66 protein-coding genes and 1 tRNA gene (2 of these 67 only partly in view) are annotated in these 56322 nt (G+C 33.1%); 46 read left to right on the forward strand and 21 right to left on the reverse strand.

The genetic code is table 11. The features are described 5' to 3' along the window. Together ACM55M_RS10615 and ACM55M_RS10620 are read right to left on the reverse strand one after the other, a co-directional pair. Positions 1 to 2406: the 5' portion of a helicase-related protein gene (locus tag ACM55M_RS10615; protein ID WP_416857601.1), read on the reverse strand. Its footprint begins 927 nt before the window's first position; only the first 2406 of its 3333 coding nucleotides appear in the window; it begins with the start codon at positions 2404 to 2406; its stop codon lies off the left edge, out of view. Positions 2407 to 2479: 73 nt separating this feature from the next. Continuing rightward, complete coding sequence (locus tag ACM55M_RS10620; protein WP_416857602.1) at positions 2480 to 2827, reverse strand: helix-turn-helix domain-containing protein; 348 nt, start codon at positions 2825 to 2827, stop codon at positions 2480 to 2482. A 214-nt stretch (positions 2828 to 3041) separates the two neighbouring features. Here ACM55M_RS10620 and ACM55M_RS10625 point away from each other — a divergent pair, with 214 nt between their 5' ends. The 28 genes from ACM55M_RS10625 (at position 3042) to ACM55M_RS10760 (ending at position 20590) form a co-directional block, all read left to right on the forward strand. Further along, positions 3042 to 3221, forward strand: coding sequence for a hypothetical protein (locus ACM55M_RS10625; RefSeq protein WP_416857603.1), 180 nt, complete (start codon positions 3042 to 3044; stop codon positions 3219 to 3221). Then, entirely contained in the window at positions 3218 to 3475 is a 258-nt protein-coding gene (locus tag ACM55M_RS10630; protein WP_416857604.1) for a hypothetical protein, read from the forward strand. The genes ACM55M_RS10625 and ACM55M_RS10630 overlap by 4 nt, the downstream gene beginning before the upstream one ends. Positions 3476 to 3480: 5 nt before the next feature. Next, on the forward strand, positions 3481 to 3690 hold the full coding sequence (locus ACM55M_RS10635) for a hypothetical protein (RefSeq protein ID WP_416857606.1): 210 nt from the start codon (positions 3481 to 3483) through the stop codon (positions 3688 to 3690). A gap of 83 nt (positions 3691 to 3773) precedes the next feature. After that, positions 3774 to 5528 carry a hypothetical protein gene (locus ACM55M_RS10640; RefSeq protein ID WP_416857608.1) on the forward strand — a complete coding sequence of 585 codons (1755 nt, stop codon included), beginning with the start codon at positions 3774 to 3776 and terminating at the stop codon, positions 5526 to 5528. 18 nt (positions 5529 to 5546) lie between these two features. Continuing rightward, positions 5547 to 5771: a hypothetical protein gene (locus ACM55M_RS10645; RefSeq protein WP_059114466.1), complete on the forward strand. Its 225-nt coding sequence runs from the start codon at positions 5547 to 5549 to the stop codon at positions 5769 to 5771. Further along, positions 5768 to 6121 carry a hypothetical protein gene (locus tag ACM55M_RS10650; RefSeq protein WP_416857609.1) on the forward strand — a complete coding sequence of 118 codons (354 nt, stop codon included), beginning with the start codon at positions 5768 to 5770 and terminating at the stop codon, positions 6119 to 6121. The genes ACM55M_RS10645 and ACM55M_RS10650 overlap by 4 nt, the downstream gene beginning before the upstream one ends. 12 nt (positions 6122 to 6133) lie before the next feature. Then, positions 6134 to 6442: a hypothetical protein gene (locus tag ACM55M_RS10655; protein ID WP_416857610.1), complete on the forward strand. Its 309-nt coding sequence runs from the start codon at positions 6134 to 6136 to the stop codon at positions 6440 to 6442. After that, complete coding sequence (locus ACM55M_RS10660) at positions 6432 to 6689, forward strand: hypothetical protein (protein WP_416857611.1); 258 nt, start codon at positions 6432 to 6434, stop codon at positions 6687 to 6689. Before ACM55M_RS10655 ends, ACM55M_RS10660 begins: the two co-directional genes overlap by 11 nt. A 308-nt stretch (positions 6690 to 6997) precedes the next feature. Next, positions 6998 to 8146, forward strand: a complete 1149-nt coding sequence (locus ACM55M_RS10665) for a hypothetical protein (protein WP_416857613.1) — start codon at positions 6998 to 7000, stop codon at positions 8144 to 8146. A 249-nt stretch (positions 8147 to 8395) separates the two neighbouring features. Beyond that, positions 8396 to 9103 (forward strand): transglutaminase-like domain-containing protein, encoded by a 708-nt coding sequence (locus tag ACM55M_RS10670; protein ID WP_416857614.1) that lies wholly within the window; start codon positions 8396 to 8398, stop codon positions 9101 to 9103. A gap of 10 nt (positions 9104 to 9113) precedes the next feature. After that, positions 9114 to 9659, forward strand: coding sequence for a hypothetical protein (locus tag ACM55M_RS10675; RefSeq protein ID WP_416857615.1), 546 nt, complete (start codon positions 9114 to 9116; stop codon positions 9657 to 9659). A 22-nt stretch (positions 9660 to 9681) separates the two neighbouring features. Continuing rightward, a complete protein-coding gene (locus tag ACM55M_RS10680; protein ID WP_416857616.1) occupies positions 9682 to 10254 on the forward strand; it encodes a hypothetical protein in 573 nt (190 codons plus the stop codon). Between the two features lie 75 nt (positions 10255 to 10329). Continuing rightward, complete coding sequence (locus ACM55M_RS10685; RefSeq protein WP_416857617.1) at positions 10330 to 10878, forward strand: hypothetical protein; 549 nt, start codon at positions 10330 to 10332, stop codon at positions 10876 to 10878. A 77-nt stretch (positions 10879 to 10955) separates the two neighbouring features. Beyond that, positions 10956 to 11321, forward strand: coding sequence for a hypothetical protein (locus ACM55M_RS10690; RefSeq protein WP_416857618.1), 366 nt, complete (start codon positions 10956 to 10958; stop codon positions 11319 to 11321). A gap of 11 nt (positions 11322 to 11332) precedes the next feature. Beyond that, entirely contained in the window at positions 11333 to 11653 is a 321-nt protein-coding gene (locus ACM55M_RS10695; protein WP_416857619.1) for a hypothetical protein, read from the forward strand. Further along, positions 11641 to 12408 carry a hypothetical protein gene (locus tag ACM55M_RS10700; RefSeq protein WP_416857620.1) on the forward strand — a complete coding sequence of 256 codons (768 nt, stop codon included), beginning with the start codon at positions 11641 to 11643 and terminating at the stop codon, positions 12406 to 12408. The genes ACM55M_RS10695 and ACM55M_RS10700 overlap by 13 nt, the downstream gene beginning before the upstream one ends. Beyond that, entirely contained in the window at positions 12396 to 12599 is a 204-nt protein-coding gene (locus ACM55M_RS10705) for a hypothetical protein (RefSeq protein ID WP_416857622.1), read from the forward strand. The genes ACM55M_RS10700 and ACM55M_RS10705 overlap by 13 nt, the downstream gene beginning before the upstream one ends. Before the next feature lie 11 nt (positions 12600 to 12610). Then, entirely contained in the window at positions 12611 to 13006 is a 396-nt protein-coding gene (locus ACM55M_RS10710; protein WP_416857623.1) for a hypothetical protein, read from the forward strand. Further along, complete coding sequence (locus tag ACM55M_RS10715; RefSeq protein WP_416857625.1) at positions 13006 to 13428, forward strand: hypothetical protein; 423 nt, start codon at positions 13006 to 13008, stop codon at positions 13426 to 13428. Before ACM55M_RS10710 ends, ACM55M_RS10715 begins: the two co-directional genes overlap by 1 nt. A gap of 9 nt (positions 13429 to 13437) precedes the next feature. After that, positions 13438 to 14064 (forward strand): peptidoglycan-binding domain-containing protein, encoded by a 627-nt coding sequence (locus tag ACM55M_RS10720; RefSeq protein WP_416857627.1) that lies wholly within the window; start codon positions 13438 to 13440, stop codon positions 14062 to 14064. 102 nt (positions 14065 to 14166) lie between these two features. Then, positions 14167 to 14781 (forward strand): glycosyl hydrolase 108 family protein, encoded by a 615-nt coding sequence (locus ACM55M_RS10725; protein WP_416857628.1) that lies wholly within the window; start codon positions 14167 to 14169, stop codon positions 14779 to 14781. Further along, positions 14781 to 15119, forward strand: a complete 339-nt coding sequence (locus tag ACM55M_RS10730) for a hypothetical protein (protein ID WP_416857629.1) — start codon at positions 14781 to 14783, stop codon at positions 15117 to 15119. The genes ACM55M_RS10725 and ACM55M_RS10730 overlap by 1 nt, the downstream gene beginning before the upstream one ends. Positions 15120 to 15121: 2 nt before the next feature. Further along, a complete protein-coding gene (locus ACM55M_RS10735) occupies positions 15122 to 15676 on the forward strand; it encodes a hypothetical protein (RefSeq protein ID WP_416857630.1) in 555 nt (184 codons plus the stop codon). 18 nt (positions 15677 to 15694) lie between these two features. Continuing rightward, on the forward strand, positions 15695 to 16177 hold the full coding sequence (locus tag ACM55M_RS10740) for a hypothetical protein (protein ID WP_416857631.1): 483 nt from the start codon (positions 15695 to 15697) through the stop codon (positions 16175 to 16177). A gap of 1 nt (position 16178) precedes the next feature. Next, positions 16179 to 18692, forward strand: coding sequence for a zincin-like metallopeptidase domain-containing protein (locus tag ACM55M_RS10745; RefSeq protein ID WP_416857632.1), 2514 nt, complete (start codon positions 16179 to 16181; stop codon positions 18690 to 18692). A 12-nt stretch (positions 18693 to 18704) separates the two neighbouring features. Beyond that, entirely contained in the window at positions 18705 to 19115 is a 411-nt protein-coding gene (locus ACM55M_RS10750) for a hypothetical protein (protein ID WP_416857634.1), read from the forward strand. Positions 19116 to 19118: 3 nt separating this feature from the next. Continuing rightward, on the forward strand, positions 19119 to 20225 hold the full coding sequence (locus ACM55M_RS10755) for a hypothetical protein (RefSeq protein WP_416857635.1): 1107 nt from the start codon (positions 19119 to 19121) through the stop codon (positions 20223 to 20225). A gap of 77 nt (positions 20226 to 20302) precedes the next feature. Beyond that, positions 20303 to 20590 (forward strand): hypothetical protein, encoded by a 288-nt coding sequence (locus tag ACM55M_RS10760; protein ID WP_416857636.1) that lies wholly within the window; start codon positions 20303 to 20305, stop codon positions 20588 to 20590. 6 nt (positions 20591 to 20596) lie between these two features. Here the strand turns inward: ACM55M_RS10760 and ACM55M_RS10765 are convergent, their stop codons facing one another. After that, on the reverse strand, positions 20597 to 21808 hold the full coding sequence (locus ACM55M_RS10765) for a tyrosine-type recombinase/integrase (protein ID WP_416857638.1): 1212 nt from the start codon (positions 21806 to 21808) through the stop codon (positions 20597 to 20599). A 66-nt stretch (positions 21809 to 21874) separates the two neighbouring features. Beyond that, positions 21875 to 21948: transfer RNA gene (locus tag ACM55M_RS10770), tRNA-Met, on the reverse strand. Positions 21949 to 22103: 155 nt separating this feature from the next. Between ACM55M_RS10770 and ACM55M_RS10775 the strand changes: the two genes are divergently transcribed. After that, positions 22104 to 22496 (forward strand): START-like domain-containing protein, encoded by a 393-nt coding sequence (locus ACM55M_RS10775; RefSeq protein ID WP_143387973.1) that lies wholly within the window; start codon positions 22104 to 22106, stop codon positions 22494 to 22496. Between the two features lie 55 nt (positions 22497 to 22551). Next, positions 22552 to 23391 (forward strand): aminotransferase class IV, encoded by an 840-nt coding sequence (locus ACM55M_RS10780; protein ID WP_416857639.1) that lies wholly within the window; start codon positions 22552 to 22554, stop codon positions 23389 to 23391. On the opposite strand, the gene ACM55M_RS10785 is transcribed toward ACM55M_RS10780, so the two are convergent. The 5 genes from ACM55M_RS10785 to ACM55M_RS10805 form a co-directional block, all read right to left on the reverse strand. After that, positions 23388 to 23948, reverse strand: coding sequence for a YqgE/AlgH family protein (locus tag ACM55M_RS10785; protein WP_416850068.1), 561 nt, complete (start codon positions 23946 to 23948; stop codon positions 23388 to 23390). The genes ACM55M_RS10780 and ACM55M_RS10785 overlap by 4 nt on opposite strands. Positions 23949 to 24065: 117 nt before the next feature. Then, positions 24066 to 24338 (reverse strand): HU family DNA-binding protein, encoded by a 273-nt coding sequence (locus ACM55M_RS10790; RefSeq protein ID WP_035667751.1) that lies wholly within the window; start codon positions 24336 to 24338, stop codon positions 24066 to 24068. 179 nt (positions 24339 to 24517) lie between these two features. Next, positions 24518 to 25465, reverse strand: a complete 948-nt coding sequence (fmt, locus tag ACM55M_RS10795) for a methionyl-tRNA formyltransferase (protein ID WP_416857640.1) — start codon at positions 25463 to 25465, stop codon at positions 24518 to 24520. Beyond that, positions 25465 to 27360, reverse strand: coding sequence for a RecQ family ATP-dependent DNA helicase (locus ACM55M_RS10800; RefSeq protein WP_416857641.1), 1896 nt, complete (start codon positions 27358 to 27360; stop codon positions 25465 to 25467). Before ACM55M_RS10800 ends, fmt begins: the two co-directional genes overlap by 1 nt. Before the next feature lie 83 nt (positions 27361 to 27443). After that, entirely contained in the window at positions 27444 to 27983 is a 540-nt protein-coding gene (locus tag ACM55M_RS10805) for an AAA family ATPase (RefSeq protein ID WP_416857642.1), read from the reverse strand. Positions 27984 to 28131: 148 nt separating this feature from the next. On the opposite strand from ACM55M_RS10805, the gene ACM55M_RS10810 reads away from it, so the two are divergent. The 4 genes from ACM55M_RS10810 (at position 28132) to ACM55M_RS10825 (ending at position 31648) form a co-directional block, all read left to right on the forward strand. Further along, the gene (locus tag ACM55M_RS10810) at positions 28132 to 28428 is read left to right on the forward strand and encodes a DUF493 family protein (RefSeq protein WP_416850064.1); all 297 of its coding nucleotides are present in this window, start codon (positions 28132 to 28134) and stop codon (positions 28426 to 28428) included. An 83-nt stretch (positions 28429 to 28511) separates the two neighbouring features. After that, positions 28512 to 29231, forward strand: coding sequence for a DUF4290 domain-containing protein (locus ACM55M_RS10815; protein ID WP_416857643.1), 720 nt, complete (start codon positions 28512 to 28514; stop codon positions 29229 to 29231). Between the two features lie 103 nt (positions 29232 to 29334). Further along, a complete protein-coding gene (gene murA, locus ACM55M_RS10820; protein WP_416857645.1) occupies positions 29335 to 30645 on the forward strand; it encodes a UDP-N-acetylglucosamine 1-carboxyvinyltransferase in 1311 nt (436 codons plus the stop codon). 118 nt (positions 30646 to 30763) lie between these two features. Beyond that, on the forward strand, positions 30764 to 31648 hold the full coding sequence (locus ACM55M_RS10825) for a cation diffusion facilitator family transporter (RefSeq protein WP_416857646.1): 885 nt from the start codon (positions 30764 to 30766) through the stop codon (positions 31646 to 31648). A 67-nt stretch (positions 31649 to 31715) separates the two neighbouring features. Here ACM55M_RS10825 and aroQ read toward each other — a convergent pair whose 3' ends face one another. Continuing rightward, complete coding sequence (aroQ, locus tag ACM55M_RS10830; protein ID WP_416857647.1) at positions 31716 to 32129, reverse strand: type II 3-dehydroquinate dehydratase; 414 nt, start codon at positions 32127 to 32129, stop codon at positions 31716 to 31718. A gap of 74 nt (positions 32130 to 32203) precedes the next feature. Next, positions 32204 to 32767, reverse strand: a complete 564-nt coding sequence (locus ACM55M_RS10835) for a porin family protein (RefSeq protein ID WP_416857648.1) — start codon at positions 32765 to 32767, stop codon at positions 32204 to 32206. A gap of 348 nt (positions 32768 to 33115) precedes the next feature. On the opposite strand from ACM55M_RS10835, the gene ACM55M_RS10840 reads away from it, so the two are divergent. From ACM55M_RS10840 to xerD, 3 genes are all read left to right on the forward strand, one after another. Then, on the forward strand, positions 33116 to 33244 hold the full coding sequence (locus tag ACM55M_RS10840) for a hypothetical protein (RefSeq protein ID WP_416857649.1): 129 nt from the start codon (positions 33116 to 33118) through the stop codon (positions 33242 to 33244). A 182-nt stretch (positions 33245 to 33426) separates the two neighbouring features. Beyond that, a complete protein-coding gene (locus ACM55M_RS10845) occupies positions 33427 to 34020 on the forward strand; it encodes a hypothetical protein (RefSeq protein ID WP_416857650.1) in 594 nt (197 codons plus the stop codon). Between the two features lie 78 nt (positions 34021 to 34098). Beyond that, positions 34099 to 35007, forward strand: a complete 909-nt coding sequence (gene xerD, locus ACM55M_RS10850; protein ID WP_416857652.1) for a site-specific tyrosine recombinase XerD — start codon at positions 34099 to 34101, stop codon at positions 35005 to 35007. Positions 35008 to 35097: 90 nt separating this feature from the next. Here the strand turns inward: xerD and rny are convergent, their stop codons facing one another. From rny to ACM55M_RS10865, 3 genes are all read right to left on the reverse strand, one after another. After that, the gene (gene rny / locus ACM55M_RS10855; protein WP_416850055.1) at positions 35098 to 36663 is read right to left on the reverse strand and encodes a ribonuclease Y; all 1566 of its coding nucleotides are present in this window, start codon (positions 36661 to 36663) and stop codon (positions 35098 to 35100) included. A gap of 209 nt (positions 36664 to 36872) precedes the next feature. Continuing rightward, the gene (locus ACM55M_RS10860) at positions 36873 to 37166 is read right to left on the reverse strand and encodes a cell division protein ZapA (protein WP_035667727.1); all 294 of its coding nucleotides are present in this window, start codon (positions 37164 to 37166) and stop codon (positions 36873 to 36875) included. 10 nt (positions 37167 to 37176) lie between these two features. Next, a complete protein-coding gene (locus ACM55M_RS10865) occupies positions 37177 to 37467 on the reverse strand; it encodes a hypothetical protein (RefSeq protein ID WP_416857653.1) in 291 nt (96 codons plus the stop codon). Positions 37468 to 37646: 179 nt separating this feature from the next. Here ACM55M_RS10865 and ACM55M_RS10870 point away from each other — a divergent pair, with 179 nt between their 5' ends. The 3 genes from ACM55M_RS10870 to ACM55M_RS10880 all read left to right on the forward strand — a co-directional run bounded on the left by ACM55M_RS10870 (position 37647) and on the right by ACM55M_RS10880 (position 42672). After that, complete coding sequence (locus ACM55M_RS10870) at positions 37647 to 39344, forward strand: M23 family metallopeptidase (protein ID WP_416857654.1); 1698 nt, start codon at positions 37647 to 37649, stop codon at positions 39342 to 39344. Positions 39345 to 39356: 12 nt separating this feature from the next. Then, complete coding sequence (locus tag ACM55M_RS10875; RefSeq protein WP_416857655.1) at positions 39357 to 41825, forward strand: TonB-dependent receptor; 2469 nt, start codon at positions 39357 to 39359, stop codon at positions 41823 to 41825. A 127-nt stretch (positions 41826 to 41952) separates the two neighbouring features. Beyond that, the gene (locus ACM55M_RS10880) at positions 41953 to 42672 is read left to right on the forward strand and encodes a CREC-EF hand family protein (RefSeq protein WP_416857656.1); all 720 of its coding nucleotides are present in this window, start codon (positions 41953 to 41955) and stop codon (positions 42670 to 42672) included. 3 nt (positions 42673 to 42675) lie between these two features. Here the strand turns inward: ACM55M_RS10880 and ACM55M_RS10885 are convergent, their stop codons facing one another. The 5 genes from ACM55M_RS10885 to ACM55M_RS10905 form a co-directional block, all read right to left on the reverse strand. Further along, positions 42676 to 43377 carry a hypothetical protein gene (locus ACM55M_RS10885; protein ID WP_416857657.1) on the reverse strand — a complete coding sequence of 234 codons (702 nt, stop codon included), beginning with the start codon at positions 43375 to 43377 and terminating at the stop codon, positions 42676 to 42678. Positions 43378 to 43427: 50 nt separating this feature from the next. Then, positions 43428 to 45257, reverse strand: a complete 1830-nt coding sequence (locus tag ACM55M_RS10890; RefSeq protein ID WP_416857658.1) for an ABC transporter ATP-binding protein — start codon at positions 45255 to 45257, stop codon at positions 43428 to 43430. Further along, positions 45257 to 46984, reverse strand: a complete 1728-nt coding sequence (locus tag ACM55M_RS10895) for a phospho-sugar mutase (protein ID WP_416857659.1) — start codon at positions 46982 to 46984, stop codon at positions 45257 to 45259. The genes ACM55M_RS10890 and ACM55M_RS10895 overlap by 1 nt, the downstream gene beginning before the upstream one ends. 268 nt (positions 46985 to 47252) lie before the next feature. Continuing rightward, positions 47253 to 48212, reverse strand: coding sequence for a glycosyltransferase family 2 protein (locus ACM55M_RS10900; protein ID WP_416857660.1), 960 nt, complete (start codon positions 48210 to 48212; stop codon positions 47253 to 47255). A gap of 6 nt (positions 48213 to 48218) precedes the next feature. Beyond that, a complete protein-coding gene (locus ACM55M_RS10905; RefSeq protein ID WP_416857661.1) occupies positions 48219 to 48752 on the reverse strand; it encodes a DUF4199 domain-containing protein in 534 nt (177 codons plus the stop codon). A gap of 241 nt (positions 48753 to 48993) precedes the next feature. Between ACM55M_RS10905 and ACM55M_RS10910 the strand changes: the two genes are divergently transcribed. From ACM55M_RS10910 to ACM55M_RS10925, 4 genes are all read left to right on the forward strand, one after another. Beyond that, a complete protein-coding gene (locus tag ACM55M_RS10910) occupies positions 48994 to 49245 on the forward strand; it encodes a type B 50S ribosomal protein L31 (RefSeq protein ID WP_039109118.1) in 252 nt (83 codons plus the stop codon). A gap of 173 nt (positions 49246 to 49418) precedes the next feature. Continuing rightward, positions 49419 to 50594: a GlmU family protein gene (locus ACM55M_RS10915; RefSeq protein WP_416857663.1), complete on the forward strand. Its 1176-nt coding sequence runs from the start codon at positions 49419 to 49421 to the stop codon at positions 50592 to 50594. 239 nt (positions 50595 to 50833) lie between these two features. After that, entirely contained in the window at positions 50834 to 52471 is a 1638-nt protein-coding gene (locus ACM55M_RS10920) for an ABC-F family ATP-binding cassette domain-containing protein (RefSeq protein WP_416857664.1), read from the forward strand. Between the two features lie 235 nt (positions 52472 to 52706). Continuing rightward, positions 52707 to 53837, forward strand: coding sequence for a hypothetical protein (locus tag ACM55M_RS10925; RefSeq protein WP_416857665.1), 1131 nt, complete (start codon positions 52707 to 52709; stop codon positions 53835 to 53837). Positions 53838 to 53912: 75 nt separating this feature from the next. Here the strand turns inward: ACM55M_RS10925 and ACM55M_RS10930 are convergent, their stop codons facing one another. Together ACM55M_RS10930 and ACM55M_RS10935 are read right to left on the reverse strand one after the other, a co-directional pair. Beyond that, complete coding sequence (locus ACM55M_RS10930) at positions 53913 to 54197, reverse strand: GNAT family N-acetyltransferase (protein WP_416857782.1); 285 nt, start codon at positions 54195 to 54197, stop codon at positions 53913 to 53915. A 24-nt stretch (positions 54198 to 54221) separates the two neighbouring features. Then, positions 54222 to 54944: a pirin family protein gene (locus ACM55M_RS10935; protein WP_416857666.1), complete on the reverse strand. Its 723-nt coding sequence runs from the start codon at positions 54942 to 54944 to the stop codon at positions 54222 to 54224. A 113-nt stretch (positions 54945 to 55057) separates the two neighbouring features. Between ACM55M_RS10935 and ACM55M_RS10940 the strand changes: the two genes are divergently transcribed. Both ACM55M_RS10940 and ACM55M_RS10945 read left to right on the forward strand, forming a co-directional pair. Further along, positions 55058 to 55741, forward strand: a complete 684-nt coding sequence (locus ACM55M_RS10940; protein ID WP_416857668.1) for an alpha/beta hydrolase family protein — start codon at positions 55058 to 55060, stop codon at positions 55739 to 55741. A 27-nt stretch (positions 55742 to 55768) separates the two neighbouring features. Further along, positions 55769 to 56322: the 5' portion of a lytic transglycosylase domain-containing protein gene (locus ACM55M_RS10945; protein ID WP_416857669.1), read on the forward strand. The gene runs 340 nt beyond the window's last position; the window shows 554 of its 894 coding nt (coding positions 1–554); its start codon is at positions 55769 to 55771; the stop codon falls past the right edge of the window.

Consider the following 56322-nt stretch of genomic DNA (forward strand, 5'->3'; position numbering starts at 1 on the left):
TTTTGCCTTTGTACCAATACGATTGACACGACCGATACGCTGCATTAATCGAGTTGCATTCCAAGGAATATCATAATTTAAAATAACATTGCTTCTGTGTAAGTTGATACCTTCCGCCAATACTTCAGTTGTAATGATAATGTTATAATCGTTTTCGTGTTTCTCTGGGTAATTGGCATCAAAGTTTTTACGAATGGTATTGAACTTTTGTTTGTGGTTTGCTGCACTAATAGCCAATACATCATTTCTACCAACGCTTTCTAATTCTTTGGCTAAATAGTTTACGGTTTCTTTACTTTCTGAAAAGATTACAATTTTCTTTTCTAAATTCTTTTCACCTAATAACGTTTCATTCAGTGTAGCAATAAATTTAGTTGTCTTTGGATCATAATCTACTAAATGCCATTGCGAGAGTAAATCATCTAATATTTCTTGGTCTCTTTTTAATCCTTCTAACAATTGCGGGTCAAAATCGGAAGCGTTGTAGGTATCATTATTTGGAGAACTTTCGTTAAGTTTTTCAATAATCGCTTCAATATTGTCTTCCTTGCCATCTTCATAGAGTTTATTAATATCTAAATCAGGAGCAATGAAAATCTTGTCTTTTTCAAACATATTTATCATTCGCTGATTAGAAACGCAAAATCTGTTTAGTGAACTCTTAAAAGCAAAGAAGCTACTTTCCAAACGTTTTACCATTTGGGTTTTCATAATGATTGATAATTGTCGAGAAATTAATTGTGCATTATCGTATAAATCGGCATACTCTTCATTTATAAACTCTACTGCTCTATATCGATAATAACCAACTTCATCAACCAATTTACTTATGGTTTCAAAGAATAATACTTCTAATTTATCATCAAAAGCATATTCTATTTTTTGAGGGTTTTTTACTTCGGGGAATGACATTCCTTGAGCTGTGACATCATCGTTATAGCGTTTAATGTTTTTAATATCTGCCCTTGTTCTACGAATAACTAATTCTGTAAATACTTTGTCACGAATTGGCAAATAGATTTCTTTTACTTTTCTAATAAGCTCGTCGTGGTCTTTAATTTTATAGAGTTTTTTATATTCTTCTGCCTTGTGTGAAAAGAACGACTGTAAGTTTGGAACTCCTTCAATAGTTGATTTTCTAGCATCTTGAAATAAATAAATCTGATTGGCAATATCATCTGGTTTATTATTCAATGGCGTTGCCGAAATAAGAATTACTTTTTTCTTTCTGTTGATGTCGTTACCAACTGTTATTCTTGGAGTTTTGCAAATTAATTCTAAAAGTCCGTACATATTTGAACCTGATGTTCTGAACTTATGAGCTTCGTCCACTACAATCAAATCAAAGTCTTCGGGATTATGGTAATTTAAATTATCCCCATCAATAATCTTGTGCAAACTACCATTTGAAATAAATTGAATGTAATTAGTTAATCCGAAATCTTTAACGGTTGTTTTCCAGTTGACCTCTAAAGCATTTGGATATACTACTAAAACTTTTGTGTTATATCCGTTTTTTTCAATGTATTTTTTGATTATTCGCGTAGCAATAATAGTTTTACCCAAACCTACCACATCAGCCAAAATAAAGCCGTTATGCTTCATCAATTTATAATATCCATCTACAACTGCATCTGCTTGATATTGTAAATTAGTATAACCCTCTGGCAAATCTTTACCTGAAATTTTATCTCTAATGATAGCATCTCCAAAATACTCAATCAGCATTTTGATATACACCTCGTAAGGCGTAATATCTTCATTTAGATAGGTTTTCTTTTTTAATCCTTTTATGTCAATAGGAAGCAGTTCTGTGGCTTCGCTCCAAAGTTCTTCAAACTCTTTGGTTGCAAAAACAACATCTTCATAATCTTTTAAAAGTACATTGAATTCATAATTAGAAGTAGTATTTGTTCCTAGTCCTGCTTCCGTCAAATTTGATGAGCCAGTAATAACACTACCGTTTGTATGCTCGTTGAATGGATTAGGTCGAAAAATATAAATTTTAGCGTGCAACGCTCTTTTACCGTGTGCTTTTATAATTACCTTTTTAGAAACAATATCTTCTATAAATTGTAAAATTCCGTCTTCGGTCTCTTTTTTATATGAGGCTTTGGCAATATCATCTGCAACGAACTTTAAATACTCTTCTTTTGTTTTATCTGTGTTTTCAAGATACAATTGCCCTTTTCTTTGCGCTTCAGCTGATAAATCATCTACATTTATACCAACTAATATTCTAATTTCGGGGACATTTTCAAGAAATGGTCTTAAATTAAAGTAACCAGAAGCTCGGAAATACCCAATTAGTGCATCAAAATGGTGTACGTTTTGGTTAGCGAATACTCCTTCAAACTTATTAATTAAGCTGTTAGTGTCTTTATTGGTGAAAAATTTAGTTGACATTTTATAAATATGTTATTCTATTTTGCTTTATTCAATTATTTCTAACTCTCTTTTCCAAACAACCTGCATATCACTATGCAGTTTGACTTTTATCGTGGTCATTGCGTTGTAGTAAGGATTGTAAAAAGTCTTTGTCTTTTTTTAATTCTGCATTTTCATTTCGCAAAGCTTCGTTTTCGAATTGTAATTGTAAAAATTCGGTAGTTTGTGTTTTCTCGATTGTGGTATTTTCATAACCATCAAACAACTCAAATAAATTAACTTTTAATGCTATTGCGATATTTTGCAATTTTGATAAAGGAATGTCAGATTTTCCATTTTCATAATCTACATAAGTACGTTTTTTTATACCTGACAGCTCAACAACTTCATCTTGAGTTAATTTTTTATTCTCCCTTATTTCTTTGATAATCAATTGCATATTTGAAGCTTATTAAAAATTTGTAATATTTTGCATTATGAATTGCAAAATATTGCAAATGTTGTATATATTTGCAATAACGAATGTAACAATTCTGTAACGCTTATGTAGCAAAAGTGTAGCTACGAAAGTAATAAAAAAAATTGCAAAATTCTGCTATTTGTGGAGAAATATTGCAATTAATTGAATTTTAAACCGATGCAAATTAAAATCTATGGTACGAACGGCAAAAGTGAATCGACGATACCGATTGCATCAAAAACTGATAAAAGCAGGAGTAAAATACAACCCGAATCTCAAAACGATTTATTTGCCTTGGGATTTTGAAATTGAAAATATGGATTTGAAAGAATTACAAAAAGACTATAGTTACCAAATACAACTGGAGATATGATTACGGACAAAGAAAGAACTCTTTTGATTGAAACATTAGGAAAGCAATATTCTGCAAAAGTATCACAGCATCTACAGAAGTTGAAAATTAAAAATGCCATTGGCAAAGATTACACAACACACAGTATCCGCATTTTTGTAAATGGTATGCGTGAAAATGAAAAGGTAGAAATCGCCATTATGCAATTGGTCAATAAAACCATAAAAGCAAAAAAAGTAATGCAAAAAAGACGTAAAAAATTATCTAAAGTCTAAGGGTAATGAATCCAAAAGTTTTATCAATATTCAACAACGCCAAAATTTTTCTTTCCTCTGAGGAATTGAAAGAACTTGCCTTGTGTATTGATAAAGAATTTGGAAAACCGATAGCTAAAAGAGCAAAAAAATCAAACGCATTAGAAAACTGGACACTAGAAAGTGTTACCGAAAAACTATTGGCGACCCAATTCAAGAAAAAAAGTAGAGCATAAAAATACCTCCAGCAAATGCTGAAAATTCCTAGACGCATTCGGGTGTATTCCGCCCGATGCTGAAAGGTTATAACGACGTATATATGAATAAACAGCAGTTAGATAGTAAAGTTTTTTCGTTGGCTTCCAATCTTTTTGGCTTTGGGAATACTATCGAGAAAAAGAAAACCCTAGAAAGCATTGCAACAACCGTTGCAACTTCATTGCAATTGGACAACCGTATTATGGCGGTTTATCCTGCTATTTCTATTGAAGCCTTTTCGATTACAATGGATAATTACCGAAAATACATTGCGGGTTACAACTTCAAAACCAATGCTGAGAACGATTTAATTGACAAACACAATGCGAATGTAAAGTGTTTTATACTTCAAAATGAATTGAACAAAATTCAAAAAGAATTCTCCACACTTTTTGTGAAGAATAAACAATCCCTAAAAGCTAGAGAGTACAACGAAAACGTGGATGCTTTTTGTAAAGATTACGGAATGATTCTCTACAAGAAAAAAATACAAACGGTCAAATATGCAACGGAATTGGTTTTTCAAAACTTGCTACACCTGTACAATTCGCAACTAATGAAACGCAATGAACAATATATGAAGTTGGGCGTTACTGCTGTCAGACCTATTGAAGAGTTTAAAATCAACTCATTTTTAGTAACCGAATTAAAACGAAACGGAATAAACAGTTTAGACCTTTGTACAAAGACTGTACGCAACCACAGACAACGATTGCAAGAATGCGGAGTATTTGTAGATTATATTTTTAAAGGGCAAAATAGACCTGTTGAAGTGCATATAAATACTGAAATTTTAATCGTTTTAGACCTTAAAACCTCAAAATTAACAATTGCTGAAAATCAACGCCTTACCTCTGAAAGCGAGAAAGTGTTACCTGATAACAATGAGAATACTAGAACAGTTTTAAATGAATATCAAAAGAAAGAGAATGTGAAAAACATTCCTCTTTTTAATAAGGAGTTCCCTTTGGTCACGCCTTCTCATTTGTTTTTTACAGGAACACCAGCCAGCAAGGAGCAAAATCCAACCGAGGTGGCGGGGGCGGAAAGTGTTAAAGTTTCAGAAACTTTATCGGAAAAACTGCAAAACTTAATCCTGCACCCACAGGAACTAGCTGTAAATCTAGCCAATAAAGAATACAACAACTACAAACCGATAGATATTCGCTATTTGTTTAAAGAAGCCTATTCAGGAACGATGCTAAAAGAGGATTTTCGGGAAATGGTAATCCAAGATTTTTTTAAGAGTATTTCAAAAATTTATAAAAACACTACGCCATTTGTGGGTTCATGGAAGAAAGCCATTGCACTTTATATGCAAAACAAGTGGATTGCTTTTACAGGCGAAGCATTTAATAAAGCATCGATTGTTGAGGATGTGCAACAAATGCGCTGGAGAGCTGAATGGGCGAGAAAATGGTTTGTGAAAAATGAATTTCCGCCATTATTTCCTTATGATTATTTTGATATGACCCGAAAAACTTCAAAAGAAGTCGGTTTCGAATATACAAAAGCCAAATGGGGAGAACATTTACAAGGAAAGGCGAAATATGAAGCTTTGAAAAAGAAGCAGGAAGCTAATGCAGTTCGCAGAAAAGTTGAGATTAATTATGCTAAAAAGTGCGAGAATGAAGTAAACCGTTTCTTCAAAAACAAAACTACAATGCCACAATTATTTGATTATGTCGAAAAGAATTTACCAGTAGAATATTTGGAGAAATTACCCAAAATGATTGAAAAAAAGGCATTAAAAATGAATGAAAAAACTATCAACATCAATACCGATTTTGCGCAATATGATTTTAGTGAATTTTAACCTAACCAATTTATAACTATGCCAGTATTTGTTCCTGAATCCTCGAAAATTAAAATGGTAATTCTTACCAAAAGCAAACAAAGTAATGCTGTTTGGTGGTCGCCAATCAATCAAAACAAACGAAATACCCAGTCTGTAATTGCCAGTATGTTGAGAAGGTTTGAAAAACACGCACTGTCAAAAATTACAAACGTTATTCAGTTTTATGAAAATGGAAATCTAATTGCGGTGAAAAAGTTATGAAATCTATTCAATTGAAAAATATTAAAATAGAGGAAATTGAAGTTTTGAGGGAGCAGATAATCTGTTTTATAAACGAAAAAAGCGAATCGTTAAAAAGTATGAATAAGGAAAATGCGGAGTTTTATATTGGCTTCATTTTGATTGATATTTTGATGCGTTTGGCTTTTAAACTGAGAAATAAAATGGAGCAAAACTTCAAAAATGCTGTATCTATTCGATTTACTATTTCCGAAGCATCGGTACTTTTTTTATTGTGCATCCAAGAAGTATCATTTTTAACCGATTATCAAAAACACGTTCTCTTGAAAACAAGAAATAATATTGACCAACAATTAACTAATTTGAATTAAACCCAAAGGAGAATGCTAAAAACCCTACACTACATTAGAGATAAAAAAGAACTGCAAGCATTGTATTTAAGTCAAATTCCAGAATTGTACATAAGAAAAGAAATAAACGAAATACTCAAAGAAACTAGAAAGTCAATACCCGCTGGAATGCGAATGAATGCGAAGAATATTTCGACACAGGAAGTAATTATGTTTATAGAAAAAAACGGAACTCCAGACGGTTATATTCTATCAGACGAATTGAAAATTAAGTTGAATGATTATCGAGAATTATTGTCCAGTAAAAAACTATTTAAAAAAAGATATAAGGATGTCACGTAAATATGCAATCAAATCGAACAACCCAACAAACGCATTAATAAACAGAAACTTTATTATTCGTATTCTTGAAAATCCGAAAGAAAATCCAGTAAAAAACACCAAATTAACCTCTGCAAACAAGCTTTCGAACTTTGTAAATGATGAAGAACTTAAATTAAAGCTTTTTAATAAGGTTTTAGATGGTGGAAAGGACAAATATTCCTTTCTGATAAGAAGTCGTCTTAAAATCGATTTTTGCTCAAAATAACTTTTTTTAGGAATGAAGTTGATTTAAGTGTTTGTGGAATTGTTTAACTACATTTGAAAAAAAACTAACAATCACGATACCAAATTAATCAAATTTGTGTGACTAAGGCTGATTTTTTTATACTTACGAGCAAGTTAAATATAATTTTAAATTAAATGAACTCAACTGAGAAAGGTAATATTGGGGAAGACTTTGTAAGCAGAATTGCAATTAATTCTTTTTTAGGATATTGGTGCTATCCAAGTCCAAAAGACGAGAATGGTGACAAGAAAGAAATATGCGATTTGTTGATAATATTTGGGAACTGTTTGATAATCGTTTCGGTTAAAAATTATGAATTTAAAGACTTATATTCACGTTATTTTAAAAGGACAATTGACAAGGCTGTAAAACAAATACATGGAGCTGAAAGAAAATTATTTTCGAATGAAAGAGACATATATTTAAAGCATCCTAACAAACAACTTGAAAGGTTTCCAAAAGAAAAAATTGATAATATTCATAGAATAATTGTGAATTTAGGGGAAGGTGTAAAATTTTATCCTTTTAGTCAAGAAACAAAAGGAAAAAACTTTGTGTCTCTTTTTGATAAGGATGCTTTTGAAACTATAGTTAACGAATTAGATACTATTCCAGACTTTATTGAGTATTTAAAAAAAAGGGAATTGTTATTTGCAGACAAAACAGTAACCGTTTTACCAGGAGAAGAAAACGACTTCCCAATTGAAACAGCAACTCAATTTTTTGAATATGAGCAGGAGCAACCATCTCGAGTAGATAAAATGAGTATTTTAATTTCAGGTACGGAACATGATTTATTGGGGAATTATTTAAAAAACGAGAGAACCTTTCCTGAAGACATTAAATCAAAAGAATATAATGGAATGTTTATTCAATTAGATGGTAATTGGGAAGATTTTAAGTCTAATAAGCAAGTTGTGTTAAAGAAGAAACTTGATAAAAATAGTTATTTTTTAGATGAACTCGTAAAAAGAGAAGTTCTTTCGAAAAGCAATCCAGATTCAGAAGAATTGGCAATAGCAATATTATCATTCAATAGGTTTAATAGAAGAATAATTTCAAATAATTTTTTAGAGTTTTTCGATTCATATAAAGATACTAAAGGATTGCATTTTGCAAGAAGATATGCTGATTTCGATGGAATAGGCGTTGTATTTGCTTTTTATACTCAAGAAATGACCGAAGAAATGGTAAAGACTTTCCTTAGTTTAGCAATGGACAGCTTTTGTGTTTTTTCAAAATATGAAAGCAAGAAAATGATTTTAATTGCAACAACTACAGAATTTAAACAGTTTAGAATAGGTTTGATGAAAGATATAGAACCGTTTCCAAAAGAAATGGAATTACAAATTTTAGAAGATGTAAAATTGCTAGGGTGGTTTACAAATCATACAGAAACAAATTTTACCGACCTAGAATATCCTGATGTAGAATAGTAAAGTAGAATAAAGTTTTATACCGATTGAAAAAAAATCCTCACAACTATAAAAGTTGAGGGGATTTTTTTTGTCCTTACTTCACTTAAAGAATCCTACAAATCTTTTGCAAAACCTTTGTAAAGAAAAGAAACATTTTGCAAAGCGGGTCAATCGTCTGCAATGGTCTAAACCATTATAAAATCCTTCTAATATTTGTAATCGATAATCAAATAGAAGCCTAATACTCTAAGCAAGAACGGAACGAAAATGGACATTGATAGCTTGTTAAAAAGAAATTTATTAGGTGGTCAAGAGTACGAGCCGTTGTTTCCTAAAGTCGCTTGTGATAAAACGAAATTAGGCAACGGTAATACTTTTGATACCGTCCGAATGATAAAGGAAATGGTTGTCAAATACAATTATCAGACAAAGGAAGTTGCAACTCTTTTGCAAAAGAGTAATCTGAAAGAAACTTGCGACAAGATATATTGGTTTTTGTACAATCACATCCAGTATAAGGCGGACGGAATGGAGCAAAATTTACGAAGTCCTGCTTGTGCTTTTAAGCAACGTGTTGAGGGAGTGGATTGTAAAACCTATTCGATTTTTGCCAGTTGTTTGCTTGTGAATTTGGGTGTAAGGCACTTCGTAAGGCAAATAAAACAACCGAGTTTTAGACCTGATTTATTTACTCACGTTTATGTAATCGTGCCTTTGAATCAAGAAACTGGAAACATAAAAGACGGCTATTTTATTATAGACGGCACAACCAATAATAACCGAGAACCCATATACACAATGGCACATGATACCGAAGTTAATTTACCGCATTTTGGATTAAACGCACCGAAACCTAATCGCAAAACAGTTGCAAAGAAACCGCAATTTTTTGCAAAGAAACAATCAAACGTTGCCATTTACTCCACAATCGTTGCCGTTATAGGAGGTGTGTTTGTATTTGGAAAATCTAATTAAACAATGAAGTATGATAATTATTAATGATGGAGAAGTGGGTTTAGGTAAATCTAAATTCCTTAGGAGGATTAGGCTTAAAGATGTAAGCTTAAAAAATGCAGTTAAGGTCGCAAAGTTTGCTGCTCCGATTGCGGCAGGTTTTATTCCTGTTGGTGGTGGTGTTGCCTCTAAGCTGTTAAGTTCTAAAGCTGGCAGATTGGTTAGTAAAGTAGCAAAGTCAAAAGCGGTAACAAAAGCGGTTAAACTTTCTAAAACCGCTGTAGGCAAACAAGTTGTAAGTTCTGTAAAAAACCGTTCGAGACCACAATTACAAACCATTAATAATATTACGCCTGCATCTTTTGCAAAATCTGAATTAGAAAATGACCAAAATCAAAATACCGAAAGCAGTTCTTATCAAAGTGAAGTATCCAAAAATGTAGAAATTGAGAAAGAACCAGTAGGAGAATTAACGCCAATTAAACCGATAGAGCAAAAGCCAAAAGATAACACAATTCTTTATGTAGCAGGAGCGGTGGTTTTGGGAGGAGGAATTTATTTAGCCACAAAAAAGTAGTAAGTAATTAAATCAATAAAATATGAATAAAGAAGTAGCAATCATTGGGGGTGGAGTTGTTGGAGGTGCGTTGTCTAATGGAGTTAGCACTTTATTACCACAGTCAGAAAGCCCAATTATTAATTTAGTTTTTGCAGGAGCTTCGGCTTTTGGAGCGACCAAAGTACGAGGAACAACCACAAAGGATAATTTGTTAAAAGGTGCTTTGATGGGTTCGGCAGTAGTTCAAGCTTTGACAGGAATCAAAAAAATTGCCGATAAAAGTTTGAGTGCTAGACTTACTGGGGACGGAAAAGCGACCCAATTTATGAAAGGAGCAGTTGGTTTGGCTTGTCCTTATGATGAGGGTTTGAACGGAACTTTTATGGGAGGTGATGGACAAATTTACCAGTACGATGAAAACGGTTTGAACGGGACTTTTATAGATGAAGCAGGAAATGTTTTTGAAATGAATAATGGTTTGAATGGAATGTTAGAAGACGAACTGTATGATAATGGACTTCACGGTGCAGAATCAGATGTTTATGGAATGGAAGATGAGCATGGTCTAAACGGAATAGAAGAGGAAGAGTTGTATTCCGAAATATACCAATAACAACAAAAAAGCAAGTGTAATCAAAGTTTTAATAGCACTTTGAAAAATAAAAATCATCAATCAAAAAACAATCAAATGAGTAGAAGGACAGAATTAGCGTCAGCGGTAGCGACAATTAAGGCTAAAAGAAATGGTGGGGTTCCAAAAGTAGGGCAAGTAGAATTGACAGACAAAACGCTTTATTTAAATGTAGCGGTAAAAGGTCAAGCAGGTATTGTAAACCTAGTAGATGTAAATACTCGTCGTGAAGTTGGTGTAACCAATATTGACGGTAACAAGTTGAATGCAGGACGTGATTACATTATTGATGGTGTCCGTGTTTTGTGGGGTCAGGATGTTAATCTTAAAGCCCAAAACTGGGGTACAACAAAATCACTTTTGCCAGCTGAATTTTTGGGAGCCGAATTTAGAATCAAACAGGGCGGTACTGTTTTGGTAGACATGCCAATTACTGATTTAACTATCGACCCTTTTGTAGCTTTTAGAAGCTTGTCAACTTCCCCATTAATCCGTAGTAATATGGAGTTTGAAATGGAAATAGAATACCCAAAAGGAGTGTCAGTTCCAGTTGATAAAGACTATAATGTTCGTTTTGAATTCAGAGCGCACCAAGCTAAACGATAGTAAAAAAAAGGTCATTAATAACTAAAAAAAAGCCGTAAACGTAAGTAGTTACGGCTTTTTTTAAACAACATAATAGTATGGCAGTAAGAGAAAAAGTTATCAATTTAATCATTCCATCTGGAGAAACAGAAGCTTTGCTTACCACTGCTTTAGAAATTGGTTTCGTTTTAGGAGCAGAATTACACACTAATCATATAGATGTAGACAATTTTGCGGAATATGGTATTTATGATGATAGTGGCGTAGCATTTTCAAAACCAACACACGTAAACCATTGGAAGCGTAGAGAAGGTTCAGGATTTGACGATAGTTACAAACCCCTTCTATTTGATACAGAATCCAAAACATTTCAATTTAAGGCAAGAACAAAAACAGCTGTAACAAAAGACACCTATTTCCATTTGATTTTGATGTACAAAATTAATCCTGAAAGTTGTTCTTAAAATAAAATCAAATGATAAAAGACTTTATAGCAGTAATTACGGGTGTTGTTTTTTTGAAGATAAAAGATGATAAAGACAGTATTATAATTGAAAATGTAACGACTTTGCAGGTTAGGAATAACGGTATTTCTAGTGTCTTTGTCAATGATTTTGAAATAGCTAGTAAAGAAAGTTTTGTCATAGTTCCTCCCGACGGTACAATATCAAAAATTGATTTAAACATCCGATTTGATAAAACAAATGAAGGTGTTTTGCAGGAGTTTTCAAGTTTCACTTGGAACAAAAAAGAAATAGACATTATTTATAAAAAATTCATACGATGCAAGAATTAGAGATTTTAATGGACAAACTAAATACTGACCAATACTCGGCAGTTTCGGTTTTCGATTTAGATACAAATTCGTTTTTGTTTCGCAACAAAACTCATGCTGAAATAACAGCTAATGAGAGTACGGCAGAAGAATTTTTTGAAACTCTTTTTGCTAATGGACACAAAAGATTGAATTTGAGTTTGAAGCGTAAAAACGGAAGTACTTTTAAAATCGACGGTCAAAGTTTTGAAGTTAATTTTTCTAAAGAAAGTCAGGAAACAAAACCAGTTCCACAAGTGCAACCAAATCAACAATCTCAAACAGAATTTTTTCAGAATTCGTATGGTTTAGGAACACTTGATATGATAAACTTATTTGTAGCCAAAGGAGATGCACAAAGACTTTTGACAGAAAATGAGGTTTTGAAATCTGAAAATAAAGAGTTTAAAAAGCAAAATGAAGAGTTGAAAGAGGAACGGTTGGCATCTAAATATGATACCGATAAGAGCAAAGGAAATCAAGAAATGTTATTGGGAGCTATTCAACAATTACCTGCTTTGATGAGTTTTGTAAAAGGAACTCCACCGCTAGGTTTAGGTAATCCAGTTGAAACGTATGATACACCAGTAAAAAAACATTTTGCAACTGCTTTGCAAAATATTGATGATACCGTGGTAAATGTACTAGATAGTATCAATAACGGATTGAATACAAATGCGGTTTTCTCTAATGAATTAGCTGAATTATTAAAAAAACACAACTTATGGGAAGCATAAAACAAACCATTCAATTAGATGTGATTGCCAAAACACCATTTGAATTAAAACCAAAAGTAACGGCTTTAAAAGAACTGGCAAAACTAGATTCTGATGTATTGACAAAACTTGTGGAGTTGTCTAAAAGTCCAGTTGCCATCACACATTTGAAAACCAATTTCGATATGATAAAAGGGTTTTTAACTGCTTAAAAAATCCAACGATGCAAAGGAAACAAATATTAAGTCCAACAGGATTTACAGTTTTAAAGATTGCTCTCATTGGTGGAATATTGACATTGGTATATTTTAAAATCTTTAAGGGATTTCAGCAAATTCAAGACGACAAAAGATACAAACCAAGTAATATAAATGTTACTCAAGCCAAAGCACGTTCGGAGGCAATTTATACTGCTTTATTAGGTTTTGGGGCAAATTATAACACCGTTGAAAACAACTTGACAGGATTGAATCACAATGGATTTATAAAGGTTTATAATGAATTTGGAGAACGTAGGAGTTCAACACTTGTCAAAATGAATTTGGTAGAATGGCTTCAAGATCAATTTAATGAAACAGAGATAGCCAAACTACGATTTTTAATAAAAGGGTTTTTCTAATGACAAATAAAAGAAAAGTAATAATTGGAGTTTCGGTTTTGTTTTTTGGATTAGGCGTTTTTTTTCTTACCAAAAAGAACAAAAACGGAAAGTCTGTTTTGGGTGGTGGCACAAAGTACATTGACGAAGGCGATGTCAACTTAATTCCACTTTTCTCTGCAAGCCAAAAAGCAAATGTATTGTATAATGCAATGAACATTTACACCGGTACAGACGAACAAACGATGATTGAAGAATTGACAGGTGTTTCACAAAACCAATTCGGCTTAATTAGTAAGGCTTTTGGATTGAGGAACTACAATCGTTATCTGGGTTACAACACCATTGGAGGAACACAGTTACCCCTAAAAACGTGGTTGAGAGAAGAACTTAATGATGCCGATTACAACTTGTTAAGAAAGAAATTTCCAATGTATTTATAAAAAAAGGATATGAAAGTGAGTAAAGAAAATAAAGTGCTGATTGGAACGGCAGTAGTTGGAGCAGGATTTTTAGGTTTTTTGTATTGGAAGAAAAAGAAAAAAGAAGCCGAAGAAAGCCTTGTTTCTTATACCCCTGAACCAATCGCACCAACAGCACCAGTAAGAGAAAATCCAAAGCCAGTAGTAGGAGCAGTTTTGGACAAAAATAAATTATTGTTTAAAGGAAGCAAAGGACTTGAGGTAAGGGAATTGCAAAGATTACTAGGAGTGAAAATTGATGGCGATTTTGGAAATATTACTCTAACAGCATTATTGGCAAAAAGAGGGGTTACAAAAATAAGTATCAATACTTTTTCAAAAAAGAAAGTAGCCACCAAAGCAAAGCCAACTGCTTTTGTTTTGCCCAAAAAAGGGCAAAAAATTATGGCGATTCAGAATGATGTTAGTGTTTTTAATGCTCAAAAAACTGCTGAAGGAACGTATTTCAATACAGGAACGAAACCTTTTATAGGAGGGAGTTTTAGTTATGGTGAACACATCGGAGTTTATGTTGCTTCAAAGGTGGGAGGTCAATATTTAGTAGAGCGCAACGGGGTTTATTATTTTGTAAAAGGCACTGCCGTAAAACCATATTAAAATGAAGACAGAAACAAAAGTAATTATTGGCGCAATAGCAATTACGGGATTGTTTTTAATCCTCCGAAATAAAAAAAATGAACCTCAAAAAGTGATACTGTAATGGCAAATTTCAATCTATTCCTTCCCGAATTATTAAAAGCGGAAGGAGGTTATCAAAATAGAGTTTCGGATAGAAAAGGCAATACAAATTCATTGGGGCAAATGGTGGGTACAAAATATGGAATATCAGCACCTGCTTATGAAGCTTACATAAAACGCCCGCCAACAATTGCCGATATGAAAAATTTACCGCTTCAAACTGCGGTTTTGATTGCTAAAAAATTCTATTGGGATGTTTGCAATGCAGATGATATAGAAAATCAATCGGTTGCAAATATTATAGTTGACCATTTTTTTAATTCAGGAAAACGAATGTTTGTTAAGGAAGTTTTGAAACAAAGATTTGGGGCAAATATAAAAGTTGATAGTAGAATTTCTAAAGACACAATCACTTTATTAAACGCATCGAATCCAGAGTTTCTTCATTATGAATTAAAGAAATCCCGGGAGAAGTATTATAGAAATATCGGCGGTTCTAACTTAAAAGGATGGCTTAACAGATTGTCAAGATTTGTTTACGAAAAAAAAAAGTTCAAACAGCAGAGTAATGATAAGCCTAGTTATAGCCACGCTTGGGATTGGCTCGTATTTAATAATAAAAAAGCATTCAAATAATGAAAGATACAATTCTAAATAGTTGCAAAGATTTACAAGATTATTTTCTATTCCTGATCGTTGTACTGGCAGGAGTTTTTACAAAAGTTTACAATGCAATTTCAAAAGGGAAAAAACCCAGTTTGAGTTGGTTTCTTGCCGAAGCAATAGTGAGTTTTTTTGTAGCATTTTCAGTTTATGCAGTTTGCGACCAATACTTAAACTTGAATAAAATTTTCATTTATGTTATTTGTGCTTGGGGTGGTTCGTTATCAACATTGATACATAGTGAAGTCGAAGAATTAATCAGTAGCTTTTTTGATGTTTTGAAAAGTGTACTAAAATCAAAATTCCATTAATTATGAATTCTAATTATCAATCAGAAAATCCATTGAAAACATTTATTCAAACCATTGTTATTGTGCTTGTGATTTTCATTTTGTCACTTTTTTTAAAGAGTTGTGCTTCAAAACCGATTGAGAAAACACATACAGTAGAACGTATTGTAGAGTATAAAACGGATAGTGTTAAAGTTACAGCAATCAACAAAGCTATTTTGGACAGCTTAATCATTCAAGTTTCAAAAGTGAAAACAATTAAACCAGAGTGCGATAGTATTACACAAGCAACATTAGACCAATTATTAAGCAACCTCAATAGTAGAAAAAAATCAGGCGATAATGAAGTTGGAATCTACTATGACGATATAAAGAAAATGATTGTTGCTTGGCAAAAGGTTGCAGAAACTCAAAACGAGAAATTGGTAAGTAATAAAAGGGCAAAAGAGACATCAGTTGAAAAACAAATTGTCGAAGTTCCGATAAAATACATTCCATTATGGGTAAAGTGTTTCGCTTTTTTGGGTTTTGCAAGTATTGTTTTTTTAGTGTGGCGCATTGCGAAAATTTGGGTTTAATATTTTAATGTTCAAAAAATGAGTTTACGAAAAATAGTTATTGGAGTGGGAATAGTTGCAGTTGTAGGCTATTATTTGCTAGGAAATAAAGTAAAAAAAATAATTGAGCAGTTTCAAAACGTCAAAGTATATCCAGTTGCTTTTAAGAATTTAGATGCAAAGTGGAATGATGGGATTCCTTATGTTACTTTCAAATTAGATTTGAGAATGTTTAATCCAACCCCTGTAAATTTCAATGCTACTATAGTAGCCGTTACGCTAAAAAGAATATTGTTTTATGATAAAAAGAATGTGCTTTTCGGAAGTTCGGAAGTCAATATAAATGCTCTCAATATTCCTGCAAATTCCAGTATAGTTTTAAAAGATATACTCGTGAAATTAGATTTACAAACGGCAATTACTACCGCAATTGCCATTCTAGGAAATGATGGTTTTAATGTAAAGGAGATTAGAACAGAAGCAGTTGTTAGCATTTTAGGAATCGATTATAAACTTTCATGATATGACTTTAGGAGAAGAATTCAATAGTTTAAACGGGATTATAGTAACAAGGAAAGACCTTGAAAAACTACTGGAAAAAGCCGAAAAAGAGCGCAATACAATAATATCTAAAAGAATCATCAAAGTGCTTCACGCTTTTTCGGACGATACTTTCTTGATTGAATTGAAAAATTTAGTTGAGCCTTATGGTTTAAACGGTGTTGATGTTGACGGGATTACTGGTTTACTAGGTGGATTAGAATTTATTCCTGAAACCGAGGATATAGGACTAGGAAAACCCGTTTCTCCAAATGAAATTTATGATATGGTTACGCAACGAATGATTGATTTAATCAAAGATGCGAACAAGGGAGATTATAAGAGAGCTTGGAAAGAAGAGGGGTATTTAATCCCTTATAATTTTGTTTCTAAAAAGGCGTATCGAGGGGTAAATGTGGTTATGTTATCACCCCTTTTCGGGCTATTGGACAATCCCTATTTTTTAACTTTTAATCAAATTCAAGAAAAAGGAGGGAAAATAAGAAAAGGAAGCCACGGACATAAAGTAGTTTATTTTTCGAGTTTTAATAAGGAGTATTCCGATGCTGAAATCGAAAGGTTAAATGAAAAAATCATAGATAACAAGCTCGAAAAAGGAGACGAAAAAACAATCTTCTTTCTTAAATACTACAACGTATTCAATGGTGCAGACATTGAAGGGATTGATTTTGATTTGGATAATTTTTCATTGCAAGGGAAAGTAGTAAACAACGAAATGGAGACTGGAGAAAATGAGAAAATTGAAATTGCAGAAGCTATTGTCAAAAATTATCCCAAACCACAACCCGAAATAAGGTTTACTGGAAGCAGAGCATTTTACCAACCTGCAAATGATTTTTTGAGTATGCCTGATATTTCGAAATTCAAAACTTCACAGGATTTTTATAGAACCTATTTTCACGAATTAAGCCACAGTACAGGACACGGAAGCAGATTAAAAAGAGGACTAGCAAACGAATTTGGTTCGCCTGAATATGCTTTTGAGGAATTAATTGCAGAGTTTGGAGCTGTTTTTTTGTCAGCACAAGCAGGGATTATGTTTTATACTAACAAAAATCACGCTGGCTATTTGAAAGGATGGAATGAAGTGTTATTGCCAAATTTAGAAAATGACAATCGTTTTCTAATGAAAGCCAGTAGTCAAGCACAAAAAGCAGCTGATTTTATTTTGCAACCCGATGCAAAAGGAGATTTTTTATTCACTAAAGAATTTTCCAATATAACTGTAAAGCCTAAAAAGTCAGTTGTAAAGCGAGTGTCAAAAGTGAAAACAACCAAGAAAACAAAAGCTGTTCCGGTCAAAATAAAACCAAATAAAATTGCGAAAAATGATATTGATTCACTTAAAGACATAGCAAATGGCTTTTTGAGTTCACATAAAATAGCTCTCAAAGCAACCGACTTTAAAGAAAGTGGAGAAGTGATTTTTGAGCCAAGAAGTTTTGGAAAAATTAACGTTGATGGCTTAATAATCAATTACAATAAAAAAACAAAAATTTTCGAAGTTGCTGAAATGCAAGCAGGGAAAAATGAAGAAGAGATTTGGGTTTATTTGGAAACAAAACAATTTATTATGGCTTTGAAAGAACTTGTAAAGGGGAATAATAGGAAGCCAAAGAAAATAATTGATACGTCTGTTAAACCTAAAAAGGTTGATAAAAGAGCTAAAACAACACAAGCTGTTGAAAAAAAAGAAAAAGTAGAAGAGCCTAAAATTTCGGGTGGACAATATGCGCTTTTTGGTGCTGTAAAAGGTTCGAAAATGAATAGAAATTCTCTTGCTTACAAATTGGCAAACAAGCCTAAAAACGTGAATTATTTCAAGATTGATAATACTGAAATTGCAAGTTTCTTGGGGCAAATAGAGCGCAAGAGAAAAGAGAGCATTGTTATTTCACTTACAGGTGGGCAAGGTTCGATGAAAACGAGAATGGCGTTTCAGTTTATGAATGCTTTAGCACAAAACTACAAAGTGGGTCATGCCAGTATTGAAGAGCATCCCGAGAGCAATTTATATTTTGATAAAGCGGAACAATATTTAAACACAAAAGCCTTGAATAACATTGAAGCTCCCGAAATAAAATCGGTTAATGAATTGGAACAGCTCATTAAAAAAAATGATGTGATTGTTATCGACAGTTTTACCAAAATGCAAGAAATGCATAAAGGTTTTGAAGTGGATAAAGATTTGCGAAAAAAATACGATGGTAAATTGTTCATTGTCATTTTTCAGCAAACAACCGACGGCAAAATGCGTGGCGGTAGCAAAAGTCAATTTGATGCGGACATTGTTTTGTTTACTGAAAAGAAGACGAATTATAGAGATAATTACATCTATGCTGACAAAAACCGCTATCAAAACAAGCCTTTAGATGGATTGAAGTTCAATATTTTTAGTAAAAAGTTACTGTATGACAAATCCGAACCCATAGCAGAACCAACAGCAAAGAAGAAATTATCATTTTCTGTAAATTAAAAATGAAAAGCAATGACAAAATTAACACTCTCAACCAATGAATTAGAGAAGGAATTATTGCTTGAGACAAAACAGGGTAATCTGTTTCGATTAAAAAGGAATAATGCAAAATCCCAGGATAAAAAAAATGTTTGGCAAACATTAATTCTTTTATCAGATTCAAGACAAGAAGTATTAAAAAATGAAATAGTAAAATCAAAATCAACAACCATGAAATCAGGATTAAGAAAACCAACAGTAAGAGGGTTAAAAACAGTTTGTGCCAAAGTAGTAAAAGTTACAGGTATTAAAACAGATGGTACACTCAAAAAAGGATATAAATACGTCAAAGGTGGTAAAATCGTAAAAGTTGCAGTTACTACTGGAAAAGCAAAACCAGTAAAAAAGAAATCAGCTAAAAAAGTTGTAAAATATAAAAAATAAAAAATGGCACTACCTACAGACCCTTATATGTATTTGGTGGTTAATAGTGACGGCACTGTGTCGTTACATTCTATCAACTATAGCAGTGAAATGTCTTTATTTTCATCAAAACAAGACCCTGTAATAGGACTAGACGGAGCATTTACGTTAGTACAAGTATTGGATTGGGGTGGCTACACACGAAACTATAACTATAATAATTTTGATTTTTCGGCATGTGTACCTCCCATAGTGGCAACAAATCAAGTGGAGTTTTTTACGGAATTGTCTAAAAAATTCTTTTCGTCTTCCTTTACTCTGCCAGTAGATAAAAGAATAGTGAAGTTTATTAGGGCATCGAACGGTAACGTTTTATTAAAAAAACTTGACGATACTTTAATAACATCGTTCACGCCTGCGCAAAATGTTGTCGGTGTAGCAGGAAAGCCAAATTTTTTTAAAATTCAATCTGAAGCTTCATTTGATACGAAACATTTTGTTTTGGATTATGCACAGATAAATCGTGGTTTATGTGATCCAGTTATTTACGCTGAAAACTTTAATGATTTTTTAATTGAATTATCAGACAATTTTTTTAAAACAGGTTCATCTGTTCAGGAAGTATCAGTTAATAATTTTCCTGTACAACAAAACAAATTTTACAAAGTTTATGATTCCCCTCAATATAGGGGTAATGTTTACGGCTTGACAAATCAGTCTTTGGGTTTATGGGGGAATACTATTTGGATGACTCAAAACGTTTTTAGATTGGATAAATATGGGGTATTTCAGTATTTTAATAATTCACATTTTGACAATTTAAACGGAACGGGGCAGATGCCTACGGATTGGTCTGAACAAAGAGTTTTAGATCAAACGAAAACTTTGATGTTAAATGGAATGTATGTAAAATTCACATGCACAAAGCCATCTTATGCTGTTGATTGGTATCACTTTAGAATATTTCAGGATGTAAGAACAAATGAGGTTTATATAACATATCAGTCCGGGAATAATCAAGGGGTTTATAATGTGCTGCCTATTTCGACTTTGGAATGTTTAGACGGTGGTTTTAGCATCTCGGATGTGCCTTTAGGACTTAAAATAGAGGTTAGAAGCAAGTTTTTCTAAAAGATAGTTATTTAATTTTTGTTTAGGAAGGAAATCGTGTTGCAGTAATGTAGCACGATTTTTTTATATATTTGAAAATGCCATTTACACCTGAACATATAGAGAATATGCAAAATATTTTCAAGCACATGGAACCGTCCATGATTGACAGCATTCAATTCTTTAAAAAAGAAGAAGTTAGGTGTTATTGTACTTTTGGTATTCAAAACAAATGGAGTAAATGGATTTGTATTTTTCAAAATTTTGATAACATAAAACCATACCAGTTAAAAATTTTGAATAAAAGAAAAATGGAAATTCCTTTCGAAATATATATCACTTATCCATCCGAAAATATTACTAGGATTGGATGGAAAAAAGTTTAAACGAATTTATTTGATATGCTCTGAGTAATCATCAGGAAGTACGGCATCTATATCACGTAAATACTTCTCTAATGCAGTCATTGTAGTATGACCAGTAATAAGCATTAGTTTGCTTTTCGCTTCAAATGGAGTACTGTTTTTTACAAGCTCTCTATATAGCTTGGTTATGAACGTATGTCTAAAGCTATAAAGCCCGTAATCTTTTCCTAATCCTAAACTGTCTTTTACTTTTTTGAAACGTTTACTGAAATAATCTCTTTTGTCGGTTTCGCCAGTTGTCCAGTCGTAGCCAATACCATTTGGAGTGAACAAAAAACTTTCCGGATCGTACTTCTCTAAATCGGGTAATGTGCATAATAATATTTCAGGAATGATTTTGATTTTTACAGCCTTGTTTTTTGCTCGAACATAAATAAGTTTATCTTTTATGTTTACGTCCTTAATTCTCAATCTGACAACTTCTACAGGTCGCAAATGATTATAAGAAACAAACTGAATAAACAAGAGTAATAAATCGTCATTGTTTTTTAGATAATTGAAAATATCAACTTCTTGAGTAGTGCTATAAGTCTTATTTCTTTCGGGTGTAGATTTTAGAACATTAATTTTTTTGACAAAATTATCCGTAATAATATCATTATCCTCTAGTGATTGAAAGAACATTGATAAATTGGAGCGAGTATTATTTCTGTTTTTAGGACTCGTATTCGATAGAATGGAGTTAAGAAAAGTGATTACCGTCTTTTTATTTACCGTTGTAATGTATCTATTTTCAAAGCCATTTGCCAAAAGCCACTTCTCAAATGATTTTATTCTCACTCTAAAATCACGATAACTATTCTCTTTGAGTGTGTTTTTTTTCAATTCAAGCGCAAAAGTAACTGCATCTGGAATATTATATTTCTTTGATTCATCAACAGAAATAGAATCATCATAAGGATTGAAGCCATTTTCTAAAATAGTTTCAATTGCCTTAGAAAGGATTTTTATTGCTTCTTTTCTTTCTTTTAGTGTTTTGAATTGATTGACCCCCGAGTAGATTGGAGTCTGTCTTTCGAGCATGTCGGTTGATGGATTTCGAAACGAATAATACACGTACCAACGCTTTGTTAAATCACCATTTGCATCGTAAATCTTTGGTACTGAGTATTGTTTCTTATAAGTCAAATCGTATGCGTTAGCGTATTCTTTCGTTAAGAGGTGGCGAATTTTAGACATAAAAAAAGCGGTTTTAAATTGCTCTAAAACCGCATAAAATCTATATTTTTTCGTCTTTTAACCTAGTAGCGAGACCGAGATTTGAACTCGGGACCTCAGGGTTATGAATCCTGCGCTCTAACCGACTGAGCTATCTCGCCATGATTGAAGGTGGAAAACCATCCCTGAATGCGGGTGCAAATATAAAAATAATATTACAGCTTGCAAGTATATTTTTAAGAAAAAAAAATATTTTTAAAAATGCTTTTTTTTCGGAGTTATATTCTATATATTTCGCAAAAATTAAATGTAGCTCATGGATCAAAAAGTACGTTACGAAATCGAGTTCCCCATAAATTCCTCGCCTCAATTATTATATCAATATATATCGACTCCTTCTGGTCTGTCAGAATGGTTTGCTGATAATGTGAATTCTCGTGGAGAGTTCTTTACTTTTATTTGGAATGACTCCGAAGAAAAAGCCAGGCTTGCCTCTAAGAAGTCGGGTGAAAAAGTTAAATTCAAATGGGTTGATGAGAACAGTAAAGACACAGAGTACTTTTTTGAATTGCATATTTTAGTTGATGAACTTACCAAGGATGTTTCTTTAATGGTTATTGATTTTGCTGATAAAAATGAAGTAGATGAAGCAACACAGTTATGGGAAAACCAAATTTCAGATTTGAAACATCTCATAGGGTCTGTATAGTAAAATCATATTTTATGACTTATATTTGCCCTAAACAAAATTTAGGGCTTTTTTTATGATTAATTTTAATGGAACTATAGTGTCTCAAGACGCTAATATATTGACACAGAACCGCGCTTTTTTGTATGGTGATGCTGTTTTCGAAACGGTTAAAATAATAAATAATAAAATTCTTTTTTTAGAAGATCATTATTTTAGATTAATGTCTTCTATGCGAGTGGTTCGAATGGAAATTCCAATGAATTTTACCATGGAATATTTTGAAGAACAAATACTTTCTCTCGTTGAAAATAATTCTTTAGCTGATTCGGCACGAGCCAGAATTACCATTTATAGAAATGATGGAGGCTATTATTTACCACAAAATAATACAATTTCTTTTTTAATTCATGCAATAACACTTGAAGGAACGCTGTATTCAATTGACAAAAAAGAATATGAAGTTGATTTATATAAAGACTTTTATGTGACTAAACAATTGTTGTCTTCCATAAAAACAACTAATAAAATCTTAAACATAACCGCTAGTATTTATGCAAATGAAAATGGATTAGACAATTGCATTTTATTGAATGACAGTAAAAATGTTGTTGAAGCTTTGCAAGGAAATATTTTTATGCTACTGGGTAATAAACTCATTACGCCGCCTGTTTCCGAAGGGTGCTTGAATGGTGTAATGCGCAAACAAATTTTAGCTTTGGCAAAAAAAATAGCAAATTTAGAGGTAGTTGAAGAAGTAATTTCTCCATTTGATCTTCAAAAAGCAGATGAATTGTTTATTACGAATGTTATAAAAGGTATACAGCCTATCACAAAATATCGTAAAAAGGAGTTTACAACTAAATTGGCAAATGAATTAGTTGAAAAATTGAACGAAGCGGTACGTGTTGTTTAATTTAAATAAGGATTTTCTGGAGCATTAGACCAGATAAGATATTCTCCTCCTAGTTCCATAATTTGTTCTTTCCAGAAATGAGCTGCTGATTTTCCTATGATTTTATTTTCATAATTATTTTCAGTGATAATCCACGAATTACATTCCATTTCTGTTTCCAGTTGGTCTTCTTCCCAACCGGTGTATCCTAGAAAAAAACGAATGTTTTTTTTACTTATTTTTCCGGTATTGATAAGTTCTTTTGTAGATTCGAAATCGCCACCCCAATAGATGCCATTTGAAATTTCTACACTATTAGGAATTAATTCGGGGATGTCATGGATAAAATAAAGATTATCTTGTTCTACCGGCCCACCATTGTAGATTTTGAATCTTGCATCAATATCAGGAATCAAGTCGTGGATGGTATATTTCAAAGGTTTATTTATAATAAAACCAACAGAACCTTCCTTGTTGTGGTCTGCTAATAATATTACGGATCTGCTAAATGATAAATCTCCAAATATAGAAGGCTCTGCTATAAGAAGATGTCCTTTTTTTAATTTTTCTGAAATCATAACGCTAGTTTTTTTATTAAAATTAAGGAATAATTATTGATAATACCAAACAAAGTCGTTTAAATGCATAAAAAAACCTTCCATGTGGAAGGTTTTATTATAATGGAAAACTTATGATTAGTTTACCGCTCCTTCTAATTCTGCTCCAGCTTTAAATTTCACAACGTTTTTAGCTGCGATTTGGATAGTATTTCCTGTTTGAGGATTTCTACCGTCTCTAGCTGCTCTAGCAGATACTGACCAAGATCCGAAACCTACTAAAGATACTCTTCCTCCTTTTTTCAAAGTACCGCCTACGTTTCCTAAAAATGACTCTAAAGCTAATTTAGCTGCAGCTTTTGTAATTCCTGCATCTGCAGCGATAGCATCGATTAATTCTGATTTGTTCATAATAAATAGTTATTAATTGTTGGTTAAAAAAATTGTCAATACACAAATTTAGTAGGAAATCCGTTCCTTGCAAGCGTTTTGTGTTATTTTAGTTTGTTTTGTTAATAACTTATTTTTTTTGTTCATAAAACAAGGCTTATTTCTTGTTAAAAGCATCAAACCCCTTGTTTTTACTGATGTTAATAGACTTTCGCATTTTCCGAAAAAGACATGCCATTTAACAATTCTATAGTATTTATTCTCTTTTTTCCCGGAAACTGTAAACTAAGTACTTGGATTAATCCATCTTTTACAGGAATTTTCATCTCTTTCTTGTTACAAATCAAACTACCAATAGGATAATTGTGATGTTCTGAGATGATTTTTGCTTCATATATTTTCACATTCCACTCTTCATTTTTGTCTCCAAAGAAACACCAAGCTGCTGGATAAGGACTCAAACCTCGAATCAAGTTATTTATTTCGGAAGCTGATTTTGTCCAATCTATTTTGCAATTCTCTTTATTTAGTTTGTATGCCGTTTTAATATCAGCATCATCTTTTTGAATAATGGTCGTTACATTTCCTTTTTCAATCATTCCCAAAGTTTCAATAACGATCTTGCTTCCTAAATCCATTAATAGATCATGTAATTGTTCTGCATTTTCAGTTGCTGAGATTGGTGTTTCAGCACTTAAAATCATGGCTCCGGTATCAATCTTGTCATCTATAAAGAAAGTAGTCACACCCGTTTTCGTTTCTCCATTTATGATTGCCCAATTTATTGGAGCTGCTCCACGATAATTGGGCAGCAATGAAGCATGAAGATTGAATGTTCCTAACGAGGGCATTTCCCAAACTACTTTTGGTAACATTCTGAAAGCAACAACGATTTGTAAATTGGCATTCAAAGATTTTAATTCCGATAAAAAAGCTTCCTCTTTTAGGTTAGTAGGTTGTAATAAATTAAGATTATTGGCTAGCGCATATTCTTTTACTGCCGAATATTTTAATTTTTGTCCGCGGCCAGCAGGTTTATCAGCTGCTGTAATAACGCCAACAACCTCATAGTTATTTTTGATTATAGTATCCAAAATCCCAACAGCAAATTCTGGGGTTCCCATAAAAACAATTCGTAATTTTTCCATTATGATTTTAAAGTGTATTTATTGTTTGGTTTTACAAGTATAATATTGTTTTCTAATAAATGTTGTAGTACAAAGATAACGTCGTCTGGGCTATTTTTAGTGTTATTTTGGATGTCTCTAGAATTCAAATCGTCTGATTGTAATAAAGCAACAATCTCTTTTGAAAGCGAAGTCACATCCCTTTTCTTATTTTTTTTAGTGATGCAATAGGAACAAATACCACAATCAACGTTTGTCTTTTCGCCAAAATAATCTAAAATCAATTTGCTTTTACAATTTTTTTTCTCACTTATATAATAAATAACAGACTTGAGTTGTTCTTTTTTTAATTCGTTTTGATTTTCTAAATATTTAGAAACTCTATTTATCGTTCTTTCATCTTCGCGAATTTCATTAAAAATTAATGTAGCATCATTATTTTTCGACTGATACTCAATAATATCTTTTTCCTTTAATTTATTTAAAACTGCCTGTATTTCATTTGTACCGTGATGTGACTTTTTTGCAATCAATTCTAAGTTGAAAGCAGTTTGGATCTCATAAATTCCAGGATAGGTTCGCAATATTGCCAAAATAATTTCTTCGTCATTAGGATTTAAACTCATATAACGGATTACTTCTTTGGAAGGAATAAGAAATTGCAGCGTAATTTTTTCCGAAAACTCTTGGGACAAACTAATAATTCCTTGTCTATCCAGAAACCGCATGGCATTGTAGGTTTTCAATGTTGGAAACTTATACTTTAGACAAAAATGATGTAAATTGAACGTAAATTGCTCGTCGATTCCTTCTCCGTAAGCAATCTGGAAATAATTACAGAGTTTGATATACATTAGATTTAAAAACTTTTTATCAGGAAGAACATTGATAAACTGATTTTCGGTTTGAAGAATATCCGATGGACTGGTTAATAATACGGCATAGGCTTTCTCTCCATTTCTTCCGGCTCTTCCAGCTTCCTGATAATAATTTTCTAAATTTTCCGGAAGCTGAATATGGAGGACTGTTTTTACATTGGCTTTATCAATTCCCATTCCAAACGCATTGGTAGCAACAATAACCTGCACTTCTTCATTCATCCAAGACTGCATGTTTTTATCTTTTTCTTTGGACGCAAGTCCGCCGTGATAATACGTTGCTTTGAATCCTAAAGATTGTAATTGTGAGGAAATATCCAAACACGATTTCCTATTTCTTACATATATTATAGAAGGCTGAGGGTTTTTCTTTAGAATTTGTTCTATTCTAAAAAGTTTGTCTTCAACTTCAAAAACCATGTAGGCTATATTTTCTCGGGCAAATGACTTCTCGAAAATTTTTGGATTATGCAATCCTAAATCAGTGATGATGCTTTCTTTAACTTTTGGAGTTGCGCTTGCGGTCAAAGCCAAGAAAGGGATTTTTGGAAAATGCTTTTTTAATCCTGAAATCTTCAAATAAGCAGGCCTGAAATCATGTCCCCATTGTGAAACGCAATGTGCTTCGTCAATGGTGATCATGCTGATAGGAAGGTTCTTTATTCTTTCAAGAATCCAATCCGATTGTAATCGTTCCGGAGATAAATACAAAAATTTATAATTTCCAAATTGGCAATTGTCCAATAAGTCAATCATTTCATCTGATTTTATTCCGCCAGTCAATGCAATCGCTTTAATATTTCGTTTTTGCAAATTAGCGACTTGATCTTTCATCAATGCCACTAATGGAGAAATTACTAAACAAATTCCTTCCTGCATCAATGTAGGAACTTGAAAACAGATGGATTTTCCACCACCGGTAGGCATTATCGCAAAAGTATCTTCACCACTTAAAACAGAATTTATAATTTCGTTTTGTAGCGATCTAAATTTGCCATGCTTCCAATATTTTTGGAGAATTTGTAGTGCTTCTGGCATAGATTTGGTTCCCAAAGCTTCGGGATTAGATTATAATTTATACTTGATGAAAAAATCGTAAATCCCAATTTGTAATCCTTAAATTATTTAGAAATTTTATCTAAGATAAAAAGAATTCTGTTATCAACACTATCTTTAGGTACTTCTATAAGTTCGTAACCATATTTTTTGTAAGTTGTAACAAGATGACTATTGATATCTTTCGCTTGTTCAAAGTTTTCATATCGTTCAGTATCACTAGTATAGATCTCCTCCCAAGGCGGAAGAATGAAAATTTTTGTATATTTGTATTCTTGGCAAGCCAAATCAAAAAAAGTAGGATAACTGTCTCCAATGTAATGCATATAGGCAACAACATCTGGAATACCACGATCAATGAATACAATTTGATGAGGTTCTTCAAGTGCGCTTTGAAACTGCTTTTTTCTGCCTTCCAGAAGTAATTCACTAAACAGTAAAGGATTTGTCAGGAACAATTGTTCAATGCCTTGTTTTTGAGCTTCTAAAGTTACTTGTCTTGAAATTTCGGGGTAGCAGCAATATCCATTAGCTACCAATCCGTCTATGATTGTGCTTTTTCCAGTTCCGGGACCACCAATTATAACTATGATTTCTTTCTGCACTTTTTACAAATAAGGCGCGAAATTACTCAAACTTATTGGAATTTGAAAAAATGATTGCCGTAAAAATATAATTTGGCAAAAAATCATATTTCAAATATTCAAAATTTACATTTGAAACCGTATATTTGCTCTTATTTTTAAATTGAAAATGGATAACGATAAAGAAAAAGAGACTGCGGAATTTTACGAAAGATTAAAAGTAGAGCTGGATATGAGTAATACATGGCCAGCAGAGTACTTATTTAAGTTTATTGTACCAACAGAAAATGATAATGTGGAGCGTGTTGAACTGGCTTTTGACTGTATGGGAGCGGTTATAAAAACGACAAAATCCAAAACGGGTAAATTCACAAGTATATCTGTTGACGTTACCGTAAAAGATTCACAAGAAATAGTAGATAAATACTTAGAAGTTTCTACAATTAAAGGTATTATTTCCCTGTAATATAAAATAAATTTTTGATACATTTCGAATGATTTAAATCTTCGGAAATGTGGCATATATGATCAAAAAATATACATTCGAATATGAATTCAAAATATATAAAAGAAAACGCGAACGACACTGTTCATCATTTGGAATATAATGCGGAGCGATCCCATTTAATTATTCCGGAATACGGTCGTCATTTGCAAAAATTGATTGATCAGGCTACAAAGATTGAAGATGATGTGGAGCGCAACAAAGCAGCAAAATATATTATTCAGGTGATGGGGAGTTTGAATCCTCACTTACGAGATGTTCCTGATTTTCAACATAAATTATGGGATCAGATTTTTATTATGTCTGATTTTAAATTAGTGGCCGATTCGCCATACCCAATTCCATCTCGTGAAGTCTTGCAATTAAAACCGGATGTTTTAAAATACCCGCAAAATTTCCCCAAATACAGGTATTATGGTAACAACATAAAATATATGATTGATGTCGCCAATAAATGGGAAGATGGCGAAATGAAAAATGCATTGGTAAAAGTAATTGCCAATCACATGAAAAAATCCTATTTGAGTTGGAATAAAGATACCGTAAAGGATGATGTTATTTTCGAACACTTGTATGAATTGTCTGATGGTAAATTGAATTTGATTCAAAGCACCGAAGAACTTTTAAATACTACCGATTTATTGCGAACTAATAAACGAGTTTCCAATAAAATCACTCCTGTTGGACAACCAAAAATTCTAAGTAATAAGAATTTAAAAACGGGTAAACCAAAACCTTTCGTAAAAAATAATAATCCAAAATAAAATGGGTAATAAGTTGTTTAGATTTTGAAGTACTGCTTTTTAATAAATCGGAAAAACTTCAGAACCTTTATAACCTAAAACCTCAGAACCTTAAAAAAATAATATGGGAATTTTCAAAATAGAAGGTGGCATTCGTCTAAAAGGAGAAATCACGCCACAGGGAGCTAAAAATGAAGCATTGCAAATTTTATGTGCAGTTCTTTTGACTCCTGAAAAAGTTACAATTAATAATATTCCTGATATTATTGATATCAATAAATTGATAACCCTTTTAGGGAACTTAGGAGTTAAAATTCAAAAAAATGGATCTGGCTCTTATACTTTTCAAGCAGATGATGTTAATATACAATATTTAGAAACCGAAGCATTTAAGCAAGAAGGTGGCTCACTTCGTGGTTCTATTATGATTGTTGGGCCATTATTGGCTCGTTTTGGCAGAGGATATATTCCAAAACCCGGAGGAGATAAAATAGGTCGTAGAAGATTAGATACGCATTTTGAAGGATTTATCAATCTGGGTGCAAAATTCCGTTACAATAGAGAAGACCATTTTTATGGTGTAGAAGCTCCAAAAGGATTAACTGGAACTGATATGTTACTTGATGAAGCATCAGTTACAGGAACAGCTAATATTGTTATGGCTGCTGTTTTGGCAAAAGGGAAAACGACAATTTATAACGCAGCCTGTGAACCTTATTTGCAACAACTTTGCAAAATGTTGAACGCTATGGGTGCAAACATTATGGGAGTTGGATCTAATTTATTAACTATCGAAGGAGTCAAAAGTCTAGGCGGTTGTGAGCACAGAATTCTTCCGGACATGATTGAAATTGGTTCATGGATTGGATTAGCTGCTATGACCAGAAGTGAAATTACAATTAAAGACGTAAGTTGGGATAACCTTGGAGTTATTCCAAATACTTTCAGAAAATTGGGAATCACTTTAGAACGAAGAGGAGATGATATTTATATTCCTGCCCACGAAGATGGATATGAAGTGAAAACGGATATCGACGGTTCTATTCTTACTATTGCTGATGCACCTTGGCCAGGATTTACGCCTGATTTATTAAGTATTGTTTTAGTAGTTGCCACACAAGCAAGAGGAGATGTATTGATTCATCAAAAAATGTTTGAAAGCCGATTGTTTTTCGTAGATAAGTTAATCGATATGGGCGCAAAAATTATGTTATGTGACCCGCATAGAGCGGTAGTTATGGGGCATGATTTCAAATCACAATTGAAAGCAACGACCATGTCTTCACCGGACATTCGTGCAGGGATTTCCTTGTTGATTGCAGCTCTTTCGGCAAAAGGGACAAGTACTATTCAAAATATAGAACAAATCGATAGAGGGTATGAACGAATTGACGAACGATTAAGAGCGATTGGCGCTAATATCATTCGAGCATAACACCTATTTTTATAAAAAAAAATCGTTTAAAAAATCCTACCTGAGTGAATGTATAAATTCAAAATTCTAAAGGATTATTTAAACGATTTTTTATTTTATTAAATCATTACAAAATACAATGTCAAACGAACAAACTGCAATTAAAGCAACTTATTTTAGCATAGTTGGAAACATCTGTTTAGCGATTATTAAAGGGTTAGCAGGTTTTTTTGGAAATTCATATGCTTTAATAGCAGATGCGATTGAATCTACTACTGATATTTTTTCCTCTTTTTTAGTATTGTTCGGAATCAAGTATTCCAATAGACCAGCGGATGATAATCATCCTTACGGGCATGGCCGTGCAGAACCATTAGTGACTTTTTTGGTTGTTGGCTTTTTAATTACTTCAGCTACAATTATTGCATATGAAAGTATCAGTAACATTGGTACCCCGCATGAATTGCCAAAATCATGGACACTTTTTATTTTAGGAGCGATAATTATTTGGAAAGAATATTCTTTTCGTTTGGTTATGAGGCGCAGTAAAGAAACAAATAGTTCTTCATTGAGAGCAGATGCTTGGCATCATAGAAGTGATGCAATCACCTCTGTTGCGGCATTTTTAGGGATTTCAATTGCTTTAATCTTAGGAGAAGGATACGAATCTGCTGATGATTGGGCCGCTCTTTTTGCATCTGGGTTTATTCTTTATAACAGTTATCTAATTTTCAGACCTGCTCTTGGAGAAATTATGGATGAAAATCTGAACGATGATTTAATTGATGAAATTAGAAAGGTTTCCTTTCAAGTCGAGGGAATTATTGATACAGAGAAATGTTTTATACGAAAAGCAGGAATGCAATATCATGTGGATCTTCATGCGATAGTAAATGCGAATATTTCAGTAAAAGAAGGACATGATTTAGCCCATAAATTGAAAGACACTTTAAGACAAGAAATTCCTGAATTAGGTCACGTTTTAATCCATGTGGAACCGAATAATCAGTTAGAGATTTTATAAACAAAAGGCACAATTTTATTGTGCCTTTTGTCTTTCAATTTATTTGGTTTCTTGGAATTCATTCAAACTACAAAAAAGACTGTATTGCTAATTCATAACTTTTTAATCCAAAGCCTAATATAACTCCTTTTGCATTTCCTGAAATATAGGATTGGTGGCGGAAATTTTCTCGTGAAAATGTGTTAGAAATATGGACTTCAACAACTGGTGTTGTAATGGCTTTTATAGCATCGCCAATCCCTATAGAAGTATGGGTATAAGCACCGGCATTTAAAATAATACCATCATAAGAAAAACCAAATTCTTGGATGGTGTCAATTAATTCTCCTTCAATGTTGCTTTGATAATAAGTAAATTCTATTGTTGGAAATTTTATTTGTAAAGTAGTAAAATATTCCTCGAAAGTTTGGCTGCCGTAGACTTCTGGCTCGCGTTTCCCAAGAAGATTAAGATTGGGTCCGTTGATGATACTTATTTTCATAATTGTTATTTTGGTAAAAATAAAAAAACCGTTCCAATTTATGGAACGGTTTTAATAAATTTATTTTAATTTTCTTAGAATTTAAAACCTGCTGAAACTTGTACAACTGAGTTTTTAACTTCGGCATCCTTTGAGGCATCTGTTAGTCCTAAACCATAGCGTGCCTGTAGGAAAAAATGGTTGGTAATATTAAAGCCTAAACCACCAACAACTGCAAAATCGAAGGTGTTGGCATCTTCAACATCAAAATCGTTTCTTTCGCTCAATAAAAAGGAAGCTTGAGGACCTAGTTCAAGACTAACTACTTTATTCAGATTGATTTTTGCTAAAACAGGAATTGATAAATAACCCAATTCATTTTTAAATTCTGTAGCCGCATATTTGTACGTCGCTCCCTGAGTAGAGTATAGCAATTCGGGTTGTATGGAGAAACTATCCAGAAGTTTAATTTCTGCGACTAGTCCCGCATGATAACTGGTAATTGCATCTTTGTTGTAATTCCCACTGTTTACGGTAACATTAGTACCAGTCTGATTTGCGTAATTTACACCTGCTTTAATTCCAAACTTAACTAATTGAGCTTGCATATTATTTGAAATGGCAAGCAGTAAAGCGGCAACTAAAATTGTCTTTTTCATAATATTGGTATTTAATTATTGTTCTTAATTTATTACATCCAAGGTAAAACTCTTAATTTAAAGAAATATTACAATTTTATGTTTTTTACTTATAATATTCACTTAATTTAATTTCAAGATTATAATGTTTTGATACTTTTAATTAGCTATTTTTTTGTGTAAATGTAGCTTTATTATTTTTAAACAACTAAAAATCAATTATTTAAATTTATATTGATATTTCAGTTATTTTTAAATATGATATTTCGAGTACGTTTAATTTAGAACTAGGTTTTTAAATTGATTTTCTAGTGTCTATAAAATAGGATAGAAAAGATAAAAAATGATGTTAAATCAATTGATTTCTGTATGAATTTTAGTGCTGCCCATGATATTACTGAAAAATTTATGCTGGGAGCACGTTATAATTTGAGAGTAACTAGATGGCATGATGAATTATTTCCTGGCGAATCAGAATCTAAAATTCCGTATTTCTAATTTTTGTAGGTTACAAATTTTAAATTTTAGAAATACAATATGCTAGCCTCCCAATTCGGGAGGTTTTTAAATAAAAATCTAGTGGAATTTTACTGTTGATAAATCTGTTTGTAATTTTAATTAGTAAGAATCTTAAATGATTATTTATTCGTATTTTTATTTTTTTTAATTTAAAATAAAAGATGAAAAAAGTAATTTTAATTGTATTTATTGCATTGACTTGTAATGGTATTTATGCACAAAAAGAAGGCGGTTTTAGAGTTGGATTAGATTTAGGATATACGATCCCTTCAAATGGTGGGGGAGGTTTATTACTTTCAATTGAACCTAAGTATAATATAAAAGAGAATATGAACATCGGTTTACGGATTGGCTCTGCAGCAATGATACGTGATATTCAAGATAATGGCAGTACTACTAGTGCAAAAGTTTCGGTTAATGTTTCGTATGTAGGAACATATGATTATTATTTTAATAAAGCGGGAAAATCTTTCGTTCCTTATATTGGTGGTGGGGCAGGACTTTATTCTATCGCAAATGTAGAATACGATGACGTAGATACTTCGGATCAAATTTCTGTAAGTGCAGCGGGTAAAATGGGCGCGTTAGTACGAGGAGGTTTTGAGTGGGGTAAATTCCGAATGGGGATGGAATATAATTTGGTGCCAAAATCTGATTTACAAAATTTAAATGGAGATAGAGTAGGAACTGTTTCCAATACTTATTTAGGAATTCATTTAGGATTCTATGTTGGTGGGGGTAAATGGAGAAAATAACTTTTTGATTTAATTATAATTTAAACCACGTTTAAAAGCGTGGTTTTTTTATGTCTAAAAAATGCTTTACTTTGGGATATGAATTGGAATACCTATATAAAAAGTTATCAATCTTATTTAAGAATTGAGCGCGGTTTATCAAAGAATACTATTGAGAACTATTCTTTTGATATAGAGCGTTTGTGTCTTTTTCTTGAAAAGAATGGAATGGTTATTTCTCCAATAGATATTGATGACGAAACTATTCAGCAGTTTATTTATGATGTTTCCAAACAAGTTAATCCGCGTTCACAAGCCAGAATTATCTCGGGTCTTAAAAGTTTTTTTAGCTATTTGATATTTGAAGATTTTCGGGATAACAATCCTTTAGAGTTGATTGAGACGCCTAAAACTGGTCGAAAACTTCCGGATACTTTATCTGTTACTGAAATTGATACCCTTATTTCTGCGATTGATTTAACCACTAATGAAGGGGAGCGCAATCGCGCGATGCTCGAAACACTTTATGGTTGTGGATTACGGGTTTCTGAATTAACGGCTTTGAAAATTTCCGATTTATTTTTTGAGGAGGGTTTTATTAAAATCACGGGAAAGGGGAATAAACAACGTTTTGTGCCTGTCGGTAATTTGACTCAAAAATACATTCAGATTTATAAAGATACAATGCGAGTCCATTTGAATATTAAAAAGGGATTTGAAGATACATTGTTCTTAAATAGAAGAGGAAATCAATTGACACGAGCCATGATTTTTACGATTATTAAAGATTTAGCTGTCAAAATAGATTTAAATAAAAGTATCAGTCCACATACGTTGCGACATTCTTTTGCCACACATCTTCTGGAAAATGGTGCAGATTTACGTTCGATTCAATTAATGCTGGGCCATGAATCGATAACTACAACAGAGATTTATGTCCATCTTGATCGAAAATTTTTAACTCAGGTAATTAATACTTTTCATCCCAGAAAAAAATCAAATTTCTAATAATAGAGTTGTAGTAATGGAAATAGAAAAAGGCTTATTGATTTTTAAATCAATAAGCCTTTTTCTATTTATGAAGAAATGAGAGTAGTTTTATTTCGCAATATTAACTGCTCTTGTCTCTCTGATTACAGTTACTTTAACCTGACCTGGATAAGTCATTTCTGTTTGAATTTTTTGTGATATCTCAAAAGATAAATTTGCTGCATTTTCATCAGAAACTTTTTCGCTTTCTACAATAACACGAAGTTCTCTACCTGCTTGGATAGCATAAGCATTTTTTACGCCGCTAAATCCGTAGGCTACTTCTTCTAAGTCTTTTAAACGTTGAATATAAGAATCTAATACTTGTCTTCTGGCACCTGGTCTGGCACCTGAAATAGCATCACAAACCTGAATAATAGGAGATAATAATGATTTCATTTCAATCTCGTCGTGGTGTGCTCCAATCGCATTACAAACTTCTTCTTTTTCACCGTATTTTTCAGCCCATTGCATTCCTAATAACGCGTGAGGTAAATCACTTTCCGCATCTGGAACTTTACCAATATCATGTAATAAACCTGCTCTTTTAGCCAGTTTTACGTTTAAGCCAAGTTCAGCTGCCATGATTCCACAAAGTTTAGAAACTTCACGGGAATGTTGCAGTAAGTTTTGTCCATAAGAAGAACGGTATTTCATACGTCCCACAACTTTGATTAATTCAGGGTGTAAACCGTGAATCCCTAAATCAATAACGGTACGTTTACCTACCTCTATAATTTCATCGTCAATTTGTTTGGCTGTTTTAGCAACAACTTCTTCAATACGTGCTGGGTGAATTCTTCCGTCAGTTACGAGTTTGTGTAATGCCAAACGGGCAATTTCTCTACGAACAGGGTCAAAACAAGAAAGAATAATAGCTTCTGGTGTATCGTCTACAATAATTTCAACTCCGGTTGCAGCTTCAAGGGCACGGATATTTCTACCTTCACGACCAATAATTCTACCTTTTACATCATCGGATTCAATGTTGAAAACAGATACGCAGTTTTCAACTGCTTCCTCTGTTCCAACTCTTTGAATGGTATTGATGATAATTTTCTTAGCCTCTTGTTGTGCGGTTAATTTAGCCTCTTCAATAGTATCTTGAATATGCGACATCGCTTTGCTTTTAGCTTCGGCTTTTAATCCCTCTACGAGTTGATTTTTAGCTTCCTCAGCAGATAAACCGGATATCACTTCCAGTTGTTGCAATTGGCTTTTGTGTAATTTGTCTACTTCAGACTGTCTTTTATCTAAAACCTCTATTTTAGTGCTGTATTCTAAAGTTTTTGATTCAAAATCATCATTAACTTTTTTTGCTTTTGACAATTCATTAGAAATTTGAGATTCTTTGTCACGAACTCTTTTTTCTATTTCTGCTACTTTTTTGTCACGAGAAAGAATTACTTGCTCATGCTCCGATTTTAATTCGATAAATTTTTCTTTTGCTTGAAGAATTTTATCTTTTTTTATGTTTTCGGCTTCAAGGTTAGCATCTTTTAAAATTGATGACGCTTCCTTTTTTGCGTTTTTAATTAAGTTAGAAATGTTACTTTTTTCTATTAGTTTGGCTATTCCAAACCCCCCTGCAATACCTATAAAACCGGTAATAATGATCGTTAATATGTTGTCCATGTTTGTTAAAATTTATATATAAAAAAAGCCTACATTAGGGTAATTGAATAAACTCGGAAAGACAAGTTTTGAGCTAACTCACTGTTCAAGTTTCCTCGCCGAAGCGTGGCATGCTTTAGTAGTGATGATTTGCTCATTCTAAATTGTTAGTGTTGAGTTTACCAAATATGAACTAATGTAGGCAGTATCTTAGTCTTTGTAAAGAACGTTTAATTGTCGAGATATTGGTCTAAAACCGCATTGATTTTTTTTAATCTTTCAATAGTTGCTTCACCATCGATTGCATTATCAATTTGTTTTTGTTCTACTTGTGAGGCAAATTGTAAAGCGCACATGGCTAATACATCTTGCTTGTCACGAACAGCATAATTTTCTTCAAATTGCTTTATCATCACATCAATTTTTTTTGAGGCGCTTCTAAGGCCTTCTTCCTGAGACAATTCTACCGTTAACGGGTACACTCTGTCTGCGATTGATATTTTAATTTTAAGCTTATCGTCCATATTATTATTATTAATCTGATAGTTGTGCTATACAGTAATCAATTTCGCGAATTAATGAATTTATTTTAAGCTTTGTATCTCTTTTATTATCGTCACTGCCTAATAATGTATTAGTAATTTTGAGTGTTTCACATTGCGTTTTCAGCGCTTCAATCTCTTGATTTTGAGTCTGTATGGTTGCTGCAGATTTTGTTAATTCAATTTTTAAATCTTGATTGATTTTTTCCAAACCTTTCAGTTTGCTGAAAAGTTTTTCAACCTTATTTTCAAGAGTATCAATTATTTCTGCAATTACACTCATTATTAATTCTAATTCATTACTTAATCTTACAAAGTTAGTATTCCTTTTTATTATTACAATATTTTATTGATTTTTTTGCATTAAAAAAATCAATTATATGTAATTCAGTAGGTTGTGATTTCATTTCGTTTATAATTTTTTATTAACTACTTTTTTTTATCTTAGCAAAAATGAACCCCATGAAAATTTTTATATTTCTTATGTTTTTTTGCAGTCCTCTTTTTGCTCAATTGGACTATCCCAAAGATTATTTTAGTTCGCCACTTGATGTTCCAATGCAACTTTCAGGAAATTTTGGCGAATTGAGACCCAATCATTTTCATGCAGGCTTTGATTTAAAAACACTACAGAAAGAAGGTTTGAAGGTTTACGCTGTTGCCGATGGCTATATATCAAGAATAAAAATTTCTACTTTTGGTAATGGAAAATGCATTTATATCACTCATCCTAACGGGTTTACTTCTGTATATGGGCATTTGCAAAGAGCTAATGATGGTATTGAGGACTATATCAAAAAATCCCACTATGACTTGAAATCTTTTGAAATCGAATTGTTTCCTAAGCCAAACGAGCTGATTGTTAAAAAAGGACAAGTAATTGCTTTTTCTGGAAATACGGGAGGTTCTGAGGGGCCGCATTTGCATTTTGAAATTCGAGACAGTAAAACAGAAAAAATTATTAACCCTATGTTTTTTGGATTTGATAAAAATATTAAGGACACAAAAAAGCCTGTTGTTTCTTCGGTTTATGTATATCCTTTGGATGCAAAAACTTCGGTGAATCATTCGAAGCGTCCCTTGTTGCTTAATTTGTCATTACAAAAAAATGGAGCCTATCTCTCTGAAAAAGTGGTGGCTAATGGAGAAATAGGTTTTGGAATAACTGCTGTGGATTATGACGATGTTTCTTTTAATAGAAATGGTCTTTTTAAAGTCCAGTCTTTTTACAACGGAAAACCAAATTTTGGATATCAATTCGACACCTATTCCTTTGACGATATGCGCTACATAAATGCGCTGATTGATTATTCGAAATACAAGAAAACCCAGCAAAGGATCCAGAAGTTATTTATGAAAAATAAGTATGGATTAAGCATCATTCAGGCCGATGAAAACAACGGAATCATTCCGGTAGTCCCTAACCTGGCCTCTGTTTATCGAATAGAAGTTTCGGATTTTTATGGAAATAAAACTACGGTTTCGATTCCTATTCAATATGATTTATTATCCACTATTATTGAACAAGAGCCCGTTGTGTCGAACTATTTCGTAAGAGCAAATAAGGATAGTAATTTTGCTAAAGATAACATGTCGGTTTTCTTTCCTGCAGGAACATTTTACGATGATTTTAATATGAATTTTGATGTCAAAAACGACACTTTATTTCTTCATGACGATACTGTTCCGGCACATACTAATTTTACGATTTCCATAGAAGACAATAAATACAGCGAAACTCAACGAGAAAAAATATTTATAGGTTTGGTCGAAGGTCAAAAAATCACTTATAATTCTACATACAGAAAAGAGAATGTTTTTAACACAAAAGTAAAAACGTTGGGGAAATATACCTTGGTTATGGATACAATTGCGCCAAAAATCACTATTGCAAAACCAATTGAAGGAAAATGGCTGAGTGCCCAAAAGACGATTCAGCTTACAATAAATGATAGTTTATCAGGTATAAAATCGTATAACGGTTATTTGAATGGAAACTGGATATTATTCGAATACGATAATAAAACTAAAAAACTAATTCATAATTTCAGTGATGAGATTGTTGCTGAAGGTGCCAATGATTTAAAAGTGGTTGTAATTGATAATGTAGGAAATTCAACTATCTTTGAAACACATTTTTTCAGAAGCCAAAAAAAATAAAAACCAAACCATTTGATTCCTCATAAATTAATACTTGTTTTCTTGTTTTTCTTTGTTGGACTTGCTGCATCGGCCCAATCGGCTAGAATTAAAGGAATTATCCTGGATAAAAAGAATCAACCTGTAGCGAATGTAAATGTTTTGTGTCTTGGCAAAACAACGCAGTCTAATATAAATGGTTTTTTTGATTTGGCTGTTCCTGCCAATCAAAAAGTGGAGGTTGTTTTTTCGCATATTTCTTTAAAAAAAGCAACTGTTTTCATTGTTTTAAAATCTAATGAAGACTATGAGTTCAATTTGGTAATGAATGACTATCAAGAGCAGATGGGGGAAGTTATCGTCATTGCAAAAAATGGAAAAAGAGTTCAGGGAATTACCACCATTGAGCCTGATGTTATCCGAAAAATTCCTGGAGCCAATGCGGGAATCGAAAATATCTTGAAAACTTTACCGGGCGTTAATTCTAATAATGAACTAAGTACGCAATACGCAGTTCGCGGCGGGAATTATGATGAGAATTTGGTTTATGTAAATGAAATCGAAGTGTACCGCCCTTTTTTAATTCGTTCCGGTCAACAAGAAGGATTGAGTTTTACGAACACCGATTTGGTTCAAAATATAGATTTTTCTGCTGGAGGTTTTCAGGCGAAATTCGGTGATAAATTATCTTCCGTGTTGGATATTACCTATAGAAAACCAGTGAAATTTGGTGCGAATCTGGAAGCTAGTTTTCTTGGCGGAAGCCTTTCTGTAGATGCCGTTTCCAAAAACAAAAAATGGTCGGCAGTTACCGGAGTTCGGTACCGTAACAATAGTCTTTTGGTGGAAAGCCAGGAAACGCAAACGAATTTCACGCCAACATTCGCCGATATTCAAACGAATATTAATTATCAGGCATCGGCAAAGTGGCAATGGAGTTTTCTGGGGAATATTTCTCAAAATAAATATCAGTATAAGCCATTGACGCGTCAAACTAATTTTGGAACTATTGATAATCCTATGGCACTTTCAATTTATTATGAAGGGCAGGAAAAAGATAAATATGATACTTATTTTGGAGCTATAAAAACAACCTTTAAAGCTTCGGATAATTTTATATTGAAATTCATAGGATCCGTTTTTCATACTTTAGAACAAGAGCATTTTGACATTTTTGCACAATATCGTCTGGGCGAAGTAGATACTAACATCGGTTCTGATACGTATGGCGATGTTTCTTTTTCAAGAGGAATTGGTTCACAGCTTAATCATGCACGAAATGATTTAGATGCGCTAATTATAAATACGGAAGTAAAAGGATTTCACGATTGGAAAGAAAACCAATTCGAATGGGGAATCAAATATACGGGTGAATCCATTCGCGACAGAATAGCGGAGTGGGAAGTAATTGATTCTATAGGTTTTTCTATAAATCCGCCAATTGTTATTTTGCCTAAAAATGATCAGCCATATTCTGCTTACACAGGGCCTTTAGTACCTTATCAAAATGTGAGAGCAACTAATTTCAATACGATTAATAGATTTTCAGGTTACGCGCAATGGAGTAGAAAAGATAATTTAGGTTCGAGTGAAGTTTGGTATAATGCGGGAGTACGAATGCATAATTGGGAAGTTTCTGGAGATAATGCAATGGGTAAATCTCAAGTTACTTTTAGTCCAAGAGCACAATTTGCCATAAAACCAAATTGGGAAAAGGATATGGTTTTCAGGATTTCGGGAGGTGTATACCACCAACCGCCATTTTATAGGGAACTTAGGGGTGCTGATGGAGTAGTGCAGCCAAATGTTAAGGCACAACAATCCATTCATTTGGTTCTAAGTAATGATTACAGTTTCAAAATGTGGAATCGCCCTTTTAAACTGGTTTCAGAACTGTATTATAAATCATTGACGGACGTAAATACGTATACGATAGATAATGTCCGTATACGTTACGCGGCTAATAATAATGCCAAAGGATATGCGCAGGGATTGGACGTTCGGTTGAATGGGGAGTTTGTGCCAGGAACAGAATCTTGGTTAAGTTTCGGTTATCTTAAAACGGAAGAAAATAGCGATAGCAAGGGGTATATATCCAGACCAACGGATCAAAGATTGAAATTTGGGCTTTTGTTCCAAGACTTTATGCCTAATATTCCGAGTGTAAAAATATACTTGAATTTGGTTTACAACACCGGTTTGCCAGGTGGTTCACCTTCGTATGCAGATCCGTATTTGTATCAAAACAGGTTGAGAGATTATCGCAGAGCGGATGTTGGTTTTTCTAAAGTGTTTTTAGAAAATAGTTCGGGCAACGGCAATAAAGATTGGCTTAAAAGTTTTAAGGAGTTAGCTATAGGCTTAGAAATTTTTAACCTCTTTGATAATCAAAATGCAATTACGAATACTTGGGTTCGGGATGTATATTCAAAAAATCAATATGCAATTCCTAATTATATGACCACCAGGGTTTTTAATATTAAATTTAGCGCGAAGTTGTAATAGAAAAGAAATAAGAGCTTTTTTATTGCAGTTTTAAGCCCTTTATATATCATAAATCATTTACAGAATGACAGAAGCGTTTTTAAAAATGATTACATTTGAATTTATTTTTTAATAAGACATTATCATGAAAAAATTACATATAGCATTATTAGGACTTTCAGTTCTGCTTTTAACCAGTTGCAAAGAAGATTCAGAAAAACCCAAAGTAACTTACGATGCTTCTAGGGGAAGAGCCGTCGCCAAAACTGATTCGACAGATATCGAAATAGCCGATTTGCCCATTCATATGGATGGAACCAATTATCTGATTCATCCTGTGGGAGATTTAAGTATTCGAGAAAAAGGTATAAAAACAAGATATGGATCTTCCAGTGTGAATGATCTGAGTTTTACAATATCTAATTATGGAGAAAATGAAATTACTGGTTTTTTACAAAATATAAAGTTTCAAAAAATTGGTTCTGATTCTATAAAAGCATTGACAGATAAACCAGTTTTGATTCAAACTGCGACTTATTTGAAATCAGTTGCTAATAAAACCAAAAATCAAATCATGGTGTACACGATGGTTGATATGGATACCAATAAGGACGGGAAACTGGATACGAGTGATATTAAGGCGTTGTATCTTAGTGAAATAAGTGGGGATAAATTGACTAAATTATCAGATAGTTATCAGGAATTAATCGATTGGAATTTGATTGAATCAAATAACCGTTTGTATTTTAGAACCGTTGAGGATACTAATAAAAATGGACAATTTGATAAAATGGATGTGGTGCATTATAACTACGTTGATTTGTCAAACAAGGAATGGAAAATAATAAGTTACAAACCCGTTTAAAACCTAAATTAAAATATCACTTTCTAAGTCGGACTTTTCAATCGTAAAATTAAATCCCAATTGTTTAACTAATTGAATAACGAGGTTTTTGTACCAGTTTTCAGATTTTGGGTGAATGTATATTTTTTCGATCAGTTCATTAATGTCAACATTGATTTTAAGTCCATCGTTGATTTTGATGGTATTGTCTGCAACATCTGAAATAATTCGTACTTCACGTTCGTATTGGAAACTCTTTCTTTTGAATAAAAAAGGAAAAAACATATCATCAAACGGTATGTATTCTTTTTTGTAATCGATATAATTTACTTCACCAATGTATTGATTGAAATTTGTCTCAGGATGAAGTGCCTTTTGTAATCTGCCAATCGTGGATTGAATAGCCAATCCTTCGCTGTTTTGTGTGAAAATTTGCCACATCGCAAAGGATTCATATTCATTGATATGCCAACTGCTAATCGCTACTTTTTCCCGATGTGTTTTATAAAAATTGAGAAATTCAGGATTGTCAATCGATAATTTTTTTATTTCTTCAAATGTAGGTTCGCTAAAAGTACCTTCATATTGATCTTCAAATTTATCAGAGCGCGACATAAACAGTTTTTGCGACATCAGTAAGTCTAGAAACTTTGATAAATCAAGGTATTTCCAAACGATGGTGTTAGAATCTTCAGGAAGTTTTATGTTTGGATTATTAAGATACATTTTTTAGATTTTAATACACAATTGAACATAAAACTACTAATTTTAAATCATCATTCAAATGATTGTAAGGTTACTAATTTGTTATAAGTGCCATCCATAGCAATTAGTTCCTCGTGTTTGCCTTGTTCTACAATTTTTCCTTTTTTCATTACCACAATTAAATCGGCTTTTTGAATAGTGGATAAACGGTGTGCAATTACAATAGAGGTTCTATTTTGCATCATGTTTTCCAGAGCGATTTGTACAAATTTTTCGCTTTCGGTATCTAATGCAGAAGTCGCTTCATCGAGTATCATAATCGGAGGATTTTTCAAAACTGCTCTCGCAATAGACAATCGTTGTTTTTGACCGCCAGAAAGTTTGTTTCCACTGTCGCCGATATTAGTATGAATTCCTAGAGGTAAATCTTTTACAAATTCATATGCATTGGCAATTTTCAAGGCTTCAATTATTTCTTCATCAGTAGCATCTAATTTGCCTAAAGAAATATTTGCTTTTATGGTATCATTAAATAAAATACTGTCTTGGGTTACCAATCCCATTAAATCACGAAGTGAATGAATATTCATGTCTTTGATGTCAATTCCATCGATACAAATTGTTCCTTCATTAACATCATAAAAACGGGTAAGCAAATTGGCAATGGTACTTTTTCCGCTTCCAGATTGTCCAACAAGAGCTACAGTTTGTCCTTTTTTTACTTCCAATGAAAAGTCTTTTAGAACAGCTTCATCTTCGTATTTAAAGTTGATGTTTTGGATTGTTATATTAGAATCAAAAGTGTTTTTGTCAATCGCATTTTCTTTAGAAGTGATTTCGTTTTTGACTTCTAAGACTTCAAAAACACGTTCAGCAGCGGCTAATCCATTTTTTACGGAATATGAAGCTTTAGAAATGGCTTTGGCGGGCGTAAGAATATTAAAAGCTAATGTCAGATAAACAATAAAGGCAGAGCCTTCTAATGTTTTTTCTACTAACACCAAATTCCCACCATAAAAAAGTAAGACTGAAATTGTTGTGATTCCTAAAAATTCACTTAATGGGGTGGCCAGATTATTTTTGTTTCCGATGCTGTTTGATAAATTCAACAATCGGGTTACAGAATTGTTAAATCTGTTTTTGAAATTAGTCTCTGCATTGTAACTCTTTATCACTTTCAACCCGCTCAAACTTTCATCGACGATAGAAATTAGGAAACCACTTTCTTGTTGTGCCTGCAACGATTTTGCTCTTAAATTTTTAGCGATTTTTGAAATGATTAATCCGGAAATCGGGATAAAAATCAAAACAAATAAAGTCAGTTTTGTGCTTATAAAAAACATGGTTACTAAAGCAAAAATAATAGTTAAGGGTTCTTTTACGACAAGTTCTAATATAGAAAAAAAGGAATTTTGGACTTCATTGACATCGCCAAGCATTCGAGCCATAATATCTCCTTTTCTTTTTTCAGAATAATAGGAAATGGGCAATTCTATTATTTTATTATACATTGATTTTCTCAAATCTCTTAAAACCCCATTTTTGAGGTGCATAATGTGATGCGAAGCGAGATAATTGAATAAATTTTTGAATAAGAACGTTGTAATAACCATTAAAACAACAAATAACAGTGCCACTTGGATGCTATTTTCCTTTGTTAATTCTGAAATTTTATAATACATAAAATCGGAACCAAACTGCTTTATATTCCCTATTCCCGTGTATACAGGTTCTTTTTCGATTGTTTTGGTTTTACCAAACAGCACTTCAAGTACAGGAAGAAGAGTTAGCATAGATATGGTACTGAACAACGCATACAGAACATTGTATACCACATTCCAGGTAATATGAGACTTATAAGGTTTTGTGTAAGGAATTAATTTTAATAAGCTTTTGTCCATTAGTTCAATTGCATTGCAATAATAATATTTTTTATTTTGTCGTTTAATATAGCCTCTACTTTCGTGAAATTCTCAACCGAATCCAATTCAGCGTTCACACTGATGTAGAATTTTATTTTAGGTTCTGTACCACTTGGTCTGGCGCAAATTTTAGATCCGTCTTCAGTATAATAAATCAATACATCAGCTTTTGGCATATCGATGATTTCTTCTTCACCGGTAAGTAAGTTTTTGGCAACAGATGATTTGTAATCTTCTAACATGATTACTCTTTGTCCGTTGATTTCCTTTACAGGGTTTTCGCGTAAAGAAATCATCATTTGATTGATTTCGGCTAAGCCTTCCATTCCTTTTTTAGTGATAGAAATCAAATGCTCCTTGTAAAAACCGTGTGCTACATACAATTTTAATAATTCTGTATAAACGGTACTTCCTTTGGCTTTTGCCTGAGCTGCAACTTCACAAATTAACAAAGTCGCTGCTACGGCATCTTTATCGCGAACCGCATCGCCCACCATATATCCAAAACTTTCCTCGCCACCACCAATGAATTGCAGCTCAGGAAAATCTTTTATCATTTTGGCAATCCATTTAAAACCGGTCAGACCCACTTTAAATTCTACGCCATAAGCAGTCGCCAATTCCATAATCATAGGTGTCGAAACGATTGTTGAACCTACGAATTGTTTTCCATTGATTTTTCCAGCCTTTTTCCATTCTTCCAATAAGAAAGCAGTCATCAAAATCATAGTCTGATTTCCGTTCAATAAAGTCATTTGTCCTTCGTTATTTCGGACAGCAACACCCAATCGATCACAATCGGGATCGGTACCGATTACAATATCAGAATTTGTTTTATCGGCTAATGCCAACGCCATTGCCAATGCTTCCGGCTCTTCAGGATTAGGAGATTTTACAGTTGGAAAATCACCATTTGGGACTCTTTGTTCCTCAACAATATGCACATTGGTGTAACCCGCTTGAGATAATGTATCTGGCACTAGTGTTATTGAAGTTCCGTGTAACGAAGTAAAAACAATATTTAGACTTTCTTTGGCTGCAGCCGGAGTGTTGAAACTGGCATTTTCAATCGATGATTTGATAAAAGCCTGATCTACCTCGGTGTCTATATATGCTATCAAATCTTCATTTGCTGTAAATTTGATTTGGTCGTAATTTAAATTTTCAATTACATTAATAATTCCCTCGTCTTCTGGTGGAACAATTTGTCCACCATCTTCCCAGTACACTTTATAACCATTATATTCTGGTGGATTGTGAGAAGCAGTAAGAACGATTCCGCATTGGCAACCTAAATATTTAAGCGCAAATGACAATTCCGGTGTTGGTCTCAAACTTGAAAATAAATAAACTTGAATCCTATTTGCAGAGAAAACATCCGCAACTACTTTGGCCAATGTATCACTATTATGACGACAATCATAAGCAATAACTGCTTTTATGGGTTGGTTAGGAAATGCTGTATGCAAATAATCCGAAAGTCCTTGTGTGCTTTTTCCAAGAGTGTATTTATTGATGCGATTGTTTCCTACGCCCATTACACCGCGCATTCCACCAGTTCCAAATTCAAGATTTTTATAAAAACTTTCTTCCAGATCTTTAGGTGATGTAGTCATCAATTCTTTGATAGCTTCCTGTGTTGCTGTGTCAAATGTTGGGGTTAACCATTCATTTACTGCATCCAAAATGTTTTGTTTGATATCCATTTTTGTATGTTTTTTAGTTTCTAAATTCTTAGTTTAAAATTTAAATATAGTTATTTCGACGAATCAATTTCAATTTTTTTTGGAGCTATTTCCTGCTATTCGCTGTATCTTTTTCTTTTTTTAAGAAAAAAAGAAAAAGGATGCCGCTGCTATCAGGGCTAGTTCGTGTCCTGACGAGAAATGGTTCTTGCAATTTCAATAATTATCCCAATGCAATTAGCAAAATCAATCAATATGATTTGCATTAATTTTTTATTTAGAATGAAAATTATAAAAAATTAACCTCACTTGAAACTTTATAACGCTCTTCATTGTTTTTGGTACGCAAAATTATTTCGCCAAGAAATCCGGCCAAAAATAATTGCGTTCCCAATACCATCGTTGTCAGCGCAATATAAAACCAAGGATTTGTAGTCACTAAGTTATACGTCATGCCGTTATACATATGGTATAGTTTTGAAATACCAATGTATCCAGCAAGTAGAAAACCAATAATAAACATTAATGATCCCATGGCGCCAAATAAATGCATCGGTCTTTTTCCGAATCGGGAAAGAAACCAAATGGTAATCAAATCTAGGAAACCATTAATGAAACGTTCCATTCCAAATTTAGTTTCGCCATATTTTCTGGCTTGATGTTGGACCACTTTTTCGCCAATTTTTCCAAAACCGGCATTTTTTGCCAAAACCGGAATGTATCGGTGCATTTCACCCGAAACTTCAATGTTTTTTACCACAACATTCTTGTAGGCTTTCAATCCGCAATTGAAATCATTCAGCTCAACTCCCGAAGTTTTTCTGGCAGCCCAATTGAATAATTTTGAAGGTAAATTTTTAGCAACTACAGAATCGTAGCGTTTCTTTTTCCAACCGGAAACTAAATCAAATTTACCATTCACAATCATTTCATATAATCCGGGAATTTCTTCAGGACTATCTTGTAAGTCGGCATCCATGGTGATAATTACATCACCTTTGGCTTTTGCAAAACCAGCATGTAACGCTTGCGATTTTCCAAAGTTTTTCATGAATCGAATTCCTTTTACATGAGAATTTTCACGTGCAAATTCTTCGATAATAGTCCAAGAATCATCCGTGCTTCCATCATCCAGGAAAATGATTTCATAGGTGTAATTATTCGATTGCATCACTTTAATGATCCAAGTGTACAATTCTTTAAGTGATTCCTCTTCGTTGAGAAGAGGTATGAGTATAGATAAGTTCATTACTGTTTATTCTTGTGATGGAGATTTGCTTTTAAAAAAGGCTGCCATAATTAATCCTAATATGGCGCAAAAAAAGATATTAAAAATAGACCCTTTTAATTGTTCAACGATAGAATAAGGATCCGTTTCTCTTAGCTTTGAAATGGTTTCCTTTAACGAGGATGCCGCCACTCCAAATTTTTGAGAAGTATCTATCAAATATTTGATTGTTAAATCCAAGAGCGTAGCTTTTACTGAAGGATCTATGAAATTGAACAAAATGATTTTGAAAGCGACTGAAATAAGCACGCCAATTACTGCTGTAATAAAATAGGTAGTGAAGGCTTCTTTGAAAGGAAAAATGCTGTTTAATTCTTTTTTTGTTTTAGAAAGCGATACAATTGGAACAATGATAAAAACAGAAAAGCTTAAAAGGGTTGTCCACCAAGCGATGAATAGTTTTATGTCTATTGCATACATTAAAGTAGTAATTAATGATAATATTACTCCTGTGATTATCCCAAATGTAATTCCGTTTCTTTTTATAATTTCATTAACCATTAGTAGCTGTTTATTTATTAATCCACAAATATAGCAATTCCCAATATATTCGAGGATAAAAATCGCTTTTTACGATTATATAAAAAAAGTGAAGCAAAGGTTTGATTATTGGAAAAAAATTGTAAATTTGCAAACTCAAAATAATAATGTAAAACAAAAAGTTATAAGGAGTTTATACCTTTTCTGTTAGAAGAAAAGCTTCAAAACAAGTTGTAATTAACAAATAAAAAAGATTAACAAGATGAAAAAAGGAATTCACCCGGAAAATTACAGATTAGTTGCATTTAAAGACATGTCGAATGACGAAGTTTTTATCACTAAATCTACTGCAGATACAAGAGAAACATTAACAGTTGACGGTGTTGAATACCCAGTTGTAAAAATGGAGATCTCTAGAACTTCTCACCCTTTTTACACAGGTAAATCTAAACTTATTGATACTGCAGGACGTATTGATAAATTCAAAACTAAATACGCTAAACACGTTAAATAATTTTAACTTGTTTTCTAAAATATTGCCTTCCTCCCGACACTTCGGGACGGGAGGCTTTTTTTATTTTTATCTATTTGAAAACTTTGTAACTTTGGTCTCAATAGTATTATAACGGTAGACTAAAATTAATTTCCGAATCAACAAATAACCGAATCAACAAATAAACATTTTTTATGAATTACATACTTTTTGACGGTCCTTCACGAAATGCATTATTGCCTTTTACTTTCACGCGCCCGGTTGCGGATATTCTTATTGGGATAATGACCATTCGTCAAAAATGGGAAATGCGTTTGGGCTCTACCACAACTACATTGACAGAAGAATATTTGTCTGAAAAATATCCAATGGTAGAACTGGAAGAAAATGTAATGATAAATGCCTCTTTTCTGCCTAACGATGTTTTGGTCGAAATGGTCAGTAATTTGGAGTCGAATCAGGCTATTTTTAAAGGAGAAGAAGTAATTGCTTTTTATACCAACGAAAACCAGGAAGAAGTTGATTTTGATACCTATGAAATTATAGAATATCAAGACGATTGCTTAACGGTAGAGCATACTTGGGATATTTTTTCCAAGAACGATGCTGCCATTCGAGAGGATTTTGAATTCTTAACCCAAGACAGAAAATCACAACCCATTCCGAAAAGTGTTAATGTAATTGCGCCTGAAAACATATTTATAGAAGAAGGAGCAAAGTTGGAATTTGTTACCTTAAACGCAGCTACAGGTCCTATATATATAGGTAAATATTCCGAGATTATGGAAGGTTCCGTAATCAGAGGCCCTTTTGTCTTATGCGAAAATGCGGTTGTAAAAATGGCTGCCAAAGTGTATGGCGCAACAACTGTTGGTCCGCATTCCAGAATTGGTGGAGAAGTTAATAATTCGGTATTGTTTGGTTATTCGAATAAAGGACACGACGGGTTTTTAGGAAATTCTGTTCTTGGCGAATGGTGTAATATTGGTGCTGACAGTAATAATTCGAACTTAAAAAATAATTACGAAGAAGTGAAATTGTGGAGTTATGAAACTGAAGGTTTTGCTAAAACCGGACTTCAGTTTTGTGGATTGATGATGGGAGACCACAGTAAATGCGGGATTAATACGATGTTCAATACCGGAACGGTAGTAGGTGTGAGCGCTAATATTTTTGGCAGCGGATTTCCCCGCAACTTTGTACCGAGTTTTTCTTGGGGAGGCGCTTCGGGTTTTACCACTTATATAACCAAAAAAGCGTTTGAAACGGCTCGATTAGTAATGGCTCGCAGAAATGTTGACTTTGACGAAAGAGAAGCCGCAATTTTAGAACACGTTTTTGAGGAATCTAAAAAGTGGAGAAAAGAATAGCAGTAGCATTTAAAACTAACTTCTGAACAATCCATCATTTTGTCATTTCGACAAAGGAGAAATCTCACTTGGGATTTCCTTTGTCGAAATGACAATTTTAGTTGTATAGATTCCTTAAAAACTTTTCTAATTGGCAAATTGTCTAATTATCAATTTAATCTATCTTTGCACTTTCAAAAAAAATGTTCATCAGTTAATATAACTTTAAATTTTCGAACATTAAACTTTAAACAAATATAATGATTACAGTTAACGATATTTCCGTACAATTTGGTGGCACCACCCTTTTTAGTGATGTTTCTTTTGCCATAAATGAAAACGATAAAATTGCCCTTATGGGTAAAAATGGAGCTGGAAAATCGACGCTTCTTAAAATTATTGCGGGTCAAAGTAAGCCTTCAACCGGTAATATTTCGGCGCCAAAAGATGCTGTTGTGGCGTATTTACCCCAACATTTATTGGCTACGGATGGCGCGACGGTAATGGAAGAAACTTCTAAAGCTTTTGGTGAAGTTTTTGGAATGAAAGCAGAAATCGATGAAATCAATGAACAATTGACTATTCGTACGGATTATGAAAGTGACGCTTACATGAAATTGATCGAGAGAGTTTCGGACTTAAGCGAGAAATTTTATGCCATAGAAGAAATAAATTACGAAGCCGAAGTAGAGAAAATATTAATTGGTTTGGGATTTGTTCGCGAAGATTTTAGCCGTCAAACTTCGGAGTTTTCTGGAGGATGGAGAATGCGAATAGAATTAGCCAAAATCCTTTTGCAAAAACCAGACTTAATTTTACTGGATGAGCCTACCAATCATATGGATATTGAAAGTATCCAATGGCTGGAAGATTTCTTGATTAATTCCGCCAAAGCGGTGGTGGTGATTTCTCACGATAGGGCTTTTGTAGATAATATTACAAATCGTACCATTGAAGTTACCATGGGGCGTATTTATGACTATAAAGCAAAATATTCTCATTATTTAGAACTGAGAAAAGACCGTAGGGTTCACCAACAAAAAGCATACGATGAACAACAACGTATGATTGCTGATAATAGAACTTTTATTGACCGTTTTAAAGGGACATTTTCTAAAACAGATGCTGTTCAATCTCGAGTTAAGATGTTAGAGAAACTGGTTATTGTGCAGGTTGACGAAGTAGATACTTCGGCATTAAAATTAAAGTTTCCTGCTGCGGTACGTTCTGGACAATATCCTGTTATTGTAAAAGATTTGTCAAAATCGTATGGAGATCATGTTGTTTTTAAAGATGCTAATGTTGTGATTGAGAGAGGCGAGAAAGTGGCTTTCGTTGGAAAAAATGGCGAAGGGAAATCGACGATGATTAAAGCAATCATGAAGCAAATTGAGATTGATGGAGGGAGTTTAGAAATCGGTCACAATGCACAAATTGGTTATTTTGCCCAAAACCAAGCCTCTTTATTGAATGAAAACGCCACTATTTTTGAAACCATTGATGATATTGCCGTGGGTGATGTTAGAACTAAAATCAAAGATATTTTGGGTGCTTTTATGTTTCATGGTGATGATGTAACTAAGAAAGTAAAAGTGCTTTCTGGTGGTGAGAAAACCCGTTTGGCAATGATAAAACTATTATTGGAACCAGTGAATTTATTGATTCTGGATGAGCCTTCGAATCACTTGGATATGAAAACAAAAGATATTATCAAAGAGGCGCTTCGCGATTTTGACGGAACATTAATTTTGGTTTCTCACGATAGGGATTTCTTGGATGGATTGGCGACTAAGGTTTTTGAATTTGGAAACAAAAGAGTAGTGGAGCATTTTGAAGATATTACTGGTTTCTTAGCAAATAAAAAAATGGACAGCATGAGAGAGATAGAGAAGAAGTAGTTCAGTTTAGTAAACGGAATTTACATTTTTGAAGAATAAAAATTAGGCATACGGATAGCGTGTGTCTTTTTTTATGTTGTATGGTTTCTAACCAATTCCAATTCTAAAAAAAAATACCCTTTTGGAATAATTTGGGAACACTTTTTGCAGCTTTATTTTTAGGAATTTAACATAAGTATCTTATAACTAGTTATTTGGTGTTTTTTTTTAGTGGCTTGCATTAAAATTTGAAATCATGAAAAAAATAATTTTATCCTTTGTGTTCTTAACGACTTGTTTGTTGAGTTTACCGGTGTTTTCTCAAATAGAAAACGAACCTGTAGCTTTAGGTTTGCCGGGTGATAACCTAAATCTGTATGCTGTATTGGACATTTTTCAAAAATCAAAAACTTTAGAAGAATTTGAAAGAGCGATTAATAGCAAAGATAGGAATATCAATAATCTGGATTTAAATAATGACAATTTAATAGATTACATTCGAGTAGTTAGTTATAGAGATGGTGGTTCTTATTCGATTGTGCTTCGTGTGGCGATAAATAGATCGGAAGATCAGGATGTTGCTGTTATTGAAGTCAATAAAAACAGATACGGAAAGATTGTTGTTCAAATTATAGGGGATGAAGAATTATATGGTGAAGATTACATTGTAGAGCCTAGCTCAGAAAATACCTTTGGAACCCTAAATCCTGGTTATTTAGGTAATGAAAGAGTCTTTAATAATACGTATTGGAATAGTGTTTTTTATGTTAATGATTGGCCAATAATAATCAATTTATTTTCTCCGTCATTTGTGATTTACATATCTCCATGGTATTGGGGATATTATCCTTACTATTGGCGTCCTTGGACTCCTGTTTATTATTATAATTATTGGGGTTATCATAATTATTATTATAGAAACCCATTTTATCGCAGAACGGGATATATAAGATATCCGCTTTCCTATTCGTATTATTCTTCCAGAAGGACCAGTTCTCCAATTGTAAGAAGAAACAGGGTAAATGATGCGTATAGAAGAACTTATGAGGGAAGAACTTTTAGAAGACCAGAATCACCTGTTCTTCCAAGAACAAGAGAAGCGATACCGAGAACTCGTCAAGAAAATGCGCCAGGGAATCGTCAACCGATGCCGAGAACTCGTCAAGAAAATACTCCAAGGAATCGTTCAGTTCATCCTACAGCTCCGGAGAATCGTCAGCCAATGCCGAGAACTCGTCAAGAAAATGCTCCAAGGAATCGTTCAGTTCATCCTACAGCTCCGGAGAATCGTCAGCCAATGCCAAGAACTCGGCAAGAAAATGCGCCGACGAATCGTCAGTCTATGCCAAGAAGGGATAATCCAAATCAGTCGGGGGAGAGAAGATGATTTGAACTATTGAATTTGAGCTTTTTGATTTTAAAATTAAAAAAAGAGACATTGTTTATTAACAATGTCTCTTTTTTATAATCGTATTCCAGGAGGAAGTAACTCTTTGTAAATAGGATTTTTTTTGAAAAATAACACTATTTTAGGAAGGATAGGGACGACTTTGAATTTTCGTTCAATCGCAATTTCCATTATGTTTTTTAGAAAATTAGAAATGAATTCCTCGTCTTCAAATGAATCAGGTGCATTGATTTTTGTCAAAAATATTTTTTTCTCTTGAAACGAATATTCAACAGAAACTAATCCTTCTTTCACTTCAGTTTCAAATTGTCTGGCAAAAGTGTTGTCCTTGATTTCCATAGTGATTGCTGCTTCCATACTAATTTAACTCTGATTTAGTGGCACTTCTACCAAAAGTATTTTTGATTTGGTGATAATCTTGATTTCAAATTGATCGAAATCAGTTATTTCCATGGCATCTCTTGCCTTCAAAACTTGATTGTTAACTTCTATTTCGCCTTCAATTAAAAATAAATAAACTCCGTTTTTAGGAATTTTAACTAAGTATATCGTAGTGGTGTTAGTGTCGAAAAGACCTAAATAACAAAAAGTCTTCTGGTGCACCCAAAGCGCATTTCCGTCAGTACTGTCTTTTGGCGAAACAATATTTACAAAGGTATTGATTTGATTCTCAATATCAAATGATTTCTGCTCATATCTTGGCGTAACGGCTTCTTTGTCAGGGAATATCCATAATTGTAATGTTTTGGCATTGTCTTTCTGACTGGCATTCATTTCAGAATGCTCCACTCCGGTTCCGGCACTCATTACTTGCACTTCTCCAAAACGAATGACGCCCTCATTTCCCATACTGTCCTTGTGTTTTAAACCGCCTTCAAGTGGAATGGTGATGATTTCCATGTTGGCATGCGGATGGGTGCCAAAGCCAGTTCCTCCTGCGATGGTATCGTCATTTAAAACGCGTAACATTCCAAATTGTTGACGTTCCGGGTTGTAATAATTTCCAAATGAAAAGGAAAAATTGGCTTTAAGCCAGCCAAAATCTGCTTTGCCTCTTGTGTTCGATTCAAATAGTTGTGTTGTCATAAATTATTGATAATATAAGGTGAAAATTTCAGTAGTTTCCGATAAAAAAATTATTTTTATACAAAATTCGTTATAAAAAATCGGAATGCCCTTATAAAATCGTTAAAACAATTATGAGTAAAATACCAGTTTATCTGATGCCTGGATTAGCGGCAAGTACTGCAATTTTTGAGCGTATTGTGCTTCCGTCAGCTACTTTTGAAATACATTTATTAGAATGGGAGATTCCGCTGGATAATGAATCTTTAATGGATTATACCAAGCGAATCGCTCAGAAAATTAAACATAAGAATCCTGTTTTGATTGGAGTTTCTTTCGGTGGTATTTTGGTACAGGAAATGGCAAAATATGTTGATGCACGGAAGGTTATTGTCATTTCGAGTGTAAGAAGTAATTTGGAATTCCCTCGAAGATTGAAAATTGCCAAAACCACGAAAGCCTATAAGCTGATTCCTATGAGTCTGATTGCAAATATCGAAAGTCTGGCTAAATTTTCCTTTGGGGAAAAAGTGAACCAAAGGCTTAAATTGTATAAAAAGTTTCTTTCGGTTCGGGATATTCGCTATTTGAACTGGGCAGTAGAGCAAGTTATTCTTTGGGACAGAACGGTTGTCGATGAAAACGTAATTCATATTCATGGCGATATGGATGATGTTTTTCCTATAAAAAATATTAAAAATTGTGTTGTTGTAAAAGGAGGGACGCACATTATGATTTTGAATAAATACAAATGGTTGAATGAAAATTTGCCTTCCATTATATTGGAAACGAAAAAGGAAGTACACGTGCTTTTGTAAGGAAACGAAAGACTTAAAAAAGAAAACATGAAAGTAATAAATAAACTTGCGGTACTCTTTACTGTAGTTTTTGCCAGTGGAATATTTATTTTTGCCGCAGCAAATCCAGATGAGGAAAAAGATTTTAAAAAAGAATCAGTGTCGGTTTTTCCAGTAAAATTGGATTTTGCAGGCGAAGAAACACCATTAAAAATATCGGATGTTAAGGAACGTTTGGACAGGGAATTGTTGGTAAATGTAAATCTGCATGCGTCCACTATTTTGGCTATAAAAAGAGCCAATCGTGCTTTTCCTGTAATTGAACCTATTTTGAAAAAGAATGGAATTCCGGATGATTTTAAATATCTTGCTGTTATAGAAAGTGGTTTAGTGAATGTGGTTTCGCCAGCAGGAGCTAGAGGTGTTTGGCAATTCATGCCGGACACTGCCAAAGAAAGAAAAATGGAAGTCAATGAAAATGTTGATGAACGCTATGATTTAGAAAAATCTACAGAAGCAGCTTGTAGTTATTTTTTGAGTGCCAAAGGTAAATTTGGCAGCTGGACCTTGGCGGCAGCTTCATATAACGGTGGAATGACGGG

It is taken from the genome of Flavobacterium galactosi, from assembly GCF_048158585.1.
GTDB lineage: Bacteria > Bacteroidota > Bacteroidia > Flavobacteriales > Flavobacteriaceae > Flavobacterium > Flavobacterium galactosi.

Bases quoted from the DNA above. Each gene is read 5' to 3' on its own strand.
- ACM55M_RS10620 (WP_416857602.1), bottom strand. From the start codon at position 2,827: ATGCAATTGATTATCAAAGAAATAAGGGAGAATAAAAAATTAACTCAA.
- ACM55M_RS10625 (WP_416857603.1), top strand. From the start codon at position 3,042: ATGGTACGAACGGCAAAAGTGAATCGACGATACCGATTGCATCAAAAA.
- ACM55M_RS10630 (WP_416857604.1), top strand. From the start codon at position 3,218: ATGATTACGGACAAAGAAAGAACTCTTTTGATTGAAACATTAGGAAAG.
- ACM55M_RS10635 (WP_416857606.1), top strand. From the start codon at position 3,481: ATGAATCCAAAAGTTTTATCAATATTCAACAACGCCAAAATTTTTCTT.
- ACM55M_RS10640 (WP_416857608.1), top strand. From the start codon at position 3,774: ATGAATAAACAGCAGTTAGATAGTAAAGTTTTTTCGTTGGCTTCCAAT.
- ACM55M_RS10645 (WP_059114466.1), top strand. From the start codon at position 5,547: ATGCCAGTATTTGTTCCTGAATCCTCGAAAATTAAAATGGTAATTCTT.
- ACM55M_RS10650 (WP_416857609.1), top strand. From the start codon at position 5,768: ATGAAATCTATTCAATTGAAAAATATTAAAATAGAGGAAATTGAAGTT.
- ACM55M_RS10655 (WP_416857610.1), top strand. From the start codon at position 6,134: ATGCTAAAAACCCTACACTACATTAGAGATAAAAAAGAACTGCAAGCA.
- ACM55M_RS10660 (WP_416857611.1), top strand. From the start codon at position 6,432: ATGTCACGTAAATATGCAATCAAATCGAACAACCCAACAAACGCATTA.
- ACM55M_RS10670 (WP_416857614.1), top strand. From the start codon at position 8,396: ATGGACATTGATAGCTTGTTAAAAAGAAATTTATTAGGTGGTCAAGAG.
- ACM55M_RS10675 (WP_416857615.1), top strand. From the start codon at position 9,114: ATGATAATTATTAATGATGGAGAAGTGGGTTTAGGTAAATCTAAATTC.
- ACM55M_RS10680 (WP_416857616.1), top strand. From the start codon at position 9,682: ATGAATAAAGAAGTAGCAATCATTGGGGGTGGAGTTGTTGGAGGTGCG.
- ACM55M_RS10685 (WP_416857617.1), top strand. From the start codon at position 10,330: ATGAGTAGAAGGACAGAATTAGCGTCAGCGGTAGCGACAATTAAGGCT.
- ACM55M_RS10690 (WP_416857618.1), top strand. From the start codon at position 10,956: ATGGCAGTAAGAGAAAAAGTTATCAATTTAATCATTCCATCTGGAGAA.
- ACM55M_RS10695 (WP_416857619.1), top strand. From the start codon at position 11,333: ATGATAAAAGACTTTATAGCAGTAATTACGGGTGTTGTTTTTTTGAAG.
- ACM55M_RS10700 (WP_416857620.1), top strand. From the start codon at position 11,641: ATGCAAGAATTAGAGATTTTAATGGACAAACTAAATACTGACCAATAC.
- ACM55M_RS10705 (WP_416857622.1), top strand. From the start codon at position 12,396: ATGGGAAGCATAAAACAAACCATTCAATTAGATGTGATTGCCAAAACA.
- ACM55M_RS10710 (WP_416857623.1), top strand. From the start codon at position 12,611: ATGCAAAGGAAACAAATATTAAGTCCAACAGGATTTACAGTTTTAAAG.
- ACM55M_RS10715 (WP_416857625.1), top strand. From the start codon at position 13,006: ATGACAAATAAAAGAAAAGTAATAATTGGAGTTTCGGTTTTGTTTTTT.
- ACM55M_RS10720 (WP_416857627.1), top strand. From the start codon at position 13,438: ATGAAAGTGAGTAAAGAAAATAAAGTGCTGATTGGAACGGCAGTAGTT.
- ACM55M_RS10725 (WP_416857628.1), top strand. From the start codon at position 14,167: ATGGCAAATTTCAATCTATTCCTTCCCGAATTATTAAAAGCGGAAGGA.
- ACM55M_RS10730 (WP_416857629.1), top strand. From the start codon at position 14,781: ATGAAAGATACAATTCTAAATAGTTGCAAAGATTTACAAGATTATTTT.
- ACM55M_RS10735 (WP_416857630.1), top strand. From the start codon at position 15,122: ATGAATTCTAATTATCAATCAGAAAATCCATTGAAAACATTTATTCAA.
- ACM55M_RS10740 (WP_416857631.1), top strand. From the start codon at position 15,695: ATGAGTTTACGAAAAATAGTTATTGGAGTGGGAATAGTTGCAGTTGTA.
- ACM55M_RS10745 (WP_416857632.1), top strand. From the start codon at position 16,179: ATGACTTTAGGAGAAGAATTCAATAGTTTAAACGGGATTATAGTAACA.
- ACM55M_RS10750 (WP_416857634.1), top strand. From the start codon at position 18,705: ATGACAAAATTAACACTCTCAACCAATGAATTAGAGAAGGAATTATTG.
- ACM55M_RS10755 (WP_416857635.1), top strand. From the start codon at position 19,119: ATGGCACTACCTACAGACCCTTATATGTATTTGGTGGTTAATAGTGAC.
- ACM55M_RS10760 (WP_416857636.1), top strand. From the start codon at position 20,303: ATGCCATTTACACCTGAACATATAGAGAATATGCAAAATATTTTCAAG.
- ACM55M_RS10765 (WP_416857638.1), bottom strand. From the start codon at position 21,808: ATGTCTAAAATTCGCCACCTCTTAACGAAAGAATACGCTAACGCATAC.
- ACM55M_RS10775 (WP_143387973.1), top strand. From the start codon at position 22,104: ATGGATCAAAAAGTACGTTACGAAATCGAGTTCCCCATAAATTCCTCG.
- ACM55M_RS10780 (WP_416857639.1), top strand. From the start codon at position 22,552: ATGATTAATTTTAATGGAACTATAGTGTCTCAAGACGCTAATATATTG.
- ACM55M_RS10785 (WP_416850068.1), bottom strand. From the start codon at position 23,948: ATGATTTCAGAAAAATTAAAAAAAGGACATCTTCTTATAGCAGAGCCT.
- ACM55M_RS10790 (WP_035667751.1), bottom strand. From the start codon at position 24,338: ATGAACAAATCAGAATTAATCGATGCTATCGCTGCAGATGCAGGAATT.
- fmt (WP_416857640.1), bottom strand. From the start codon at position 25,465: ATGGAAAAATTACGAATTGTTTTTATGGGAACCCCAGAATTTGCTGTT.
- ACM55M_RS10800 (WP_416857641.1), bottom strand. From the start codon at position 27,360: ATGCCAGAAGCACTACAAATTCTCCAAAAATATTGGAAGCATGGCAAA.
- ACM55M_RS10810 (WP_416850064.1), top strand. From the start codon at position 28,132: ATGGATAACGATAAAGAAAAAGAGACTGCGGAATTTTACGAAAGATTA.
- ACM55M_RS10815 (WP_416857643.1), top strand. From the start codon at position 28,512: ATGAATTCAAAATATATAAAAGAAAACGCGAACGACACTGTTCATCAT.
- murA (WP_416857645.1), top strand. From the start codon at position 29,335: ATGGGAATTTTCAAAATAGAAGGTGGCATTCGTCTAAAAGGAGAAATC.
- ACM55M_RS10825 (WP_416857646.1), top strand. From the start codon at position 30,764: ATGTCAAACGAACAAACTGCAATTAAAGCAACTTATTTTAGCATAGTT.
- aroQ (WP_416857647.1), bottom strand. From the start codon at position 32,129: ATGAAAATAAGTATCATCAACGGACCCAATCTTAATCTTCTTGGGAAA.
- ACM55M_RS10835 (WP_416857648.1), bottom strand. From the start codon at position 32,767: ATGAAAAAGACAATTTTAGTTGCCGCTTTACTGCTTGCCATTTCAAAT.
- ACM55M_RS10840 (WP_416857649.1), top strand. From the start codon at position 33,116: ATGAATTTTAGTGCTGCCCATGATATTACTGAAAAATTTATGCTGGGA.
- ACM55M_RS10845 (WP_416857650.1), top strand. From the start codon at position 33,427: ATGAAAAAAGTAATTTTAATTGTATTTATTGCATTGACTTGTAATGGT.
- xerD (WP_416857652.1), top strand. From the start codon at position 34,099: ATGAATTGGAATACCTATATAAAAAGTTATCAATCTTATTTAAGAATT.
- rny (WP_416850055.1), bottom strand. From the start codon at position 36,663: ATGGACAACATATTAACGATCATTATTACCGGTTTTATAGGTATTGCA.
- ACM55M_RS10860 (WP_035667727.1), bottom strand. From the start codon at position 37,166: ATGGACGATAAGCTTAAAATTAAAATATCAATCGCAGACAGAGTGTAC.
- ACM55M_RS10865 (WP_416857653.1), bottom strand. From the start codon at position 37,467: ATGAGTGTAATTGCAGAAATAATTGATACTCTTGAAAATAAGGTTGAA.
- ACM55M_RS10870 (WP_416857654.1), top strand. From the start codon at position 37,647: ATGAAAATTTTTATATTTCTTATGTTTTTTTGCAGTCCTCTTTTTGCT.
- ACM55M_RS10880 (WP_416857656.1), top strand. From the start codon at position 41,953: ATGAAAAAATTACATATAGCATTATTAGGACTTTCAGTTCTGCTTTTA.
- ACM55M_RS10885 (WP_416857657.1), bottom strand. From the start codon at position 43,377: ATGTATCTTAATAATCCAAACATAAAACTTCCTGAAGATTCTAACACC.
- ACM55M_RS10890 (WP_416857658.1), bottom strand. From the start codon at position 45,257: ATGGACAAAAGCTTATTAAAATTAATTCCTTACACAAAACCTTATAAG.
- ACM55M_RS10895 (WP_416857659.1), bottom strand. From the start codon at position 46,984: ATGGATATCAAACAAAACATTTTGGATGCAGTAAATGAATGGTTAACC.
- ACM55M_RS10900 (WP_416857660.1), bottom strand. From the start codon at position 48,212: ATGAACTTATCTATACTCATACCTCTTCTCAACGAAGAGGAATCACTT.
- ACM55M_RS10905 (WP_416857661.1), bottom strand. From the start codon at position 48,752: ATGGTTAATGAAATTATAAAAAGAAACGGAATTACATTTGGGATAATC.
- ACM55M_RS10910 (WP_039109118.1), top strand. From the start codon at position 48,994: ATGAAAAAAGGAATTCACCCGGAAAATTACAGATTAGTTGCATTTAAA.
- ACM55M_RS10915 (WP_416857663.1), top strand. From the start codon at position 49,419: ATGAATTACATACTTTTTGACGGTCCTTCACGAAATGCATTATTGCCT.
- ACM55M_RS10920 (WP_416857664.1), top strand. From the start codon at position 50,834: ATGATTACAGTTAACGATATTTCCGTACAATTTGGTGGCACCACCCTT.
- ACM55M_RS10925 (WP_416857665.1), top strand. From the start codon at position 52,707: ATGAAAAAAATAATTTTATCCTTTGTGTTCTTAACGACTTGTTTGTTG.
- ACM55M_RS10930 (WP_416857782.1), bottom strand. From the start codon at position 54,197: ATGGAAATCAAGGACAACACTTTTGCCAGACAATTTGAAACTGAAGTG.
- ACM55M_RS10935 (WP_416857666.1), bottom strand. From the start codon at position 54,944: ATGACAACACAACTATTTGAATCGAACACAAGAGGCAAAGCAGATTTT.
- ACM55M_RS10940 (WP_416857668.1), top strand. From the start codon at position 55,058: ATGAGTAAAATACCAGTTTATCTGATGCCTGGATTAGCGGCAAGTACT.